This window comes from Aeromonas sp. Marseille-Q5825 (assembly GCF_946892685.1).
Classification (GTDB): Bacteria; Pseudomonadota; Gammaproteobacteria; order Enterobacterales; family Aeromonadaceae; genus Aeromonas; species Aeromonas rivipollensis.
On the sequence record NZ_CAMPOU010000008.1, the window covers coordinates 1 to 56,922 of the forward strand.

Sequence of the window (56,922 nt, forward strand, 5' to 3'; positions counted from 1 at the left end):
TAAGCTGGCTCATCAGTTCGGCGTGTTCCGCCGTGCTGGTAGGGGCGCATTATAGGGAGCCGCGCCGGGATGACAAGGGCTTTTTGTAAAAATGAGTTCGTTTGCTGAAAAAGCAGGCTGAACCTCATGAAATGCCAGTTTTAGCCCCGTTTCATGCCGCTTTTTTGTTCACCCCATCGGTCTGGGCCTGGATGTAGTTGACCCAGCTGGTCGCCCGCTTCTGCCAGTTGTCCTGCTGCTGCAGCTCGCGAGCCAGCTCCAGCGCCTGGGCATACTGCTCCTTATTGAGGTGTGCCTGCACCAGCAGTGCCTTGGCTCTATTGCCCTGCTCACCCTTGGCTGACTTCATGGCTACCAGCTGAGTCATGGCGGCTTCTGTCTTGCCTTGTTGCAGCAGCAGCTCGGCGACGCGCATGGCCGCCTTGGGCTGGGCATGCTGTTTGGCGAGCCGTTGCCAGCTATCTACCGCCTTAGGCCACTCGCGGGCACCTTCCCACAACTGGGCCAGCAGTTGCTGGTTCTCGGCACTTGCCTTCATCTGTCCCTTCGCCATGGCGGCTTCCAGCAGACGGGCGCCGCGATAGGGCAGCCCCTGCCAGGCATAGAGCCGGATCAGCTGGTTGCGGGCGGCCGCATCGTCCATCAGCTGACGATCGATGGCGGTCTGCAACAGCGCCAGCGCCTGGTCCCCACGCTTGGCGGACAGGTTAAGCGAAACGGCCTGTTGCCACCATTTGCTCTCTTTTGGTTCGTGGCGCACCAGCTCTTGCGCCTGCTCTGCCGCAGCGCCATAACGTTGCAGGGCGGTGAGGGCGGAGAGGCGAATGATCGCCGTCTGCTTGTGCCAGCCTTTCTTCAGCAACTGCTCGCTCTGGCTGACCGCCTCGCCATATTGCTTGTTGTGGTAATAGAGGCCCGCCAGACGCAGGCGCAAGGCATCGTCAGACTTGAGTGCCAGTGCGGCCTTGTAGCTGGCGATGGCGCCGGACCAGTTGGATTGCTGCGCCTGGATATCCCCACGCAGACGCAGCAACTGGAGCTGCTGCTGCTCGGGCCACTCTTTATAGGCCAGCGCCTGTTCCACGTAGCGACTCGCCTGCGCGGTCTGCTGCAAGTTGGCCGCCAGTGAAGCCTGCAACTGGGCCAGCCAGGCGCGCTCGGCATCGGAGCCAGGCTTGAGCCCGCTCGCCTTGTTCTGGGCCTGTTGCCACTGACCCGACTGATAGAGCTTCATCACAGGCTCCAGCTGACGGGAGAAATGAGGGCTCACTTCCATGGCCAGACAGGCTTGGCTGACCAGGGCCAGCAGGCAGATCCAGATCCGCAACATGGTTACGACTCCAATTTGAATTTGAGATTGATGGTTTGCACCAGCTTGTCGGTGGCACCCGGTCTCGGCTGGTAGCGCCACTTGCTGACAGCCTGAATCGCCGCCCGCTCGAACTGCCGCTTGGGTTTGGCCTCGATCACTTCCACATCCTGTACCCGCCCCTCGGCATCGACGCTGAAGCGCAGGGTCACCGAGCCTTCTATGCCGGCCTGCTGGGCCCGATAGGGATAGACGGGCTCGACCCGCTGCAAGGGAGTCAGCATGTCGCCGACACCTATGCCCGCGCCTTGAGACTGACCATGGAAGCTGCTGCTCGCCACCGGGGTGGGGCTGGTGGCCACCCCGGGGGCAGATACCTGCACCGCGCTCAGGCTGGAGACCAGATCCAGGCTCGGCTGCACCGAGGGCAGCGGCGCCGCCGCCGGCATGGGCATTGGCGTGGAGGCCAGGGCGGCGGGAGGCTCCGGCAAGGGTTCCGGCTCCTGGGGTACCGGGCGCTCGCGCACCTGCACCTCGTTCACCTCGGTCTGCATGTTGATGACGATGGCTTTCTGTTCGGACGAGGCCCTCTCTCCCCGGGGAGGCTCCACCAATGTAGCCATGAACAGCAGGATCGCCAGACTGAGGGCAACCCCCAGCCCCAGGCTCATCAGCTTGAACTTCATTTCGGCGCCACCGCCACGGCGATATTGGCGATGCCTGCCGCCTTGGCCTCATCCATCACCCGCACTACCTTGCCGTGAGGCACCCGCTCATCGGCCTGGATCACCAGGCTGGCATCGGGCTGCTCCGACAGTAGACGGGCCAGGCTGGCCTGCACCCGCTCCACATCCACCTGTTTGCGGTCGAGGAAGATCTGCCCCTGGGCGCCGATGGCCAGCATGATGCTGGAGGACTTCTGCGCCTTGGCCTGGCTCGCCTGGGGCCTGTGCACCTCGAGCCCGGCTTCCCGTACGAAGGAGGTGGTCACGATGAAGAAGATCAGCATGATGAACACGATATCCAGCATGGGAGTCATGTCGATCTGCACTTCATCACGCTGGCGTTTGGATTGCCGTCTCATTGCATTACCTTCTCTTCTCGCAGGCCGTCCCGGGTCTTGGCCAGCGCACGCTTGGCCTGGCTCTCGAGACGACTGAGTAACAACACGCCGGAGAGGGCCACCACCATGCCTGCCATGGTGGGGATGGTGGCACGGGAGATCCCGCCCGCCATGCTCTCCGGGTTAAAGCGGTTGGCGGCGGCCAACGCATCGAATACGCCTATCATGCCGGTCACAGTGCCGAGCAGGCCCAACATGGGGCAGAGCACCACCAGGGTGCGGATGAAGATGAGATGGCGGTTGAGCTCGAGTTCGGCCTCTGCCAGCCAGCGGCTGCGGATCGCCTTGGCGTGCCAGCTGTGGCGCTCGCTGCGTCCCTGCCAGCGGCCGAACAACTGCCGCTGCAGCGGGCCGAAGCCCAGGTTGAGGTAGAGCAGCCGCTCGATCATCAAAATCCACATCAGCACCAGCAAGGCCAGGATGACCCAGAGCACGGGGCCGCCACGGCCCATGAAGCTCTGCAACTGTTGCCAGATGTCGACCATCATGCCACCCGCTCCATCCCGTCCCCGTTATTCTCGGCCCGCTCGGCCAGAATGCCGGCGACTTGCTGCTCCAGCACGTTGGAGAGCTCGGTGAAACGGGATTGCAGCAGGCTGTGGGCCAGGATCAGCGGAATGGCGGCCACCAACCCCTGGACTGTGGTGATCAGCGCCATGGAGATGCCGCCCGCCATGATCTTGGGATCGCCGGTACCGAACTGGGTAATGGCCTGGAAGGTGCCTATCATGCCGGTGACAGTACCGAGCAGCCCCAGCATGGGGGCTATGGCGGCGATCACCTTGACCATGCCGATGCCACGCTCCATCCGGGGCGTCTCCTGCAGTATGGCTTCGTCCAGCCTCAGTTCGAGCGTCTCCATGCTCAGCTCGGGATGCTGTTCCGCTACCGTCAGCACCCGACCGAGGGCGTTGTCGGCGTGGTATTCGCCACTCTTGAGCTGGCGACGCACCAGGGTCAGTTCACGGGAGAGGGTCCAGAGCCGTACGGCGGCAATGCCGAGGCCGATGGCGGCCAGCAGCACTATGATGGCGCCTACCTGGCCCCCTTGCTGGACTTGCTGCCAGAAGGTCGGCGCCTGGGCCAGCATCTCGAGCAAGACGCCGTGGGAGGGATCCAGCGGCAACGCCTCTCCCTCCTTGCCCTGATAGGCGCTCAGCTCGGACAGCACTCCGCCGGGCAAGCCCAGTACCGGACTCAGCCCTTCGCCGCTCGGTTGCAGGAAGCCTTCGCTGCCAAACAGCGCGAAGCTGCCGACCCGGGTCAGCGACTGCTCACTGGCCGCCCCCTGGGCATCCAGCACCTTGCCGTTAAACTGGACAACCCGGCCCGACTCGCGGATCTCCTGCAACAGGGTGGCGGGCAGCAGGGCGAGGGCGGCGCGATCCGGCACCTGCTTGTCCTGGGCCATCGCCTTCAAGGCAGTCAGACGATCCGGATACTGGCCCTGCACCGAGGAGTCACCCAACAGCTTGACCGCATCGCTGGCGCCCTGACGGGTCACCGCGAAGATCTCGTTCATGTCGCCGGAAGCTTGCTCCCACTGGCCGTTGAGCTCGACCAGCTGCTTTTCATTGCTGGCAAACTGGCTGGCCAGCTCCTTGCTCAGGCGCTGGGCCTCGGCCAGCCTGGCGCGGGCACTGTTCAATTCGGTGGAGACAGACGCCAGATCCTGCTGCGCCTGTTGCTCGCGGGCCTGTTCCTGCTGTTGCCACTCTTCATTGGCAATGGCCAGCTGGGAGCAGAGGGAGAGGGTGACCAGAAGGGGGAACCATTTCATGACTGAGCCTCCTGGCTACGGGCGACAGACAGGGGCACATGCAACAGTTGCGGGACTTTCTTGTCGGCCGCCATGTCCAGCGCATCGGCAAGGGGGGTGAGCCACTCGCTATCCAGCGGCAACCAGCTCTTGCTCTCGGTGGACCAGCGCCAGGCCTGGGAGCGATCGGCTGTCATGGCCAGCAGGGAGACGCGGCCGAGCGCCAGCACATCGACCCGACGTTCGGCACCATCCAGCGCCAGCTGGGCGGTATAGGCGTCCATCCGGCTGCCGTATTCGGCTTCGATCTGGTAGGCCTGCAGCAGCTGGCGGAACTTCTCCGCCTCGCTCACGTCCGCCCGGGCCAGGGTCACCTTCAACTGCTCGACCCGCGCCAGACGGTCCTCCTTGCGCAGGGGAATGTCATCCTGCACCAGCTGTTCGAGATCCGCCTGCATCTGCAGCATCAGCGGGATCAGGCCCTGCCGGGTCTCTTGTACCGCTTCCAGCTGTTGAGTGAGCTTGCCCAGCTCATTCTGCTGATCGGCCACCAGAGACTGCATGTAGCTGTTGTAGGCTTCCAGATCCCGCAGTTGCAGCTGGGCATTTTGCAGCTCCAGCCGGGCGGCAACGGCGGCATCGGCCGCCTTTTCTACGCGCTGCTGGGAGGCTTTCCCATCCGCGATGCTGTTTTTCAGTGCGGGCGCGACCAAATCGTCTGCCGAGGCGACGAAATGAACGGCCAATGGCAACAAGGCCAGACCCCAGATCTTTTTCATGGTACACAATCTTAACAATGATAACTATTCTCATTGTCTCAAAGAGTCGTGCCAGTGGCAATCAGATGATTTTCTTGGCCTGTGGCTGAAAAAACAGGATACTTTTTAGACAAGCACGGGAACAACTGGCGTTGGTAGTCACAACACCATTTTAAATAACTAAAAAATGTCTTTTCGATCAGGATGATAAGTGGTCGAAGAAGGAGACTTACATGTTTAACGATGCGATCTGGGAACACATAGATCGGTTCACCAAGGCCAAGAAAACCAGCGATATCCAGCAGCAACTGGAGCGCTTCAGCCATCAGATGGGATTTGATTACTTCAGGTTGCTGATCATTTTCCCCATCAGCATGCAGAAATCACACGTGGCCTTGTTCAACAACTGCCCGACCAGCTGGTTTGATGCCTACACGGAGCGGCACTACCTGACCCAGGATCCTGTGGTCTTCCTGGGCCTGAAGCAGACCCAGCCCATCTTCTGGAACAAGCTCGATTGCGACTCCCCCTGGCTGCCCAGCGCCAGCCGGGAGGTGATGAACCTCGCCGCCGACTTTGGCGTGAGAAACGGCGTCTCCTTCCCGCTGCACACGCCCCAGGGGGAACATGGCATCCTCTCCTTCATCAGCAAGGAGAAATCCAACTCCGACCTGATGTTTGAAAACGTTCCCATGCTGTCGTTCTGCGCCAGCTACATCTTCAATGCGGCGCTGCAACTGATAAAGAGCAGGCCGGACCTGATGAAGCATCTGGCCGAGCTGTCGGATCGGGAGAAGGAGTGCCTGTTCTGGGCCAGCGAGGGCAAGACCTCCTGGGAGATAGCCACCATACTCGGCATCAGCGAGCGCACCGTGAACTTCCACCTCAATCAGGTCACCAACAAGACGGATTCGAAGAACCGCAACCAGGCGATCGCCAAGAGCATCTCCAGCGGCATCATAGTGCCTTCGCTGAACGACGTGACCATCACCAACCTGCGGCTCTCCTGAGCCGGTCCGCAGCAACAAAAAGAGCCGCAACAGCGGCTCTTTTTTTATGTCTGACAACGGCTTATTCCACGGTCACGGATTTCGCCAGGTTGCGCGGCTGATCCACGTCGGTGCCCTTGATCAGGGCGACGTGGTAGGAGAGCAGCTGCAACGGCACCGTGTAGACAATGGGGGCTATCATCTCTTCCACGTGGTTCAGGCTCATCACCCTCATGGTCTCGTCGCTCTTGAAGCCGGCGTCGGCATCGGCGAACACGTAGAGGATGCCGCCACGGGCACGCACCTCTTCCACGTTGGACTTGAGCTTCTCCAGCAGATCGTTGTTCGGCGCCACCACTATGATGGGCATCTCGGCATCGATCAGCGCCAGCGGGCCGTGCTTGAGCTCACCGGCGGCATAGGCCTCGGCATGGATGTAGGAGATCTCTTTCAGCTTGAGCGCCCCCTCCATGGCGATGGGGTACTGGCTGCCACGACCGAGGAACAGGCTGTGGTGCTTGTCGGCGAACTCCTCGGCCAGGGTCTCGATCTGCTTGGCCAGCGCCAGGCTCTCCTTGATACGCAGCGGCAGGGCTTGCAGCGCCTTGACCAGGTCGGCTTCGGCGGCGGCGCTCAGGTTGCCACGGCAATGACCGACAGAGGCCACCAGCATCAGCAGGCCGGCCAGCTGGGTGGTGAACGCCTTGGTGGAGGCGACGCCAATCTCGGCACCGGCCCGGGTCATAAAGGCCAAGTCAGATTCCCGCACCAGGGAGGAACCCGGCACGTTGCAGATGGCGAGCGAGCTCATGTAACCGGACTCCTTGGCCAGGCGCAGGGCGGCCAGGGTGTCGGCAGTCTCGCCGCTCTGGGACAGGGTCACCAGCAGGCTGTTGGGGCGCACCACTGACTTGCGATAGCGGAACTCGGAGGCGATCTCCACGTCGCAGGAGACGCCGGCTATCTCTTCGAACCAGTAGCGGGCCACCATGCCGGAGTTGTAGGAGGTGCCGCAGGCCACGATCTGGACGTGCTCTACCTTGTCGAAGATGGCGCGTGCGCCGTTGCCGAACGACTCGACCACCACGTGGTCGGTGCCCAGACGCCCTTCCAGGGTGTTGGTGATGGCCTTGGGTTGCTCGTAGATCTCCTTGAGCATGTAGTGGCGGTACTCGCCCTTGTCACCGGCGTCGTGGGAGAGCTCGGATTCCAGCTCCTCGCGCACCACGGCATTGCCCTGGGTATCGAAGATGTGCACGTCGCGACGGGTCACCTCGGCCACATCCCCCTCTTCCAGGAAGATGAAGCGACGGGTCACCGGCAGCAGGGCCATCTGATCGGAGGCGATGAAGTTCTCGCCGATGCCGCGGCCGATCACCAGGGGCGAGCCGGAGCGGGCCACCACCACGCGGCTGTCGTCACGGCTGTCCATCACCACAGTGCCGTAGGCACCGCGCAGCTGCTTCACCGTGACCTGCATGGCGGCCAGCAGGCTGGGGGCGGATTTCAGCTCGTGGTGCACCAGGTGGGCGATCACCTCGGTGTCGGTGTCTGAGCTGAACTCGTAACCCATGCCCTGCAACTGGCTACGCAGCTCTTCGTGGTTCTCTATGATGCCGTTGTGCACCACCACTATATGGTCGGAGACGTGGGGGTGGGCATTGCGCTCGGACGGCTCGCCATGGGTCGCCCAGCGGGTGTGGGCTATGCCGGTGCCGCCGTGGACGGACTGCTCTTCCAGAGCCTTGGCCAGCTCGGCCACCTTGCCGAGGCGGCGTACCCGCTGCAGCGGCTGGCTGGCGCTGAACACGGCCACACCGGCGGAGTCATAGCCGCGGTATTCCAGACGGCGCAGGCCTTCTACCAGGATTTCAGCCACATCACGTTGGGCCACTGCCCCGACGATGCCACACATAGACTTCTCCTCAAGAGGTAAAAACGGAAATTCGTTTGGATAGTTGGATGTTTGGGTCAAACCGCCACTGGGACGCAGATCAGTGCTATCCCCCTGGCCTGAATCTGTGCTCTGGCCTCGCTGTCCAGCCCCTCATCGGTCACCAGGGTATGGATGCTGGACCAGGGCAGCTCGAGATTGGGGATCTTGCGGCCTATCTTCTCCGACTCGACCATGACGATGACCTCGCGGGACACCTCGGCCATCACACGGGAGAGGCCCACCAGCTCGTTGAAGGTGGTGGTGCCCCGCTCCGGGTCTATGCCGTCGGCGCCGATGAACAGCTGGTCGAAGTCATAGGAGCGCAACACCTGCTCCGCCACCTGACCCTGGAAGGATTCGGAGTGGGGATCCCAGGTGCCGCCGGTCATCAGCAGAGTGGGCTCGTTCTCCAGCTCGCGCAGGGCACCGGCCACGTTGAGGGAGTTGGTCATCACGATGAGGCCGCGCTTGCTGCCCAGCATGGGGATCATGGCGCTGGTGGTGCTGCCGCTGTCGATGATGACGCGGTTGTGATCGCGGATGCGCTCGGCGGCGGCACGGGCGATAGCCAGCTTTCGTTTCGAAACTTGATCCGGGTTGCTGTCCACCACCATCTCGCTCGGCAGGGGCACGGCACCACCGTAACGGCGCAGCAGCAGGCCGCCGGTCTCCAGCACGGCCAGATCCTTGCGGATGGTCACTTCCGAGGTGGAGAAGTGCTTGGCCAAGGCATCGACGCTGACTTCGCCCTGTTCCTGCACCAGGGTCACTATGGTGTGACGGCGCTGTTGAGTGTTGCGTTTGGTCATCTTAAAGTTTCGATTCGAAAGAATGGCGAAATATTAATACCTTTTTTGGAAAAATCAAACGGCAAATAGGATCCGATTTGGTTCGATGCCAGAATGGTCAGGCCGATTTATGACGAGGATGCCATGCAAAAACGAGTCATCTGGCTGGTGGAAGATGAGGCCAGCATCGCCGACACCCTGATCTATGCCCTGCAGACCGATGGCTTCGAGGTGGAGTGGTTCCCCCTCGGCCAGCCGTTGCTGGCGCGACTGGAACGGTCGCGACCGGATTTCCTGATCCTGGATGTGGGGTTGCCGGACATAGGCGGCTTCGAGCTGTGCAAGCAGGTACGAGCCCTGACCGACACTCCCCTGATGTTTCTCACCGCCCGCAGCGAGGAGATAGACAGGTTGATCGGGCTGGAGATAGGGGCCGACGACTACGTGGCCAAGCCCTTCTCGCCGCGGGAGGTGTGCGCCAGGGTGAGGGTGATACTGCGCCGCAGCCAGCCCATAATCCCCCAACCGAGCCAATTGCTGGCACTGGACGAGGAGCGGGCCCGTATCTGCTTCCACGGTCAGCCCCTGACCCTCACCCGCTACGAATACCTGCTGCTCAAGACGCTGATGCAGGCACCTGGGCGGGTCTACTCTCGTCAGCAGTTGATGGATCTGGTGTGGAGTGGGGCAGAAGAGAGCCTGGATCGCACCGTCGACACCCACATCAAGACCATTCGCGCCAAGCTGCGGGAACGTGACGCTGACGCCAACCTGATCCTGACCCATCGCGGGCTGGGCTACAGTCTGGAACTGGCATGAGGATCGGCCTGCAGCAAGCATATGGTCTGGCGCCCGGATACAAACGGATAGAACTGGTATGAGAATAGGACTGCAACTGCTGTGCGGTCTGGTGCTGATCTTCGCGCTGGCCGCCTGGTTCGTGCTGGAGATCTTCGTCGAGGAGATCAAACCCGGGGTGCGCAGCGCCACCGAGGATACCCTGGTGGACATGGCCCAGCTGCTGGCCCCCCTGGCCCTGGACGATCTGCAGGAGGGGAAGATGGCGGATGGCCGGCTGGCCAGCGCCTTTGCCCGCCTCAACCAGAGCCCCATCAACGCCCTGATCGACGGTCACCTCAAGCAGCAGGCGGAGTACCGCATCTATGTGGTCGACGCCAAGGGCAAGGTGGTCTATGACTCGGACGGGGTGGATCTGGGCAAGGACTATTCCCGCTGGAACGACGTCTACCGCACCTTGCGCGGGGAGTATGGCGCCCGCAGCACCCGCAGCGACCCAGACGATCCCGCCAGCTCGGTGATGCACGTGGCCGCCCCCCTGCGCGAGGGGGGCGAGATCCTGGGTTCCCTCACTGTCGCCAAACCCAACCGCACCCTGCTGCCCATGATCGAGCGCAGCGAGCACCAGCTGTTGCAGGGGGCGGCCCTGCTGCTCTGCCTCTCGCTGCTGATCGGCGCCCTGCTGGTGTGGTGGCTCACCCGCGCCATCGGCAAGCTGGTGTACTACGCCGATGCGGTCAGCCAGGGTCAGCCCGCCAGCCTGCCGAGGCTCCACAGCCCGGAGCTGGACCGGCTCGGCCACTCCCTCGAGACCATGCGCCGCCAGCTGGACGGAAAATCCTATATCGAAGCCTATGTGCACAGCCTAACCCATGAGCTCAAAAGCCCGCTGGCCGCCATCCGCGGGGCAGGGGAGATCCTCGCCGAGGTACCTCCGCCCGAGGTGGCGCGGCGCTTTATCGGCAACATCAATCTGGAGACGGCCCGCATGCAGCAACTGATCGAACGCATGCTACAGCTCGCGCGCCTCGAATCGGGGCAGGGGTTGGACAGACAGGCCATAGCCCCCGCCACACTGGGCAGGCGGGCTCTGGATGCCCGCCAGATAGTCGCTGCCCGTCGTCAGGTAGCCCTGGCGGCAGAGCTCGCCGACGCCCCCAGGCAGAAGTGGGATCCCCTGCTGGTGGAGCAGGCCCTAGGCAACCTGCTGGACAACGCCCTCGACTTTTCACCCGCCGGGGGTCACATACGGCTGAATGGTGCCATGGAGGAGGGGGGCTACTGCTTCCGGGTGCGGGATCAGGGACCCGGCATCCCTGACTATGCGCTGCCGCGGATCTTCGAGCGCTTCTACTCCCTGCCCAGACCCGACAAGGGCAAGAGCAGCGGCCTCGGGCTCAGCTTTGCCGCCGAAGTGGCCCGCCAGCACGGCGGCCGGCTGACCCTGGGCAACCAGCCGGAAGGCGGGGTGCTGGCCGAACTCTGGTTGCCCACGGCTTGAGCCACGGACTTCACACTGAACACACAGAGCAGGGCTAAGCTGCGCCTCCTCGGATAGGGTCCCGCCCGGACCCGTCGATACGCGTTCTGATGAATCAAGGAGATGTTCATGTCCCGCATTCTGTTGTCCGGCCTGCTTGCCGCCGGCCTCTTCTGTGCCTTGCCCGCCAGCGCCACCACGGGTTGCCTGCTGTTTGCCGATGGCAGCGGCAAACCCCTCAGCGCCCAGGGTGACTGCGCCAGCCAGCTGACGCCCGCCTCCACCTTCAAGATCCCCCTCGCGCTGATGGGCTATGAGAGCGGCTTCCTGGTGGATGAACAGTTGCCCGCCCTGCCATTCAAAGCCGGTGACCCTGACTTCCTGCCGGAATGGAAGCAGACCACCACCCCGAGCAGCTGGATGAAATTCTCGGTGATCTGGTATTCCCAACGCCTCACCGAATGGCTGGGAGAGGCGCGCTTCCAGCAGTACGTCGACCGCTTCGACTACGGCAACCGGGAGCTGTCGGGCAACCCGGGCAAGCACGACGGTCTGACCCAGGCCTGGCTCAGCTCCAGCCTCGCCATCAGCCCCCAGGAGCAGGCCCGCTTCCTCGGCAAGCTGGTGAGCGGCAAGCTGCCGGTCTCCGCCGAGGCGGTGCGCCGCACCAGCACACTGCTGCGTCAGCCCGACATCGATGGCTGGCAGATCCACGGCAAGACCGGCATGGGCTACCCCAAGCTGCTGGATGGCAGCCTCAACCGGGATCAGCAGATCGGCTGGTTCGTCGGCTGGGCCAGCAAGCAGGACAAGAAGCTCATCTTCGTGCACACAGTGGTGCAAAAACCCGGCAAGCAGTTCGCGTCCCTCAGGGCAAAGGAAGAGGTGTTTGCCGCCTTGCCAACAGAGCTGAAGAAACTCTGATCTCCAACCGGCGCCTGGCGCCGGTTTTTTTATCCCCCTTCACTCCCACTTCACAGGGCCCCATCCCCGCTTCACCCGACCAGGGCACACTCGACCCCATCAACAAGGAGAGGCGTCATGGTCAAACAGATATTCACCCACAAGATAGTGCTGCTGCTGTTGCTCAGCCTGCTGCTGATGATCCCCGTTCACTCCATCATGGAGCTGAACCGGGAGCGCCAGGCCTACCGCAGCCAGGCCATCCACAGCATCATGGCAAGCCACAGCGGTCCGCAGCGCTTGCTGGGGCCAGTGCTGGTGCAACCCTATACCCGGGCCATCACCGTCGAGCAGGATGGCAAGCGCTTCGTGCGCGAGGAGCGGGTCTATCGCTACCTGCTGCCGGACAGGCTGGATGTGCGAGCCAGCATGGAGGTAACCCCGCGCAAACTTGGCATCTATCAGGCCCAGGTCTATCACAGCCGGCTCTCCCTCTCCGGCCGGTTGCCGGCCAGTCTGGCCGACAAGGTGCTGGTAGCCGGCAACCCGGACCTGAGTTTCGATGCCGCGGATCCCGCCCTGGTCCCGGGCAAACCCTACCTCAGCCTGGTGCTGTCCGATGCCCGCGGCATCAGCAGCGTGCCCGAGCTGAAGCTGGGAGAGCGGCGCATTCCGTTCGCCCCCGGCGCCCTGCTGGGTGACGGTCTGGCCGGTATCCATGCCCCGCTCGACAGCCTGCCCGGGGAAGATGGCCGCTTTCACATCGAGCTGAACCTGCAAGGCATGAACGCGCTTGAGGTGGTGCCGATCGGCCAGGACAGCAGATTCAACCTGAGTGGCAACTGGCCCCATCCCAACTTTATCGGCGATTTTCTGCCCGGCAGCCGCACCCTGAACGATCAGGGGTTCGACGCCAGCTGGCAGACCAGCTGGTTTGCCACCGACATGGAGCGGCGCTTCACCCGCATGATGAAGGGGGCGGGGAGCGATTTGCCGACCTTCAGCGTCAGCCTGGTGCAGCCGGTGGATCACTATCAGCAGAACGAGCGGGCCGCCAAATACGCCCTGCTGTTCATCGGCCTCACCTTCCTCAGTTTCTTCATGTTCGAGCTGCTCAAGGGGCTGCGGGTGCACCCAATCCAGTACGCCCTGGTGGGCATGGGGCTGGCCATCTTCTATCTGGTGCTGCTGGCGCTGACCGAGCACCTGGGCTTTGGCTGGGCTTATCTGGTCGCCAGCCTCGCCAGCGTGTCGCTCAACGGCTTCTACCTCAGCCACGTGCTGGGTGGTCCGCGTCAGGGCCTCGGCTTCGCGGCCCTGCTCGGGCTGGTCTACGCCATACTGTTCGGGCTGCTGCAGGCCGAGGAGATAGCCCTGCTGCTCGGCGCCCTGCTGCTGTTCGCCATACTGGCGCTTGTCATGGTGCTGACCCGCAAGCTGGACTGGTATGGGGTGATGGGCAACCCACCGCCTTCCTCTTCCCCGAGCCAGGAGAGCTGAAAACAAAACCGGCGCCCTGAGGGCGCCGGTTTCATTTCATTGACTGGGCATCACTTCTTCTTGACCGGGCGGGCCCAGTTCTTGATGTGACGCTGGGGCACCCGGGTGATCACCAGCTCGTGCTCGGCCACATCCTTGGTGATGGTGGAACCCGCACCCAGGGTCGCGCCCTTGCCGATGCGCACCGGCGCCACCAGCTGGGTATCGGAGCCGACGAAGACATCATCCTCTATGATGGTCTGGAACTTGTTCACCCCATCATAATTACAAGTAATGGTGCCGGCACCTATGTTCACCTTGGCGCCTATGTCCGCATCCCCCAGGTAGGTCAGGTGACCACACTTGGAGCCGACCCCGAGCCGGGATTTCTTCATCTCGACGAAGTTGCCGACGTGAGCATCCTGCTCCAGCACGGCACCCGGGCGCAGACGGGCAAAGGGGCCGACCGAGCATTGATCCGCCACCAGGGCGCCCTCGATGACGGAGTAGGGCTTCACCTCGCTGTGATCGCCTATCTCACAATCCTTCAGCACGGCGCCGGCGCCGATGCGCACATGGTTGCCGAGCTTTACCTTGCCCTCGATGATGACGTTGACGTCGATCACCACCTCTTCACCGATCTCGAGCGACCCGCGCAGATCGAAGCGGGCCGGATCGATCAGGGTGACCCCGGCGATCATCAGCCTCTCGGCCTGCATCTTCTGATAGCTGCGCTCGAGGGCCGCCAGCTGGACCCGGTTGTTGGCCCCTTCCACCTCCATGGCGCTGTCCGGATGGACGGCGGCGATCGGGCAGCCATCCCCATGGGCCATGGCGATCACGTCGGTGAGATAGAACTCGCCCTGGGCGTTCTTGTTGTCCAGACGGGACAGCCAGCCACGCAGCTGGGCGCCATTAGCCACCAGCACGCCGGTATTCACCTCGCGGATGGCAAGCTGTTCGGCGTTGGCATCCTTCTGCTCGACGATGCCGACTACCTGGCCGTTTTCACGGACGATACGGCCATAGCCGGTGGGGTTGTCCAGCACCACGGTCAGCAGCGCCATGCCGTCGTCAGCCTTGGCGGCCCGCAGCCGTTGCAGGGTCTCGGGCTGGATCAGCGGGGTGTCGCCGTACAGTACCAGCACCTCATCCTCATCCTGCCAAAACGGAATCGCCTGGGCGACCGCATGGCCAGTGCCCAACTGCTGGGCCTGCAACACCCAGTTGAGATCCGGGGCGGCGATCCGCTCCTTGAGCAGCTCGGCGCCGTGGCCATAGACCAGGTGCAGTTGCTCAGCACCTATCTGGCGGGCGGTGTCGATCACATGGGACACCATGGGTTTGTTGGCTACCGGATGCAGCACCTTGGGCAGAACGGAACGCATGCGAGTACCTTTACCCGCAGCCAGGATCACGACGTTGAGAGACATAGCTAGCCTTTGAAACATGAGGAAATACCCGGCGGAGTCTATCCAACGGGCAAAAAAAAAGCGACCCGAAGGTCGCTTTTTGCATCACCGTGATTAGCGGTAATTCTTTTTGACGATATCGATAACCCGCAGCTGGGCCATTGCTTTGGCCAGCTCGGCAGACGCCTGAGCATAGTCGATATCACCATGGGAGCTGTGGATCCGCTCTTCGGCACGACGCTTGGCTTCCTGGGCTTTCGCCTCATCCAGGTCATCGGCACGAATGGCGGTATCGGCCAGCACGGTCACGGACTCGGGTTGCACTTCCAGCATACCGCCGGAGATGTACAACACCTCTTCGCTACCATTTTGCTTGATCAAGCGGACCAGGCCCGGCTTGATGGCAGTCAGCAACGGAGCATGACCGTGGCGAAGACCCAGCTCACCCTCGGAGCCTGTTACCTGGGCTGATTGCACGCGACCGGAAAACAGTTTCCCTTCGGCGCTCACCACATCCAGGTGAAAGGAGATCATCTCAGCCATGGGCCCTCCTATCGAGGCTTACAGTTTCTTGGCTTTCTCGACGACTTCGTCGATGCTACCAACCATGTAAAACGCCTGCTCGGGCAGATCGTCGTACTCGCCTTTCAGGATGCCCTGGAAACCACGGATGGTCTCTTTCAGCGGCACGTATTTGCCCGGAGAACCGGTAAATACTTCGGCCACGAAGAACGGCTGGGACAGGAAACGCTCGATCTTACGGGCACGGGATACGGTCAGTTTGTCTTCTTCTGACAGTTCATCCATACCCAGGATGGCGATGATGTCCTTCAGCTCTTTGTAGCGCTGCAGCACGATCTGCACACCACGAGCGGTCTCGTAGTGATCCTTGCCTACCACCAGCGGATCCAGCTGACGGGAGGTGGAGTCCAGCGGGTCAACGGCCGGGTAGATACCCAGTGCCGCGATCTGACGGGACAGAACGATGGTCGCATCCAGGTGGGCGAAGGTGGTCGCCGGAGACGGGTCGGTCAAGTCATCCGCAGGCACGTAAACGGCCTGGACTGACGTGATGGAACCAGTCTTGGTGGAGGTGATACGTTCTTGCAGAACACCCATCTCCTCGGCCAGGGTCGGCTGGTAACCTACTGCAGAAGGCATACGGCCCAGCAGTGCGGATACCTCAGTACCGGCCAGGGTGTAACGGTAGATGTTGTCCACGAAGAACAGCACGTCACGACCCTCGTCACGGAACTTCTCGGCCATGGTCAGACCGGTCAGCGCGACGCGCAGACGGTTTCCGGGCGGCTCGTTCATCTGACCGTAAACCAGAGATACTTTGTCCAGTACGTTGGACTCCATCATCTCGTGGTAGAAGTCGTTACCCTCACGGGTACGCTCACCTACACCGGCGAATACAGAGTAACCACTGTGTTCGATCGCGATGTTACGGATCAGCTCCATCATGTTGACGGTTTTGCCTACACCGGCACCACCGAACAGACCGACCTTACCACCCTTGGCGAACGGACAAACCAGATCGATAACCTTGATGCCGGTCTCCAGCAGCTCGGCACTGTTGGACTGATCTTCGTAGCTGGGGGCTTCGCGGTGGATGGACCAACGCTCTTCTTCGCCGATCGGACCCTTCTCGTCGATGGGCTCGCCCAGTACGTTCATGATACGACCCAGGGTCGAGGTACCAACCGGTACCTGGATGGCCTTGCCGCTGTTAACTACTTCCAACCCACGACGCAGACCGTCGGAGGAACCCATGGTGATGCAACGAACGACGCCGCCGCCGATCTGTTGCTGAACTTCCAGTACCAGACCCTGGCCTTGGCCTTCGCTGATGACTTTCAGTGCATCGTACACCTGGGGCACGGCATTCTGCGGGAACTCGATGTCCACTACAGCGCCGATGATTTGGACGATGAAACCGTTACTCATGTCAAATCCTCTAAACCTTTGATAACCCTTGCCTTACACCGCAGCAGCACCGGATACGATCTCTGTCAGTTCCTGGGTAATACTGGCCTGACGGGCCTTGTTGTACACCAGTTGCAGATCGTTAATCAGGTTGCCGGCGTTGTCAGTCGCGGCTTGCATGGCAACCATTCGGGCTGCCTGTTCACTTGCCAAGTTTTCTACCACGCCCTGGTACACCTGGGATTCGACGTAGCGAATCAACAGGGTATCCAGCAGCTGCTTGGGATCCGGCTCATAGAGGTAATCCCAGTGGTGTTTCTTGGCGAGCTTGCTGTCTTCTGTTACGGGCAAAGGCAGCAGTTGATCGACTTTTGGTTGCTGAACCATGGTGTTGACGAACTTGTTGTACACCAGATACAGCCTGTCAATCTCACCGTTGTCGTAAGCCTTCAGCATGACCTTGACTGAACCAATCAGGTCATTGACGCTCGGGTTGTCACCCAGTCCGGAGACATGGGCTTTAACCTTGGCGCCGTGCCGCTCAAAGAAGTTGGAGGCTTTGCTACCGATCAGTGCCAGGTCAACCTTGGCACCTTTCGCGCTCCATTGCTTCATATCGTTGAGGGCGGCTTTGAACAGGTTGATGTTCAGGCCGCCACACAGGCCACGGTCGGTGGAGACGACGATGTAACCCACTCGCTTGACCTCACGTTCGATGAGGTAGGGGTGCTTGTATTCCAAGTTCCCCTGAGCGATATGGCCGATCACCTTGCGCATGGTTTCAGCGTACGGACGGCTGGCAGACATGCGTTCCTGCGCACGGCGCATCTTGCTGGCTGCCACCATTTCCATAGCGCTGGTGATCTTCTGAGTGTTTTTCACACTCCCGATCTTGTTACGAATCTCTTTTGCGCCGGCCATCTCTTCTCTCCATCAGGTGGCAGCTTGCGCTGCCACACACGCTTACCAGGTCTGGGTTGCCTTGAAGCTATCCAGCAACGCAGTCAGCTTGCCAACGATCGCGTCGTTGTAGTCGGCCTTGGCATTGATTTCAGCCATCAGCTCAGCATGCTGGGTATTGGCGTAAGAGAGCAGAGCGGCTTCGAAGTCGACGATTTTGCTCAGTTCGACATCGGCGAGGTAGCCCTTCTCGGCGGCGAACAGCACCAGAGACTGGTGAGCCACGCTCATCGGAGAGTACTGCTTCTGCTTCATCAGCTCGGTCACTTTCTGACCATGGTCCAGCTGCTTGCGAGTCGCATCGTCCAGATCGGAAGAGAACTGGGCGAAGGCCGCCAGCTCACGATACTGGGCCAGCGCGGTACGGATACCACCGGACAGCTTCTTGACGATCTTGGTCTGAGCGGCACCGCCCACACGGGATACGGAGATACCCGGGTCAACCGCCGGACGAATACCGGAGTTGAACAGCTGAGTGGTCAGGAAGATCTGGCCATCGGTGATGGAGATCACGTTGGTCGGAACGAACGCAGACACGTCACCGGCCTGGGTTTCGATGATCGGCAACGCGGTCAGAGAACCGGTCTGGCCAGTCACGGCACCCTTGGTGAACTTCTCGACGTACTCGACGTTGACGCGGGAAGCACGCTCCAGCAGACGGGAGTGCAGATAGAAGACGTCGCCCGGGTAAGCTTCACGTCCTGGCGGACGGCGCAGCAGCAGGGAGATCTGGCGATAGGCTACGGCCTGCTTGGACAGGTCATCATAGATGATCAGCGCGTCTTCACCGCGGTCACGGAAGTACTCACCCATGGAGCAACCGGCATAGGGAGCCAGGTACTGCAGGGCAGCCGCTTCGGAGGCAGAAGCTACGACCACTATGGTGTTGGCCAGGGCGCCGTGCTCTTCCAGCTTGCGCACCACGTTGGCGATGGTGGAGGCCTTCTGGCCAATCGCAACGTAGACACACTTAATGCCGGAGTCTTTCTGGTTGATGATGGTGTCGATCGCGATGGCGGTCTTACCAACCTGACGGTCACCGATGATCAGCTCACGCTGGCCACGACCGATAGGGATCATGGCATCGATGGCTTTCAGACCGGTCTGGACTGGCTGGTCAACAGACTTACGCTCGATAACGCCCGGGGCAATGACTTCGATCGGCGAGTAGCCGTCGTTGTCTACCGGACCCTTACCGTCGATCGGCTGACCCAGGGTGTTGACCACCCGGCCCAACAGACCACGACCGACCGGCACTTCCAGAATACGGCCGGTACCTTTTACTTTCATCCCTTCCGCCAGGTTGGCATAGGGACCCATGACAACGGCACCAACGGAGTCACGCTCCAGGTTCAATGCCAGAGCGAAGCGGTTACCCGGCAGCTCGATCATTTCACCCTGCATGGCATCGGCCAGACCGTGGATACGAATGATACCGTCGCTCACAGAGACGATGGTACCTTCGTTACGCGCTTCGCTTTTGACATCAAACTGCGCAATGCGCTGCTTGATCAGCTCGGCGATTTCAGTGGAATTCAGTTGCATGCTCTAATACCCCAATCAAGATTGCAGCGCGTCGGCCATGCGATCCAGCTTACCGCGGACCGTGCCGTCGATAACCAGATCACCGGCCTTGATGAGCACCCCGGCCATCAAGGACGCATCGATGCTGCAATTCAGCTTCACTTTGCGCGCGAGACGTTGTTCCAGAGAAGCCTGAATAGCGGCCTTCTGCTGGTCGGTCAGTTCGATCGCCGAAATCACGTCAGCCTGAACTTCTTTGTCCAGTTCAGCCTTGAGCGCGACATATTCAGCAACGACAGCCGGCAGCACACCCAAGCGACCATTCTCAGCCATCACCCGGATCAGGTTCTGACCATGCTCGTTGAGCTGCTCACCGCAGACACCGACAAACAGATTTGCCAGTTCTTCGGCGGCCACGGAGCCGTTTACCAGGTCATGGATGGTCTCGTTCTCGGCCACTTGTGCGGCGAAACCGAGCATCTCCAGCCATTGGTCAACCGCCTTGTGCTCAACGGCAAACTCGAAAGCAGCCTTGGCGTAGGGGCGAGCGATTGTAGTCAGTTCAGACATAGCCCCGTTCCCGTTACAGTTCTGCTACCAGTTTGTCGACGATGTCGCTGTTGGCAGCCTGGTCGATTTGGCGTGCCAGGATCTTCTCTGCACCCGCGATGGCAAGAGCAGCAACCTGCTTGCGCAGTTCTTCTTTGGCACGATGACGTTCAGCTTCGATCTCTGCACGGCCCTGAGCCAGGATTTTTTCCCGCTCAGCTTGAGCTCCGACAGCAGCTTCATCAATGATCTGGGCCTTGCGTTTGTTGGCCTGATCGATGATTTCAGCAGCCTGAAGCTTGGCTTCTTTCAGCTGATCGGTGGCGTTGGCCTTGGCCAAATCCAGATCTTTCTTGGCACGTTCGGCAGAAGAGAGACCATCAGCAATTTCTTTCTGACGGGCTTCGATGGCAGCGATCAGCGGCGGCCATACGTACTTCATGCAAAACACTACGAAGATGAAAAAAGCAATTGCTTGGCCGAGGAGGGTGGCGTTGATATTCACAGCCGATGTCCTCTTAAGTTAGTTAATGGGTTCTGCGTGAGTCGTGACGACTTAGGCAACCGCAAACATCACATACAGACCCAGACCAACGGCGATCATCGGGATCGCATCCACCAGACCCATGACGATGAAGAACTGGGTACGCAGAACAGGGATCAGGTCCGGTTGACGAGCAGCACCTTCCAGGAACTTGCCACCCAGGATACCGATACCGATGGAGGCGCCGATAGCCGCCAGACCCATCATCATTGCAGCAGCGATGTACAGCAGGTCCATGTTCAAGTTTTCCATGAGGATCTCCATTTATTTAGATGTAATTGATTGTATAAAAAGGATTATTTGAGTTGCATCAACCATGGTCTTCTTGCGCCATCGACAGATAGACGATGGTCAGAACCATGAAGATAAACGCCTGCAAAGTGATGATCAGGATGTGGAAAATTGCCCAAGGCACGGACAGGATCCACTGTGACCACCAGGGTAACAAACCCGCAATCAGGATAAAGATCAGTTCGCCAGCATACATGTTGCCGAACAGTCGCAGACCCAATGAAACAGGCTTGGAAATCAACGTGACGGTTTCAAGGATGAAGTTAACCGGGATGGCAGCGGGATGGTTGAAAGGCTGAAGCGTCAGCTCCTTCACGAATCCACTGATACCCTTGACCTTGATGCTGTAGTACAGGATCAAGAAGAACACGCCCAAAGCCATGGACATGGTGATGTTAACGTCAGCAGAGGGAACCACACGCAGATAGGGAACACCCATCAACTGTGCAGCGTGAGGGATAAAGTCAACGGGGATCAGATCCATGAAGTTCATCAGGAAGATCCAGACAAACACTGTCAGTCCCAGCGGTGCGATGACCGGGTTCCGACCATGGAAGATGTCTTTGACGTTACCATTCACAAACTCGACCAGCATCTCCACAAAGCACTGCAGCTTACCGGGCACACCGCTGGTGGCCTTGACGGCTACGCGGCGGAACGACCAGATAAACAGGGCGCCTAGCAAGACGGAAAATATCATTGAGTCGATATTCACCGTCCAGAACCCGGACCCGACTTGCAGGTGGGTCAGGTGGTGGGAGATATATCCCTGAGGAGTCAGGACTTCTCCGGTTGCAGACATGAGTTTTCCTAATAGTGGTTGTTAAGCGTGAATGAAACTATCCACTGTACAACGAGGGCGAGGATATAAGTGGCGAAGAACGAGACGGTGTCGACCTCGATCCCGGAGCCAAACATCAGGGCGAAAAGTCCTGTTGTAGTAATGAGCTTAATCCCTGCCCCACCATAAAAGTCCCGCAAAACCAGGCCCACGCTCTCTTTCGTCACCTTGCGGCGCAGAACCCAGAGAGTGAACAGGGCTTGAGGAACCCAGTACATTCCCCCCCCGAAGAGGGAAGAACGTCCGGCAAACGCCCCGGTCTGATAAAACCAGACGGAACTGATCGCCAGGATCAGGATGAGCTGACAAACGAGCATAGCCAAGGCTAGCGTCAAACCTTCCAAGGCTACTTTCTGTTTCACCAACCTACCCCTGAACATTACAGAACTGTAAAAAATCGGGATCCGAAGACCCCAGGTTCACAGCTCGAAAAGCCGGTCAAATTATACCCGTGAAGACGGCTATTGCAACATGGCAAAAATCCTTAATTTTTGCGGCTTTCCGCGCGAAATTAAGGTTATGTTCATATCGAAAGGAATGGATGTTTTATTACTACAAAAAGCGTAAAAATCACGATTCTGACAGACCAAAATAGCCCAATACCCGGTCCAAATCCGCTAAGTTATCGTAACTTATTACTAACTTGCCGCTATCCTTCTTGCCCGGCTGAAGCTGTACCTGATTGCCAATTTTTTCTGAAATCTGGCGCTCTAGGTAACCAAACTGGGGATCGCGGACGGGCTCGACCTTGGTTTTTGCCGGTTCCAGCGTTTTTTGCACCAGTTTCTCGGTATCTCGCACCGTCAGCCCCTTCTGGGCGACCAGCTTGGCCAGCTCGGACTGGGCCGGGCCGCTCAGGGCCAGCAGGGCACGGGCATGGCCCATGTCGAGATCCCCGTGCTCGACGAACCGCTTCACGTCCTCGTTGAGCTGGTTCAGGCGCAGCAGGTTGGTGACAGTGGTGCGGGACTTGCCCACCGCCTCGGCCACCTGCTGGTGGGTCAGCTCGAATTCGGTCAGCAGTCGCTGCAGGGCCACAGCTTCTTCGATGGCGTTGAGATCCTCGCGCTGAATGTTCTCAATCAGCGCTATGGCCACCGCGGCCTCGTCGGGCACGTCCTTGACGATGCAGGGCACCACCTCGAGCCGGGCCAGCTGGGACGCGCGCCAGCGCCGCTCACCTGCGATGATCTCGAAGCGATTCTCCCCGATGGAGCGTACCACTATCGGCTGAATCACGCCTTGCGCCCGTATCGAGTTGGCCAGGTCTTCCAGCGCATCCTGGGACATGTCCTTGCGCGGCTGGTATTTGCCGGACTGCAGCCACTCCAGCGGCAGCTTGCGCAGCTCGCCCTGGTTGGTGGGCGCCATGGCCTGTTCGGTACGCTGGTCGCTCATCACCTGTTTCTGGCGGGCGGCCGTGCTGGTGCTGAGCAGGGCATCCAACCCCTTGCCCAGCCCACGTTTCTTCGGCGTCATATGCTCTCTCGGTCTGCGGTGATCGGCTGAGACTCCTGCTCCTGACGACGCAGGATCTCGCCAGCCAGGGCCAGATAGGCCTTGGCCCCCACCGATGATTTGTCATAGTGCATGGCCGGGGCACCGAAGCTCGGCGCCTCCGCCAGTCTAACGTTGCGGGGGATGATGGTGCGATAGACCTTGTCCCCGAAATGCTGTTTCAGCTGATCGGACACATCATTGGCCAGCCGGTTGCGGTGATCGAACATGGTGCGCAGCACGCCCTCGATCTTCAGCTCCGGGTTGACGACGGCCGCCAGCTTGCTGATGGTATCCACCAGGGCGGTGAGCCCTTCCAGCGCGTAATACTCGCACTGCATGGGCACCAGCACGGAGTCGGCGGCGGCCATGGCGTTGACGGTCAGCATGTTGAGAGAAGGCGGGCAGTCGATGAAGACGTAGTCGTACTTGTCCCGTACCGAGGCCAGGGCGTTGCGCAGGCGGATCTCGCGGGCGAAGAACTCCATCAGACGGATTTCCGCCGCCGTCACATCGGCATTGGCGGCGATGAGGTGATAGCCACCCGAGGTCTCGGGGATGATCACCTCGTTGATGGGAGCATCGTCGATCAGCAGTTCATAGGCGGTGCGTTCGACTTCGTACTTGTCGATGCCACTGCCCATGGTGGCATTGCCCTGCGGATCCAGATCGATCACCAGCACCTTGCGCCGGGTAGCGGCCAGGGAGGCGGCCAGATTCACACAGGTGGTGGTTTTACCCACTCCACCCTTCTGGTTGGCTATGGCAATGACTTTTCCCACACTATCCCCTAAATGAATACGGCGGCCCTATTCGGGCTGGATGGCTTTAAACTCCAGCAGATGACGCTCGCCTTCCAGTTCGGGCACCACCAGCTGATGGGTGGCAACCAGACGAATGCTGGCAGGCAACTGTGCCAGTTCCTGCTCGGGGTATTGTCCCTTGAGCGCCAAGAAGCTGCCCTCGGGTGACGGCAGATGGTGACACCAGTTCAGCATGTCCTCCAGCGAGGCGAAGGCCCGGCTGAGTACAGCATCGAAGCCCACCTCGGGTTGATACTCTTCCACCCGGGATTTGACGGGCGTCACATTGGTCAGCCCCAGCTCCTGGATCACCTGGCGGATGAAGTTGATCCGCTTGCCCAGGCTGTCGAGCAGCACGAACTGCTTGTCCGGATTGATGATGGCCAGCGGCAGGCCGGGCAGACCCGGGCCTGTGCCCACATCGATGAAACGCTCACCGTGCAGGTGAGGGCTCACCACCAGGCTGTCGAGGATGTGCTTGACCAGCATGGCGTCCGGATCTCGCACCGAGGTGAGATTGTAAGCCTTGTTCCACTTGTGCAGCAACTCAACCAACTGCACCAACTGGGTCTTTTGAGTGTCGGTGATAACAATTCCGGCCTGCATGAGCAGGCCGTTCAATCTTTCCAGCATATTTTCCAACGGTAAGGATCCTCAGGCGGTTTTACGCAGCAGGCCGTGTTTCTTCAGGTGAACCAGCAGGATGGAGATGGCCGCCGGGGTGATGCCGGAGATGCGGGAGGCCTGACCTATGGTCTGCGGCTTGGCATCATTCAGCTTGGCGATCACCTCGTTGGAGAGACCGTTCACGTCGCGGTAGTTCATGTCCAGCGGCAACAGGGTGTTCTCGTTGCGCAGTTGCTTCTCCACCTCGTCGTGCTGGCGCTCGATGTAGCCGGCGTACTTGATCTGGATCTCCACCTGATCCGCCGCGGCCGCGTCTTCCAGCGCCGGGCCGACCCCCTCGATGGCCATCAGGGCATCGTAGGTCACCTCGGGGCGACGCAGCAGCTCTTCCAGGCTCTGCTCCCGGGTCAGGGGTGTGTTGACCAGGGCGTTGACCGCCTCCAGCGACGGGTGCTGCGGGTGGATCCAGGTCGAACGCATGCGCTGACGCTCCAGCTCCACCTGCTCCATCTTGGTGTTGAACAGACTCCAGCGATGGTCATCCACCAGACCCAGCTCGCGACCTATGGCGGTCAGGCGCAGATCGGCGTTGTCTTCCCGCAGTAGCAGACGGTATTCGGCGCGGCTGGTGAACATGCGGTAGGGCTCGCGAGTGCCCAGGGTGGAGAGATCGTCCATCATCACGCCCATGTAGGCCTGATCCCGGCGGGGATGCCAGGCATCCTTGCCCTGGGCGCGCAGACCGGCGTTCAGACCGGCCATCAGCCCCTGGGCGGCCGCCTCTTCATAGCCAGTGGTGCCGTTGATCTGGCCAGCGAAGAAGAGGTTTGGAATGCACTTGCTCTCCATGTTGGCCTTGAGATCCCGCGGATCGAAGAAGTCGTATTCGATGGCGTAGCCGGGGCGGGTGATGTGGGCATTCTCGAAGCCACGGATCGAACGGACGATCTGTACCTGCACGTCGAACGGCAGGCTGGTGGAGATCCCGTTCGGGTAGAGTTCGTGGGTGGTCAGGCCTTCCGGCTCGACGAAGATCTGGTGCGCCGTCTTGTCCGCGAAGCGGGTGATCTTGTCCTCGATCGACGGGCAGTAACGGGGGCCTATCCCCTCGATCACCCCGGCGTACATGGGGCTGCGATCCAGGTTGTTGCGGATCACCTCGTGGGTCTTCTCGTTGGTGTGAGTAACGTAGCAAGGCACCTGACGGGGGTGCTGGCTGGCGTTGCCGATGAACGAGAAGACGGGACGAGGATCGTCGCCGTGCTGCTGCTGCATCACGGAGAGATCCACGGTGCGGGCATCGATGCGTGGCGGCGTGCCTGTCTTGAGCCGATCGATACGCAGCGGCAGCTCACGCAGACGCTGGGCCAGGGCGATCGAGGGAGGATCCCCGGCGCGGCCGCCCTTGTAGTTTTCCATCCCGATGTGGATCAGGCCGTTCAGGAAGGTCCCTACCGTCAGCACCACCGTCTTGCCGCTGATGCGGATCCCGCTCTGGGTGACTACGCCGGCGACACGATCCCCGTCCATGACGAGATCGTCACAGGCTTGCTGGAAGATCTTCAGGTTCGGGTAATTTTCCAGGGTCTGGCGCACCACGGCCTTGTAAAGCAGGCGATCCGCCTGGGCACGGGTGGCACGCACCGCGGGCCCTTTGGAGGAGTTGAGGGTACGGAACTGGATCCCGCCAAGATCGATGGCCTGCGCCATGATCCCGCCCAGGGCATCCACTTCCTTGACCAGGTGTCCCTTGCCGATCCCGCCGATCGCCGGATTACAGGACATGTGTCCCAGCGTATCGATGTTGTGGGTCAGCAACAGGGTATTCAGGCCCATACGGGCCGCCGCTGTTGCTGCTTCGGTTCCTGCATGACCGCCACCGACGACGATCACATCAAATTGTTCATGGTATTGCATTGGGGATCACCTTGATCTGCACGCCTGAAGATCTTTATTTGCCTGGGCTGAAGGGCGGATCATTCTATCCGTTTAGCCTCTTGAGGGGAACGTCTACTTCAGGATCAGTATGGATGCAGGATCCGTTAGTAGATCTTAAGGATCTTTAGATCGATCTTTTACTGGATCTTTTATTAGGATCCACGATTTCTGTTGATAAGCCCTTTTTGATCATAAAGATCATCCGTTTAAAGACGATCCCAGCTTGTGGAAAAGCTTGGATCCCAGGGCCGTGAACGGGGGGATAACCAGTGGTTTTATACACAGACCAGGACTGGATAAGATCTCATACATGGATAACTATAGGTTTTACAGAGCTTAACACTATAGTTATGCACATTACCCCTGGGCGTTGTGGGTAACCGTGTAGAACAACTCTCCCGGATCTATCTGTTAATAACCTGGTGGATAGGAATTTGGGGATAAGCGGGGAGATCAAGGTGTTTTTACCGGATCTCCCACGCCCTGATCAGGCGATCATCTGCATCCAGTCATGGATCCAGGCTTCGGCTGCATCTTCCGGGATCTCGTGCTGGGTCACGTCTATCTCCAGACGATCCCCGATCCGGCTGGCGCCGCACTCGGCCAGCAGCCGATCCAGCGTCTTGCCACCCTGACAGAAGGTGTCATAACTGCGGTCCCCAAGCCCGATCACTCCATATTTCAAGGCGTTGAGATCCGGATGCTGGTCGGCAAGATCCTTGGCGAAGGGCTGAAGATTGTCGGGCACGTCGCCGGCACCATGGGTCGAAGTGATCACCAACAGGATGGCATCCGGCTCCGCCAGCACCTCGGCCAGGCTGGCCGGGTTGTGGATCCGGGTCTGGTGGCCCGCCTGTTCCAGCAGGCTGGCGACATGATCTGCGACATATTCGGCGGCGCCCAGCATGGAGCCGACGACAAGATTGAGTTTGGCCATGGAATGGATCCTGATGTCATCGAAAGAAACGGAGAGCCGGGATTCTACCGCCAAAGGATGTGGATAAATATGGATAAAGCTTGGGGATAAGGATCCTTCACGATTTTTATGGCAGAGGCCGCCCTCGCCATCTTTTTTCATCTTCCCTTGTGTTCCCTTCTCTTGATCACCCTCCTGAATGAGTCTTTCTGCCGGAAATGCCGTCCGTTGATACAACAGGTAACAATAGAGATGCAAATGATTAGCAATTATTGAATCGATTCGATCATGGCTCTTGTAGTAGCATTGTGCCGATTTATTCGCCTAAGGAGTCGGGCAGACCGGCCGCATTGGGCACCCATAATAAGAAACCAAAATATAACTCATTGATATTTGAGACACTTATATGATTGCGCAAAAAAATACCCAAAATGCAGTGATGCGAAAGAAGGGGGCTCAGCTGTTGCCGCTCTCCTGCCTGCTGGCTAGCCTGCCCGTTCTGGCTGCGGAACAAGCGGATAAAGAGCTGCCCAAGGCGGCTGAAACCATGGTGGTCACCGGCACCGCCATGAAGGTCGAAGTGCCCATGGCAGAGACCCCACGCGCCGTCTCCGTGGTCAATCGCGAGGAGCTGGATCAGCACGCCGTGCAGCAGCTCGACGAGTCAGTGCGCTACCGCTCCGGCGTGCTCACCGGCCTGTATGGCTCGGACAACAACACCGACTGGTTCAAGGTCCGTGGCTTCGATGCCGCCCAGTACCTGGATGGCAACCGCCTGTTCAGTACCGGCTACTATGTGTGGACCCCCGAGCCCTTCGGCCTGGAAAGTGTGGAGCTGCTGAAAGGCCCGGCCTCCATCCTCTACGGCGAGGCCCCTCCCGGCGGTGTGATCAACTCCATCAGCAAGCGTCCGACCGCGACCCCGCAAGGGTTGGTCAATCTGCAACTGGGCAACCGGGATCTGCGCCAGGTCGGGGTCGACTTCTCCGACGATCTGACCGACGACAGCCGTTATCGCATGGTTGCGCTCTATAAGGAGCGCGACGGCGTGCTGGATGGCACTTACAACGAGCGCGCCTACTTGGCGCCGAGCGTGACCCTGGATATCTCGGATCGCACCAGCCTCACCCTGCTGGCCAGTTTCCTGCACGACGAAGGGGTGCCCACCAACGGTTTCTTCCCCGTCTATGGCACCCTGAATACCTCGGGCGGCCAGATCGATCCCGGCACCAATCTGAGTCAGCCGGATTACGATCGCAACCGCAACACTCAGATCTCCACCGGCTACGAGCTGGCCCACCAGTTCAACCAGACCTGGGAGTTCAAGCAGAACGTCCGCTTCAACTACAACGATCTGCTGCTGCGCCAGACCTATATCTTCCCGACTTACGAAGGCACCACCGCCTACCGTGGCCTGGTCTACCGTGATGGCGACACCAAGAGTGCCACCATGGACAACCAGATGGTGGGTTACTGGAACACGGATCGCACCGAGCAGACTCTGCTGCTGGGGATCGATCTGCAGCGTCACGTGAACGAAGGGGTCGAGGCCGACAACTACGGCATGGGATCCATCGATACCATGAACCCGGATTACAGCGGCTTCCCCGGTTTCGATGAGTCCACCGCCACCTATCAGAAAAACACCAAGGGCCAGAGTGGCCTTTATGCCCAGCACCAGATCCGCTGGGACGATCGCTGGTTGCTGACCGCCGGCGGCCGTTTCGACTATGTGGAGACCCACAACATCAGCGAAGCCACCAGCAAGAACGAGAAACAGTACGATGACAACCTCTCGCTTTCCGGCAGCCTGATGTACCTGGCCGACAACGGCCTCTCCCCTTACTTCGCCTATGCCGAGTCGTTCGAGGTGTTGCCGGGTATAGATCCCAACACCAAGAACTCCTACAAGCCGCTCGAGGGCAAGCTGTACGAGACCGGCATCAAGTACGCGCCCAGCTTCCTCGATGGCTACATCAACCTGGCGCTGTTCGATCTGGAGCAGACCAACTCGCTGGTCTCTACCGGCTCAGGCCAGCAGACCCAGGCTGGCGAAGTGACCTCCCAGGGCGTCGAACTGGAAGGGAGCGTGCAGGCCACAGAGGCGCTGCGCCTGACCGCTGCTTATACCTACACCGACGCCAAGACCAACGACACCGGCAACGGTGATCGCCAGGCCAGCCTGATCCCGCGCCACCAGGCCTCCTTCTGGGGCAACTACAAGGTGCAGCAGGGTCCGGTCTCCGGGCTGGAAGTGGGCACCGGGGTGCGTTACATCGGCTCCAGCGTCGGCATAGGTGCCGTGGATGCCAACTACAACCCCATCTACGGTTCGGCCCAGGTGCCGGCCCAGACGGTGTGGGATGCGATGATCGGGTATGACTTCGCCAAGAACTGGCGTGCCCAGGTCAACGTCAACAACCTGCTGAACGACACCTATGTGGCGAGCTGTGATTACTACTGCTACTACGGTGAGCCGCGCAGCATAGTCGGCTCAGTCAACTACCGCTGGTAAGATACAGGCCGGGCGGGAGCCTCAAGCTCCCGCCCTCCTTCTTTTTGTATACAGGCCTGTCATGGAACTCTTGTCACTGGTTTACCGCCAATACCGTTGGCCCTTCATCGCCATTACCCTGCTCAGTCTGCTCAGCGCTGTGAGTGGGATAGGCGTCATTGCCTTTATCAATCAATACCTTATCGAGTCAGTCGGCGATCCGCTACCGATCCTGGGCCAACTGCTCGGCCTCATTCTGCTGTTGCTGGTGATCACACTCGGATCCCAGCTAGCCCTGACCACCCTCGGTCATCATTTCGTCTACAAGTTGCGCGGCCGCCTGCTCAAGCAACTGCTGGACACCGACGTCGCCCGCATTCGCCAGATTGGGCAGGGGCCGCTGCTGGCCTCCCTCTCCAGCGACATAGGCCAGATCACCATCGCCTTCGTGCGCCTGCCGGAGCTGGTGCAGGGGCTGGTGCTCACCCTGGGCTCCATCATCTACCTCGGCTTGCTCTCTCCCGCCCTGCTCGGTGTCACCGCCCTCTGGGTCACAGTGACCATGGTGGTGGGCTGGCTGCTGGTGAACCGGGTCTATCGTCACCTGGCCCAGATGCGTCAGGCCGAAGACAGGCTCTACCAGAACTACCAGTCCATCATCGCCGGCAGCAAGGAGCTGGCGCTCAATCGCGAGCGTGCCCACTTCGTCTACCACCAGCTCTATGAGCAGAACGCCCGGGATTACCGGGAGCAGATCATCCGCGCCGATACCTATCACCTGAGCGCGGTGAACTGGTCGAACATCATGATGCTGGGGGCCATAGGCCTGGTCTTCTTCCTGGCCAATGGCCTCGGCTGGGCCAACACCAATGTGGCCGCCACCTTCGCCCTGACCCTGCTGTTCCTGCGCACCCCGCTGCTGCAGGGCATTGGCGCCCTGCCGACCCTGATCTCGGCCCAGGTGGCGTTCGACAAGATAGCGACCCTGAATCTGGCCGAGCCTGAACCTGCCTTCCCGCTGCCGCCGGCCCCCAGTGCCTGGCAACGGATCGAGCTGGAGGAAGTGAGCTTCCACTATCAGGGGGAGGGCGGCTTCGCCGTGGGGCCCATCAATCTGACCATTGAGCGGGGGGAGCAGATCTTCATCATAGGCGGCAACGGCTCCGGCAAGTCTACTTTGGCCATGCTGCTGACCGGGCTCTATCAGCCGGTCTCTGGCCGGATCCTGCTGGATGGTGAACCCATCGCCGATCGCAACGCCTACCTGGCGCTCTTCTCCGCCATCTTCACCGACTACCACCTGTTCCAGCACCTGCTGGGGCCTGAGCCTAAAGAGGCCCTGGTAGCCGAGTGGCTGGAGCGGCTGCAGATGGGCAGCAAGCTCGCCATCGAGGAGGGCTTCATCGCCAACATCGATCTCTCCCAGGGGCAGCGCAAGCGGGTCGCCCTGCTGCTGGCACTGGCGGAGCAGCGCGAGGTGATGCTGTTTGACGAGTGGGCGGCGGATCAGGATCCCCAGTTTCGCCGCATCTTCTATCAGGTGCTGTTGCCGCGCCTGAAGGAGATGGGCAAGACGGTGATCGCCATCAGCCACGACGATCTCTATTTCTCCCTGGCGGATCGCCTGCTGGAGATGCGTCAGGGCCGCCTCACCGAGCTGACCGGCGAGCGGCGCGAGCAGGTGAGCCGGGATGCCGTCGCCCATCTGGATAGCGAGGTGCCGGTCTGATGCCGTCCGCAAGGGGGAGGCGAGAGCCTGTCCCCTTCAGCACAGGAATGAATCATGTTTGAGAGGAAATCTGCCGGCTTTATGGTGAACGATCGCCGAGCCTGCACGGGAGCCGATGATGTTTGAGATGAAAGCCGCTAGTTTCGCGGTCAATGACCGCACGCTGCTGCAACCCACCAGCCTGCGCTTCGAGCAGGGTCAGGTCTATGGCCTCATCGGCCACAACGGCTCGGGCAAATCCACCCTGCTCAAGCTGCTGGCACGCCAGCAGCCCCTGAGCGATGGGGAGATACTGTTCGATGACAAGCCGCTGTCCGACTGGGGCAACCGGGACTTCGCCCGTCAGGTCGCCTATCTGCCACAACATCTGCCGAGCGCCGAGAACCTGCTTGGCCGTGAGCTGGTGGAGATGGGGCGCTATCCCTGGCGTGGTCTGCTGGGGCGAATGGGGGAGGCCGATCACCGCCAGGTCGACAAGGCCATAGCACTGACCCATACCGAGGGGTTTGCCGACCGGCTGGTGGATACCCTCTCTGGTGGCGAGCGGGGCCGGGTCTGGCTGGCCATGCTGCTGGCCCAGGAGAGCCGCTTCATCCTGCTGGACGAGCCGCTGGCCGCGCTGGATGTGGCCCACCAGGTGGAGGTGCTCGCGCTCGTCAAGCAGCTCAGTCGCCAGCTCAACCTCGGGGTCATCATCGTCATTCACGACATCAACATGGCGTCCCGCTTCTGCGATCGGCTGGTGGCGCTCCACAGCGGTCGTCTGCTGACCCATGGCGAGCCTTCGCGCATCATGACCGGCGAGACCCTGCATGCCATCTACGGCATCCCGATGGAAGTCATTCGCCACCCGGCCCATGACCACGCCATCGCTATCGTCTAGTCGGGGTCCTCTCTTGAATCGTCTACTGAAGATTGCCCCCTGTCTCGTCAGCCTGCTGTTGCCGCTGGCGGCGCAGGCTGAGTCGCAGCCCGCAGCCCCTGCTGCCGGCGGCACGGTTCCGCGCATCGCCACCGTGGACTGGACCATAGCCGAAACCCTGCTGGCCCTCGGCGTGACCCCGCTGGCCATGGGGGATGTGAACTCCTATCGTGCCTGGGTCGGCGAACCCCGGCTCCCCGCCGAGGTGATCGACATAGGCCTGCGGGCCCAGCCCAACCGGGAGCTGCTGGCGGAGCTCAAGCCCGATCTCATCCTCATATCCCCGCTGGCGGCACCGCTGGCGCCAACCCTGTCCCGCATCGCGCCCGTGCAGTCCATCGCCCTCTATGAGCCCGATGCCGAGCTGTGGCCGCGACTGCGCGAGGCGACACTGACCATAGCCGCGCTGGTGAACAGAACCGCCGAGGCCGAGCGCCAGCTCGCCGCGCTGGAGCGGGATCTGGCGCAGATGAAGGGGGCGCTGCCCGCCGATCTGCCCCCCTTGCTGGTGGTGCAGTTCATCGACGAGCGCCATGTGCGGGTGTTTGGCCGCCACAGCCTGTTCGAGGCGGTGATGCAGCGGCTCGGCCTGCGCAATGCCTGGCAGGGGGAGACCAACGCCTGGGGCTTCTCGGTGGCCAGTCTCGAGCAGTTCTTGGCCATTCCCGAGGCCAGGCTGGTGGTGGTGGATCCCATTCCCGTGGGGGTGAGTGAAAAACTGCAGGAACCCGGGCTCTGGCAGCACCTGCCGCTGGTACAGAACACGCCTGTGCTGCATCTGCCCGCGACCTGGAGTTTCGGCGGCATGCTGGCCGCCCGTCGTTTCGCCACCTTGCTCGGCGAGGCCCTGCAGGAGCAGGCAAGCGTGACCCTCAAGGGAGAAGCCCAATGAACCGTTTTGTCTCCTCTCCCTTGCTGCGCCCGGGCCTCTGCCTGCTGACGCTGACCCTAGTGCTGGCCTGTGGTGAGCTGGCGCGCCAGCTGCCGGGCTCCCTCTGGTGGCAAGCGCTCTTCTCTCCCAGGCTGGACGACGCCCGCCAGGCTGTCATCCACTTCAGCTGGCTGCCGAGACTGGTGGTCTGCCTGCTGGCCGGTGCCGCCCTCGGTCTCGCCGGCACCCTGATGCAGCAGGTGCTGCGCAATCCCCTCGCGTCCCCCACCACGCTCGGGGTGGCCTCCGGTGCCCAGCTGGCGCTGATGATGGTGACCCTGTTCGCCCCCTCCTGGCTGCTGATCGGCAGGGAGTGGATCGCCATGGCCGGTGGCAGCCTCGCCATGGGGCTGGTGTTTGCCCTGGCCTGGCGTCGCCAGCTCAATCCCGTGGTCATCGTATTCGCCGGGCTGGTGATCAACCTCTATCTCGCGGCCATCAGCATGGGGCTGCTGCTCTTCTTCCAGGAGGAGCTGAAAGGCCTGCTGGTGTGGGGCAGCGGCTCCCTAGCCCAGAACAGCTGGAGCGGCGTCCTCTACCTGCTGCCGCGGCTGCTGGTAGCCGGGGCCCTGGCCGCGATGCTGGTCCGCCCCCTGGGCGTGCTGGAGCTGGACGATGCCAGCGCCCGCAGTCTGGGGGTCTCCCTCAAGCAGCTGCGCTTCGCCGGACTTGGGCTCGCGGTGTTCGTCACCGCCTGTGTGGTGAGCGTGGTGGGGCTGATCGGCTTTATCGGGCTGGCGGCGCCGGCCATGGTGCGACTGCTGGGGGTGAGGCAGCTCGGCCAGCGCCTGCTGTGGGCACCGATCCTCGGCGCCTTGCTGCTGGCTGCCACGGATCTGCTGCTGCAATCCATGAGCCGCTTCTGGCCGGTGCTGATCCCGACCGGGGCCATGACGGCCTTGCTGGGGGCGCCGCTGCTGCTCTGGCTGATCCCTCGGCTTGCCTTCAAGTCGGGTGCCCCCAAGGCCGCCAGCGGCCTGACGGTGGCACGCCATGGCGCCCCTGCTCGCCTCATCAGCCTGCTGCTGATCGGGTTGGGGATTGCCATCCTGGGCTCACTGCTGGTCGGGCAGGGGATGCACGGCTGGAGCTGGCCGAGCTGGCTCAGGTGGCAGGCCCAGCTGGAGTGGCGCCTGCCGCGCACCCTGGCGGCGGGCGCGGCCGGGGTCTTGCTGGCCCTGGCGGGCACCCTGCTGCAGCGGGTCAGCAACAACCCCATGGCGAGCCCCGAGCTGCTGGGGGTGAGCGGCGGTACCTTCATGGGGGTGATAGCGACGGCCTTGCTGCTGCCCGCCCTGCCGCTGCCCATGATGCTGCTGGGGGGCCTGATTGGCGCTTTCGGCTGCCTCTTGCTGCTGGTGCTGGTCAACCGCAAGCACGGCTTCCAGCCTGAGCGGATCCTGCTCTCCGGCATCGCCATCACGGCGCTGTTCGAGCCGCTGCAGGCCATCGCCCTGGCCAACGGCGATCTGCGAGTGCAGCAGCTGCTCTCCTGGATGTCCGGCTCCACCTATTACGTCACCCTGCCGGTAGCCTATGGCCTGACGGGGTTGGCGCTGCTGATGCTGGCGGCCTGCCTGCTGGTGAGCCGCTGGCTCGAGCTGATGCCCATGGGGCCTGCGGTGGCGACGGCGCTCGGCATTCGTCTTAACCGTGCCCAGCTCATCATCTTGCTGCTGGTGGCCGTGCTCACCGCCAGCGCCACCATGGTCATAGGGCCGCTCTCCTTCGCCGGCTTGCTGGCCCCCCACATGGCCAAGCTGATGGGGCTGGTGCGGGCCCGCTGGCACCTGCTCGGTGCGGCAGGGTGCGGGGCCCTGCTGATGGTGTCGGCGGACTGGGTCGGCCAGCAGATCCTGTTCCCGCAGGAGGTGCCGGTCGGGCTGGTCTCCACCCTGTTAGGGGGCGCTTACTTCATGTGGTGCCTGCGCCGCCTCTAGGGTTGTGAAGAAAAAATGCACAAAAAAAAGCCCGGGATCATCCCGGGCTTTTCATTGCCTGCCGTGCAGGTTTATTTGCCGATGCAGAAGCTGGAGAAGATGCGGCCCAGCAGATCGTCCGAGCTGAACTCGCCGGTGATCTCGGACAGGGACTCCTGCGCCAGGCGCAGCTCCTCGGCCACCAGCTCGCCGGCCACATAGACCTCGAGCTGCTCCTTGGCCACCAGCAGCCGCTCGGCGGCGCGCTCCAGGGCATCCAGGTGACGGCGGCGGGCCATGAAGCCCCCTTCGGTGTTGCCCTGGAAGCCCATGCAGGCTTTCAGGTGCTCGCGCAGGGCGGGCAGCCCCAGCTCTGTCTTGGCTGAGATGCGGTAGACGGCGTGGCCCAGTTCCTGGCTAGGTTCCAGATCCTCGCCGGTCAGGTCGGCCTTGTTGCGCACTACCGTGAGGCCGATGTTTTTTGGCAACCGATCAACAAATTCCGGCCAGATCTCCCGCGGGTCGACCGCGTCCGTGGTGGTGCCATCCACCATGAAGAGCACCCGGTCGGCCTGCTCTATTTCGGCCCAGGCACGCTCTATGCCGATCTGCTCCACCTTGTCCTGGGTATCGCGCAGGCCGGCGGTGTCTATGATGTGCAGCGGCATGCCATCCAGATGGATGTGTTCCCGCAGCACGTCGCGGGTGGTGCCGGCGATTTCGGTGACTATGGCGGACTCGCGGCCCGCCAGGGCGTTGAGCAGGCTCGATTTGCCGGCGTTGGGACGACCGGCGATCACCACCTTCATCCCTTCCCGCAGCAGGGCGCCCTGCTTGGCCTCGCCGCGTACGCCATCCAGCTCTGCCATGATGCCGTACAGATCCCCCGCCACCTTGCCGTCGGAGAGGAAGTCGATCTCCTCGTCCGGGAAGTCGATGGCGGCCTCCACATAGATCCTCAATCTGGTGAGGCTCTCCACCAGTTGCTGGATCTTGCCGGAGAACTGCCCCTGCAGGGAGTGCATGGCGCTGCGGGCTGCCTGTTCGCTGGAGGCTTCGATCAGATCGGCGATGGCCTCGGCCTGGGCCAGATCCAGCTTGTCGTTGAGGAAGGCGCGCTCGCTGAACTCGCCGGGACGGGCGGGGCGTATGCCTTCGATTTGCAGGATACGGCGTATCAGCATGTCCAGGATGACGGGGCCGCCGTGGCCTTGCAGCTCCAGCACATCCTCGCCGGTGAAGCTGTTGGGGGCCTTGAACAGCAGGGCTATGCCCTGATCCAGGGGCTGTCCCTGCTCGTCTTTGAACGGCAGATATTCGGCATAACGCACCCTGGGCAGTCGACCGAGCACGATTTCGGCGACTCGTTCGGCGGCGGGGCCTGAGACGCGGACTATGCCGACGCCACCCCGGCCGGGGGCGGTGGCCTGGGCCACGATCGTATCTGTTGTCATCTTGCTTGACTCGTCTGTTCGGTAATTGGGGGACATTGTAATAAAAAAGGCGGCCCTAGGGCCGCCTCTTTTGTCATCAGGGAAGATGGGCTGTGCATCAAGTGCGTGAGTGCAGGCCTTTCTTCTCCAGCTGACGATAGATGATGGTCTGCTGGATGATGGAGATGACGTTGCTCACCAGCCAGTACAGGGTCAGACCTGCCGGGAACCAGAGGAACATGAAGGTGAAGATGATCGGCATGAACTGCATCACCTTCTGCTGCATCGGGTCCGTGATGGTGGTCGGGCTCATCTTCTGCAGATACCACATGGAGGCACCCATGAGGATTGGCAGCACGAAGAAGGGGTCCTTCACCGACAGGTCGGTGATCCACAGGGCGAACGGCGCGTGACGCAGCTCGACAGACTCCATCAGTGCCCAGTAGAGGGCGATGAAGATGGGCATCTGCACCAGGATTGGCAGACAGCCGCCGAGCGGGTTGACCTTCTCCTTCTTGTACAGCTCCATCATGCCCTGGGACATCTTCTGGCGATCGTCACCGAAGCGTTCCTTGAGCGCAGCCAGCTTGGGTTGCAGCATGCGCATCTTGGCCATGGAGGTGTACTGGGCCTTGGTCAGCGGGAACATGATGCCGCGTACCAGCAGGGTCAGCATGATGATGGCCAGGCCCCAGTTCTGGACGAAACCGTGGAACACGGTCAGCAACCAGTGCAGCGGCTGGGCGATAAACCAGAGCCAGCCGTAGTCGACGGTCAGGTCCAGGTGGTTTGCCACCTTGGCCATCTGATCCTGCAACTTGGGACCGACCCACAGCTTGCCGCTCACTTCGGCCTGCTGACCGGCAGCCACGTCAACCAGCGGCGCCTTGTAGCCTATGATGGCCTGGTCTTTACCCGGGATCACGCGGCTGTAGAAGCTGTTGGTGTCCTCGGCGTTCGGTGCCCAGGCAGAGACGAAGTAGTGTTGCAGCATGGCGACCCAACCACCCTTGGTAGTCTTGTTCAGGTCGGCATCCTTCATCTCGTCGAAGGTGTACTTCTTGTAGCGGGTATCTTCGCTGGAGAAGGCACCACCACGGTAGGCACTGGCCACCATGGCATGACCTTCCTGGTCCTTCGGCGTGGTCACTGTCTGTTTCAGCTGACCGTAGAACTGCACCTGAACCGGCTCGGCAGACTTGTTGTCGATCTTGTAATCGACGCCGATGGCGTAGTCACCGCGCTTGAGCACGAACTCCTTGGTGAAGACCACGCCCTTGCTGTCGGTCCAGGTCATCGGCACGACGACTTGATCCTGACCGTCGGCCAGCTGGTAGCTGGTCTGGGCGGCTTCGTAGGTGGGACGACCCTGGGGCTGGCTGTCAGGACCATCGCGACCGACCAGACCGCTCTGGGCAACATAGAGGTGCGCAGGCTGGCTGGTCAGCAGGGTGAACGGCTGTTCCTTGCCTTCTTCCAGCTTGTGGGCCAGCAGTTCGGCAGAGACGATGTCACCGCCCTGGGTATCCAGGGTCAGCTTGAGCACGTCGGAGGAGACGGTGACAAGCTTGCGTGCGGTAGTGGCGTTGGCTTGCTCGGAAACCTGAGGAATATCACCGGTCTGACCGGCTTCAGGTACGAAATGTTCGGTTTGGGCCACGGTAGTCGGGGCCGGCTTCGGAGCCTTGTCGGACTCCCACTGTTGCCAGAGCAAGAAGCTCACGAACAGCAAACCGATCAGGAGTAAATTGCGTTGTGATTCCATAGTCTTCAGTTTCTTCGCTTTGGTTGCGGAACCGGGTCATAACCACCCTCGGATAAGGGATGGCATTTTAATAGACGTTTGCTGGCTAACCAAACGCCTTTTATGAAACCGTGAAGTCGGATTGCTTCTATCGCAAATTGGGAACAAGTCGGGGTGAAACGGCAGCGCGGCCCGAGCAGGGGACTAATGATTAGCTGATACAGGCGTATCAGTTTGATAGCTACCCATTGCAACGGCGTGACAGAGTGCGCCATAGCTTTTCCAGTAACTTGAACAGCTCTTCGTTGTCCATCTCCTTTACGCCACCCTTGGCTATGACAACGATGTCGATAGCGGGCAGATTGGCCTGATTGAGACGGAAGCTCTCCCGTACCACTCGTTTGACACGGTTACGCCAGACGGCACGCTTGAGTGCTTTTTTGGGCACAGCCAGGCCAAGACGGGGGTGTTCGAGGGAATTGGGGCAAGCAAGAAGCGTAATTTGCGGAGAAGCGGCCCGGACAGGCTCGGCGAAAACGCGTTTGAAGTGTTCGGGAGTTAACAGACGTAACTCCCGAGAGAAGGTGTGCTGGGTAGGCATTAGACTACCAGGCGGGCACGACCCTTGGCACGACGAGCGGCCAGAACTTTGCGGCCGTTGGCGGTAGCCATGCGAGCGCGGAAACCGTGAGAGCGCTTGCGCTTCAGGTTGGACGGTTGAAAAGTACGTTTCATGATTCGATTCCGTATTTCTGTACAGTTTTGATTGTCACACTTAGCCGACGCGCCAGCTATAGCGTGTGACGACTAGCAAAAGAGGCCGAATTCTAAACAGAGTTCGGCTTCTCGTCAATCCGCCGTTCCCTCTCATCTTCTTCTGGCTCAACAATAAGCAGGAGAAGCTGGCAGGATCCAGAGGATCAAGGGCCCCGAATTATACTGGCAACCCCGGGTTAAACAAGGATCCACCAAGAAAAAAGGCGGCCAGGCCGCCAAAGAGAGAGCTATTTAAGGACTTTCCGCAAGAACTCCCGGGTACGGGGATCCTTGGGATCGACCAATATCTGATCCGGCGGGCCCTGTTCGACGATCCGGCCCCCCTCCATGAAGATCACCCGATCGGCGACATCACGGGCGAACTCGATCTCGTGGGTCACCACCACCATGGTCTGGTGCTGGCGGGCGAGCTCCTTCATCAACCCCAGCACCTCGTCGACCCATTCGGGATCGAGGGCCGAGGTGGGCTCGTCAAACAGGATGACCTTGGAGTGAGCCGCCATGGCGCGGCCGATGCCGACCCGCTGCTGCTGGCCGCCGGACAGGGACGCCGGGTAGGCATCCTGCTTGTCGGCGAGGCCTATGTCCTTGAGGATGCCAAGGGCGGTGGCACGAGCCTCCGCCTTCGGCTGTTTCCAGACGGTGATCAGCCCCTCGGCTATGTTGTCCAGCGCCGTCTTGTTGGCGAACAGGGCATAGTTCTGGAACACGAAGGAGGCGCGCTTGCGCAGCTCTATGGCCTGCTGCTCGCTGGCATGGGCCAGATCCAGCTCAAGGTCATCGATGGCAAGGGTGCCTGCATCCGGGGTCTCCAGCAGGTTCAGGCAGCGCAGCAGGGTCGACTTGCCGGTGCCGGAGGGGCCGATGATGACGACAATGTCCCCCTTCTTCACCTCCAGATCGATGCCGTTCAATACCTGATTGCCGTCATAGGCCTTGGCAAGACCCGTTAACTTGATCATGACAGGTCTCCTTTAACAGGCGCGGCTGTTGAGAGGTATATCCAGCCTGTGCCGCAAGTGGGTAATGGCTTGTTCATCATCGCTGGCATCCTCTTAGTAAGCACGATTGAGGCGTACTTCCAGCAGGTGCTGCAAGCGGGTAAAGAAGATCACCACCACCCAGTAGACCAGGGCCACCGCCATGAAGCTCTCGAAGAACTTGAAGGAGGAGGAGGCCTCCATCTGCGCCTTGCCCATGATCTCGGCCACCCCCAGGGTAAACGCCAGTGAGGTGCTCTTGATCATGTCGATGAAGTAGTTCATCAGCGACGGCGTCGCGATGCGGGCCGCCTGCGGCAGTATGATCCGCCGCATCGCCTGATAACGACTCATGCCGATGCTGAGCGCTGCTTCCATCTGACTCTTGTGGATGCCGAGAATGGCGGCCCGGATTGACTCGGCCATGTAGGCGGCGAAGTGCAGGGTCAGACCTATGATGGCGGCGGTAAAGGCATCCATCCCCACGAAGATCGGGAACAGTTGCGGCAGCCCGTAGTAGAGCAGGAACAGCTGGACGAGCAGGGGGGTCCCCCGGAAGAACGAGATATACAGCATCGCCAGCCAGTGAATTGCGGGAACGCGAAACACCCGTACTATCGCCAGGGCCAGCGACAGTACGAGTGCCAATACGAATCCCCACAGGGCCATTTCCATCGTAGTGCCCAGGTATTTGAGCAGGATGGGAAACAGCCCTAGCGTGTACTCGAGATCAAATTCCATCATTTATTTGCTGGTGATGTCCGCTGCAAACCATTTTTCCGAGATCTTGGTCAGGGAACCGTCTTTACGCATGGCGGTCAGTGCCTCGTCGACCTTCTTCAGCACGGCCTGTTTTTCCGGGGTCTTCAGGAAGGGCAGGGCGTTCTCGATAGTCTCGAACGGTGCGCCGGCCTGTTGCAGCGGCAGCTTGGATTCCTTGATCAGCTGGGCGGTGGAGACGCGGTCCATCACGAAGGCATCGATGCGACCTAGGGCAACGTCCTGCTCGAAGCTGGAGTCATAGGTGCGGATGTCGATCTTCTTGTTCGGGTCGTTCTTGCGCAGCAGCTCTTCGAAGTTGGAGCCCAGGTTCACCGCGACCGTCTTGCCTTCCAGATCCTTGAGACCGTGGATGGTGCTGTTGCCCTTGCGCACCACTATCTGGGCGCCGTCATAGACGTAGGGCTGGGAGAAGGCGTACTTGGCCTTGCGCTCGTCGGTGATGGTGATCTGGTTGGAGATGGTATCGACGCGACCGGTTTCCAGCATGCCGAACAGGCCGGAGAAGCTGGCGGTGACGAACTCGACCTTGTAACCGGTGCGCTCACCGATCTGGTTCCACATGTCCACCTCGAAGCCTTGCAGCTTGTCCTGCTTGACGAAGGTGAACGGGAAATACTTGCCGGACATGCCGACCTTGATGGTTTCCTGGGCGATGGCCTGGCCGGACAGGCTGGCCAGCAGAATGGCGGCGCCGGAGATCAGCTTGATGGTGGATTTCATGGGGATTCCTCTCTCTGTAGTTCTGTATTTTTAGTTGTATTCACGGGTTGGCGCTGATGTTATTGGAATAAAATATAAAGAATAAATGATATTTGGTTATATAAAATAACCGCAGCAGCAGGGTCTCATTCTGTCCACATCGCCGCTCGGTGGCTGTGGGTAACTTTGGGGATGAAATCAGATCCTGGGGCGTTGGATCCTTGAAAGTCAAGGATCTTATTTGCTGGATCCGTGCGGCGGCAACTGGAGATCCAGCCACTAAAAACGTAGAATAGCCGGTCTTTACTTAATCAATTGACGGGAGTCTAGAGTGACTGCTTCGCTATGGCAGCAGTGCCTTAACCGGCTGCAAGATGAGTTGCCCTCGGCAGAATTCAGCATGTGGATCCGGCCGCTTCAAGCGGAGTTGAGTGACAATACTCTGACCCTGTATGCACCGAATCGCTTCGTTCTGGACTGGGTACGCGACAAGTACCTGCTCCGGGTCAATGGCATCATCAACGAGCTGTGCGGAGCCGATGCTCCCACCCTGCGTTTTGACATCGGTAATCGTCCCCATCCCGTCGCGGTCGCCAGAGCGCCGGCGCGTGGTGTCGATCCTGTGAATAACTCTCACAAGAGCTGGGAAAGCAAGGCGGAAGCCAAGCCCGAGCCGAACCACAAGAGCAACACCAACGTGAACTACACCTTCGAGAATTTCGTCGAAGGTAAGTCCAACCAGTTGGCCCGTGCGGCGGCCCGTCAGGTGGCCGACAATCCGGGTGGCGCTTATAACCCGCTGTTCCTCTATGGCGGCACTGGTCTGGGCAAGACCCACCTGCTGCACGCCGTTGGCAATGCCATCAAGGAACGCAAGAAAGACGCCAAAGTCATCTACATGCACTCCGAGCGCTTCGTCCAGGACATGGTGAAGGCGCTGCAGAATAACGCCATTGAAGAGTTCAAGCGTTATTACCGTAGCGTCGATGCCCTGCTCATCGATGACATCCAGTTCTTCGCCAACAAGGAGCGCTCCCAGGAGGAGTTCTTCCACACCTTCAACGCCTTGCTCGAAGGTAACCAGCAGATCATCCTGACCTCGGATCGTTATCCGAAGGAGATCAACGGTGTCGAGGATCGCCTCAAGTCCCGCTTCGGCTGGGGTCTGACTGTCGCGATCGAACCGCCTGAGCTGGAGACCCGCGTCGCCATCCTGATGCGCAAGGCGGACGAGAACCAGATCCATCTGCCGGACGAAGTGGCCTTCTTCATCGCCAAGCGTCTGCGCTCCAACGTCCGTGAACTGGAAGGTGCCCTCAACCGGGTGATCGCCAACGCCAACTTCACCGGCCGTGCCATCAACATCGACTTCGTGCGCGAGGCGCTGCGCGACCTCTTGGCCTTGCAGGAGAAGCTGGTCACCATAGACAACATCCAGAAGACGGTGGCGGAGTACTACAAGATCAAGCTGGCGGATCTGTTGTCCAAGCGTCGTTCCCGCTCCGTTGCCCGCCCGCGTCAGCTGGCGATGGCACTGGCCAAGGAGCTGACCAACCACAGTTTGCCAGAGATAGGGGATGCCTTTGGTGGCCGTGACCACACCACCGTTCTTCATGCCTGCCGCAAGATCGAGCAGCTGAAGGAGGAGAGTCACGACATCAAGGAAGACTATTCCAACCTGATCCGTACCCTCTCGTCCTGATAACAGAACTGAGTGGACAGATGGGGCTCGAATATTCCAACCTGATCCGAAAATTTTCCTCCTAATCACAACGGAGAGCACAGATGCAGCTCGAAATTAGCCGTGAGGCCCTGTTACGTCCTCTGCAACTGGTGTCCGGTGCCCTGGGTGGCCGGCCGACTCTGCCCATCCTCGGCAACGTCCTGCTCGATGTCAGCAATGGCCTGCTATCGCTGACCGGGACAGATCTCGAGGTGGAGATGATAGGCCAGGTCTATCTCAGCAGCGACAGCCAGGATGGGCGTACCACAGTACCGGCCCGCAAGTTGCTGGATATCTGCCGCGGCCTGCCGGAAGGGGCGGATATCCGTCTCAACACCGAAGGGGATCGCCTCATCATCCGCTCCGGTCGTTCCCGCTTCAATCTATCGACCCTGCCGGCGACCGAGTACCCGAACATCGAGGACTGGGAATCCGTGCTCGAGTTCGACATCAGCCAGCTGGAGCTGAAGAAGCTGATCGATGCGACACAGTTCTCCATGGCCAGCCAGGATGTGCGTTACTACCTGAACGGCATGCTGTTCGAGAGCGAGGGCCATGGCCTGCGCACCGTCGCCACCGACGGTCACCGCCTGGCCACCTGCCGCCGCGAAGTGGTCGGGGAATCGCTGCCCGATCATCAGGTCATCCTGCCCCGCAAGGGCGTGCTGGAGCTGGTGCGCCTCCTGGAGGCGGAAGACAAGCCGGTGCGGTTGCAGGTCGGTCGCAGCAACCTGCGTGCCGCCCTGGATGGCTTCATCTTTACCTCCAAGCTGGTGGATGGCCGCTTCCCGGACTGGCGTCGCGTCATTCCCCGGGGGAGCGACAAGGCCCTGATCGCCGGTCGTGAGGATCTGCGCCAGGCCTTCGCCCGCGCCGCTATCCTCTCCAACGAGAAATTCCGTGGGGTGCGTCTCAATCTGCAGGAAAACCTGCTGCGCATCACCGCCAACAACCCGGAACAGGAAGAAGCCGAGGAGCTGCTTGACGTACAATATGCCGCTGGCGAGATGGAGATCGGCTTCAACGTCTCCTATGTGCTGGACGTGCTGAATACGTTAAAATGTGACCAAATCCGGATCAGCCTGAGCGATTCCATCAGCAGTGCCATTATTGAGGATTTTGACAGCCAAGATGCCCAGTATGTGGTGATGCCGATGCGGATCTAGTCGTGTCCCTGGTCAAACTCCAGCTCAGCGACTTTCGCAACATCCAGCACGCCAGTCTCGCGCTGTCCCCCGGCCTCAATATCCTGGTCGGGTGCAATGGCAGCGGCAAGACCAGCGTGCTGGAAGCCATCCATTACCTCGGTCTCGGTCGTTCTTTTCGTACTCACCTGACCGGGCGGGTCATCCGCCAGGGGGAGCGGGCCTTTACCCTGTTTGCCCAGTGCGAGCTGGAGGGGCGTCAGGTGCCCATCGGGCTTGCCAAGGACAAGGGGGGCGAGACCCAGCTCAAGATCGCCGGGGCCCAGGCCCAGCGATTGGCCGATCTGGCCGAGCTGTTGCCGGTGCAGTTGATCCACCCCGATGGTTTCAACCTGCTGACCGGCGGGCCTCAGGCTCGCCGGGCCTGGCTGGACTGGGGGGTCTTCCATCAGGAGCCGACCTTCTTCTCCCTGTGGGGACGGGTGCGGCGTCTGCTGAAACAGCGCAATGCGCTGCTGCGCCAGAGCAGCCAGTATCGCCAACTGGCGTTCTGGGATCAGGAGCTGGTGCGGCTCGGGGGTGAACTGGCGGAGTTTCGCGCCAGTTACTGTCAGGCCATTACACCCCTGATCAAGGAGATGACGGCGGATTTTCTGCCGGAATTCGACATCAGCCTCGGTTTCTATCGGGGCTGGGAGAGAGAGACTCCCCTCGGCGACTTGCTGGAGGCGGGGTTCGAGCGGGATCGTTCGCTGGGATACACTGGGGTCGGTCCGCAGAAGGCGGATGTGCGGCTCAAGGCGAACGGGGTGCCCGCTCAGGATATTTTGTCCAGGGGTCAGTTGAAGTTGCTGGTTTGTGCCATGCGACTGGCTCAAGGGCTCTATTTGAATCAACATAGCAGCCGTGGCTGTATTTTTTTAATTGACGATTTTGCCTCTGAACTGGATGTCGACAAACGTCGCCTGCTGGCCGCAAGGCTGAAGCAGTGCGCGTCCCAGGTGTTTATCACCGCCATCGATACCGGTCAGCTCGCAGACATGATGGATGCGAGTGACTGCAAGCTGTTCCACGTGGAACAAGGCAAGATCTCCGAAACGTTAGAGAAGGCAGAGAGTAAGCTATGAGTGAAAATACTTACGACTCCTCGAATATCAAGGTGCTGAAGGGCCTGGATGCGGTCCGCAAGCGCCCGGGGATGTATATCGGCGATACGGATGATGGCTCGGGCCTGCACCACATGGTGTTCGAGGTCGTCGATAACTCCATTGACGAGGCTCTGGCTGGCTACTGCTCCGATATTCAGGTCAAGATCCATTCCGACGGTTCCGTCTCAGTGCGTGACAACGGCCGGGGTATTCCGGTCGACATGCACGAGGAGGAAGGCCGCTCCGCCGCCGAAGTCATCATGACGGTGCTGCATGCCGGCGGCAAATTCGATGACAACTCCTACAAGGTATCCGGCGGCCTGCACGGCGTGGGTGTCTCCGTAGTTAACGCCCTCTCTGACAAGCTGCTGCTGACCATACGTCGCAACGGCCACGTCTACGAGCAGACCTATCACCTGGGTGAGCCGCAGGCGCCGCTCAAGCAGATTGGCGACAGCACGGGCACAGGTACCGAAGTGCGCTTCTGGCCGAGCCCGACCATCTTTACCGATACCCTGTATCACTACGAGATCCTGGCCAAGCGTCTGCGTGAGCTCTCTTTCCTGAACTCAGGTGTCTCCATCCGTCTGCTGGACGAGCGGGATGGCCGAGAGGCTCACTTCTGCTACGAGGGTGGCATCAAGGCCTTCGTCGAATACCTGAACCAGAACAAGACCCCGATCCATCCCAAGGTGTTTCACTTCACCACAGAGCAGGATGGCATCGGCGTCGAAGTGGCGATGCAGTGGAACGACGCCTATCAGGAAGGGGTCTATTGCTTCACCAACAACATACCGCAGCGGGATGGTGGCACCCACCTGGTGGGCTTCCGTACCGCGCTGACCCGTACCCTCAACTCCTACATGGACAAAGAGGACTACAGCAAGAAGGCCAAGTCTGCCGCCAGTGGCGACGACGTGCGCGAAGGTTTGATTGCGGTCATCTCCGTCAAGGTGCCTGATCCCAAGTTCTCCTCCCAGACCAAGGACAAGCTGGTCTCTTCCGAAGTGAAGACAGCCGTTGAACAGGCGATGGGCGAGAAGCTGGCCGACTTCCTGCTGGAAAACCCGGGCGATGCCAAGATAGTGGTCAACAAGATCATCGATGCGGCCCGTGCCCGTGAAGCGGCCCGCAAGGCCCGCGAACTGACTCGCCGCAAGGGCGCGCTGGACATCGCCGGTCTGCCCGGCAAGCTGGCGGACTGTCAGGAGAAAGACCCGGCCCTCTCCGAACTCTACATAGTGGAAGGGGACTCTGCTGGCGGCTCCGCCAAGCAGGGTCGAAACCGCAAGAACCAGGCCATACTGCCGCTCAAGGGCAAGATCCTGAACGTGGAGAAGGCCCGTTTCGACAAGATGATCTCCTCGCAAGAGGTGGGCACCCTGATCACGGCACTGGGCTGTGGCATAGGTCGCGACGAGTACAACCCGGACAAGCTGCGTTACCACAACATCATCATCATGACGGATGCGGACGTCGATGGTGCGCACATCCGAACCCTGCTGCTGACCTTCTTCTACCGTCAGATGCCGGAGATCATCGAGCGTGGCTACGTCTTCATCGCCCAGCCGCCGCTCTACAAGGTCAAGAAGGGCAAGCAGGAGCAGTATCTGAAAGACGAAGACGCGCTGCTGCAGTACCAGACCTCCATGGCGCTGGACGGTGCTACCCTGCACGTCAACGAGTCTGCCCCTGCCATAGGTGGCGAGGCGCTGGAGCGTCTGGTCAACCAGCACCGTGCCGTCTCTCACCTGATCACCCGCATGTCCCGCCGTGCCCCGGATGCCGTGCTGACCCAGCTGATCTATCAGCCTGAGTTGAACGAAACCCTGCTGGCCAGCGAGAGCGATCTGCTGGCCTGGTGCCAGGGGATGGAAGCCGTGCTCAACGAGAGCAACCACGGCATCCAGTACCAGATCCAGGTACGTCGCGACGAGGAGCGCAGCCTGTACGTGCCCCATGCCGTGGTGCGTCAGCACGGTGTCGACCGGGAGTACCCGATCAGCTACGACTTCCTGCAATCCTCCGAGTACCGTCAGCTGGTCTCCCTGGGCAAGGAGATCGCCAACCTGATCGAGGAAGGCGGTTTTATCAAGCGTGGCGAGAAGGTCAAACCTGTGGCCAACTTCGTGGAAGCCGTCGACTGGCTGATGGGCGAAGGCAAGCGTGGCATCTACATCCAGCGCTATAAAGGGTTGGGTGAGATGAACCCGGATCAGCTGTGGGAAACCACCATGGATCCGGAAGCCCGTCGCATGCTGCGCGTCACCATAGACGACGCCGTCGGCGCCGACCAGCTCTTCTCCACCCTGATGGGTGATGCGGTCGAGCCTCGTCGTGACTTCATCGAGACCAACGCCCTGCGGGTCGCCAACCTCGACGTCTAATCCGGACGCACCCTCGCGATTGAACAAAGCCGCTCCCTGTGAGCGGCTTTTTGCTGGCTAGCGCAGGCCCCCGAAGGTGCGGCGCCATTCACTCGGCGACACCCCGAAGCGGGTGCGAAAATGCTGGCGCAGTATGGCTGCCGTCCTCAATCCCACCAGTTCGGCGATGCGATCCATGGAGTGGGAGCTCGTCTCCAGCAACTCCTGGCTGCGCCTGAGGCGCTCGGCCAGCAACCACTCCCCGACGGAGAGACCGGTGGCTCGCTGGAAGCGACGGGTGAAGGTGCGGCGGCTCATCAGGCAGTGCTCTGCCAATGTGTCCAGGTTGTGAGGCTCGGCCAGGTGCATGCGCAGGTGGTCGAACAGCTGGTTGATCCTGGCATCCCGGGTGGAGGCGGGCACCGGCTGCTCGATGAACTGGGCCTGGCCCCCTTCCCGATGGGGCGGCACCACCAGGCGCCTGGCCAGCTTGTTGGCGATGCGGCTGCCATGGTGCTCGCGCACCAGGTAGAGGCAGCAGTCCAGCCCGGCGGCGGTGCCGGCCGAGGTGATGAGGCCCTCATCGTCCACGTAAAGGGCATTGGTATCTAGCCGCACGGCGGGAAAGCGGCCCATGAAGTCCTGCTCGAACTCCCAGTGGGTCGAGGCCCTGCGTCCCTCCAGCAGACCGGCATAGGCCAGCACATAGGTGCCCAGACATAGCCCCACTATCTGGGCCCCCCTGTGTCGGGCGGCAACCAAAGCATCGAGCAGGGGCTGGGCCGGTCGCTCGGCCGGATCGCGCCAGAAGGGGATGATGACGATGTCAGCCCCTACCAACCCCTCCAGCCCGTGGCTGGCGTCGATGCGAAAGCCCTGGGCGGAACCGGGCTGGCGGGTGGCGTCGCCGGCGCAGAGTCTGAGTTCGAACAGTGAGGCGCCTGGCATCATGGTGTCGCCGAAGATGAGGCAGGGCACTGCGCAGTGAAAGGGGCTGAAGTGATCGAAGGTGATGACGGCGACGATGATGGGATTGGGCATGTTGGCAGACTCCTTTGCACTCGGATCCCCATGATAAGGGGCGGCAACAGAAAGCCGAAGGGCCATGTGGCGGCATGGCCCTCTCTCATCAGAGGACGATGGACTCGCCATCCTCGGGTACCAGCACCCGCGTTGCCATCCCCTGTTTGCCGATGTAGTCGCGCAGCTCGTGCCGTGTCAGCAGGGCATGATTGACCGCCTCCATGTGGCTGGCGATCAGGGTGGCCTGTGGCGCTGCCTGATACACGGCGGCGACATCCTCCTTGCCCATGATGATGGAACCCAGCCCCGGCACCTGGGCATCGCCGCAGTTGAGGATGACGACCTCGGGCTGGTGCCGTTGCAGCGCCTGTTCAACCTGGGCGTTCCAGACGGTGTCGCCCGCCAGATAGAGGGTCTTCTCTGCGGGATGGGAGAAGACCACCCCAGATACCTCACCCAGCCGCTCGGCCAACACCGCCATGACCTGATCGTTGCCGTGCTGCCCCTCGGTCTGGTGCAACCGGATCCCGGCAAACTCGGCCTGCTCGCTCAGCAGGCGCACATCCTTGAAGCCGCTGGCGCTTATAGTGTCGGCATCTTTCTGGTGTTGCACAAACAGCGGGAGATGCTTGGGCAGCAGTTGCTGCGCGGCAGGGTCCCAGTGGTCCAGGTGATCGTGGGTGACTATCACCGCATCCACATCGAGGATCTCAGTCATGGGCAGGGGCAGCTCGACCAGCGGATTGCGCAGCTGGCTGTTGGCCGTTCCCTCAAACCCCGGGAGGCAGCCCTTGGCAGACAACATGGGATCGATCAGGAAGCGGGTGCCGGCGTAGTGGATGAGCAGGGTGGCATTGCGAACCTGGGTAACTTGCATGGTGTGCTCCGGTCTCTGGTGGGGGGACGCAGCCAGTATGGCGCGGAGGGCATCAGGGGATGAGTGGACCGCGGGCCTATTACCATATCAATCGGGCCAAAATGAGTTTTGACGGGTGGCCAAAAATTTCTTTTCATTTTTTCCCTTGAAAGGAAAAAGTGAGCCCCTATATAGGTAACAAGGCCGGAACGCTCGACAGAGGTTTCGACCAGGCGCCCGTCCATCAGGAGGGCAAACAATCCGTTATCGCTCACAAGAGGGTAATACTATGCGTTCTATCGACTTTTCTCCGCTCTATCGTTCTGCCATTGGTTTCGATCGTCTGGCCAATCTCATCGAATCTGCGGCCAGCAATGGCAATGCCGGTTATCCCCCCTACAACATCGAGCAACTGGGTGACAACGACTACCGCATCAGCATGGCGGTGGCGGGCTTTACCCAGGAAGAGCTGGAGCTGAGCTTCCAGGAAAATCTGCTGACGGTGAAGGGCAACAAGCAGGCTGACACCGAGCGCCACTATCTCTATCAGGGCATAGCCGAGCGCGGCTTCGAGCGTCGCTTCCAGCTGGCCGACTATGTGCGGGTGAAAGGGGCCGATCTCAAGAATGGCCTGCTGCACATCGATCTGGCCCGTGAAGTGCCCGAGGCGATGAAACCCCGCAAGATCGAGATCAACGGCTGATAGCCTGAACTCTCAGTGTTTTTACCTGCTTTCCGGGTGCCGATGACGGGCCTGTGGAGAGTCAAACCTGTTGCTTATTAGAAGGATAGGATTATGCGTAACCTCGATTTTTCTCACCTCTCTTCCAATGCCGTCGGCTTCGAGCGGATGGCCCGCGAGCTGGAAGGCCTGTTCGACCAGAAGGCGGCGGCTTATCCCCCTTACAACATCGAGAAGCGGGAGCATGACGGCTACCGCATCACGGTCGCCGTGGCTGGCTTCGAGCGTGAAGAGCTGGAGCTGGAGACCGAAAACGGCACCCTCAAGGTGAAGGGGCGCAAGGCCGCAGCGGCCGGTGAGCGTCAGTTCCTCCACCAGGGAATTGCCGAGCGTGACTTCGAGCTCGCCTTCAAGCTGAGCCAGCACGTAGAGGTACAGGGGGCCAGACTGGAGCATGGTCTGCTGACCATAGATCTCGCCCGCGAATTGCCGGAGGCACTCAAACCCCGCGCCATCCCCATCGGCAAACCCGATCAACTGGCGCTGCCGAGCTAAGCCGGGAATGTCAGGCCGGGGTGCCTGACGCCAGAGACGAGAAAGGCCTGCGATCGCAGGCCTTTCTTTTTATTTGCAGGCAAGTCAGCTGCCGCGGTAAATGGCGTTGATCTCGTCCGCCAGTATGGCGATGCCGCGCCGCACCAGCTCCTCGCTCTGGGAGTAGTTGAGGCGGATGCACTCCTGGCTGTGGCGCCACTGTGGGTCGTCGATACCGGGGAAGAAGTAGTGACCCGGCACTATCAGCAGGTTCTTCGCCTTCAGCCGCTCGTAGAGCTCCTGGCAGTGGATCGGCAGGCCTTCGAACCAGAGCCAGAGGAAGAGGGCACCTTCCGGCTTGTGGATGTGGAAGCGCGGATCAGGGATCGCTTCTCGCAGCAGTTGCACTGCGAGGTCGGCCTTCTGCTTGTAGAAGGGTTTCACCACCTGTTCGCTCAGGGCGATGATCTCGCCGCTCTCTATCATGGGGATGGTGATGGCGGGCCCCAGGCTGCCCGGCGCCAGGTTGATGATGCCGCTCAGGTTGGTGATGGCCTGGATGATCTTCTCGTCGGCGATAACGATGCCGCAGCGGGTGCCCGGCAGGCCCAGCTTGGAGAGGCTCATGCAGAGTATGGTGTTGGCATTCCAGAACGGCTTGGCCTCGCTGAAGATGATGCCGGGGAAGGGCACACCATAGGCGTTGTCGAGCAGCAGCGGGATCCCCTTGTCGCGGGCGATCTGATCCAGGTGCTCTATCTCTTCATCGGTCAGCACGTTGCCTGTGGGGTTGGTGGGGCGAGAGACGCAGATCACTCCGATGTCGTCGCCTACCTCCAGACTCTCGAAATCCACATGGTATTTGAACTGGCCGTCGGACAGCTTCTCTATGGTGGGCTTGTAGGCGACGAAGTGATCATCCGCCAGGGCCGAGTCCGCATAGCCGATATATTCGGGGGCCAGGGGGAAGAGCACCTTCTTCTTGCGGCCATCGGCGAACTCGCCGGCCAGCAGGTTGAACAGGTAGAAGAAGGCATTCTGGCTGCCGTTGGTCAGGGCTATGTTGCGGGCCGAGATGTCCCAGCCCAGCTCTCTCTTGAGCAGGGCGGCCAGCGCCTTGGTGAACCTGTCCTTGCCTTGCGGGCCATCGTAGTTGGCCATGGCCTTGATCAGCTCGCCATTGTCGAGCAGCTGCTTGGCCTCGGTCTGAAAGCGTTCCAGCATGGCGGGGATGGGGGCCGGATTGCCGCCTCCGAGCATGATGGCGTCCGGATTGAGCAGCCCCTGATTGAGGTCATCCATGAGTTGGGTAATACCGGCGTGGCGAGTGAACTTCTCGCCGAACAAGGAGAATTCCATTCGGTGACAGATCCAGAGTCAGTTACGGGGGAGCTAGCACCATAGCTCAGTTTAAAAGCGGGTGTCGATCAAAATCATGGGACGTTCCACGTGGAACGGGCCCCGGAAATTGGATGTGGTAAAAATTACCACTTATGGGTTTCAAAATAACCAGCAAGATGGGCAACAAAGCCTCAAATGGCGTCAGATTTCATTTTATTTAAACAAAATCAATTGTTTATATAGTTGGCACGACTATTGGAATAACTCTCTGGTCATCTCAACCATACCGGAGCAAGCCAGATGAAGACCCTGATCGCGACCCTGATACTGAGCAGCCTGAGCCTGAACGTCATGGCCAACGACAACCCCAGGCCCGAGCTGGATAGCGCCAAGCTGGCGCAGGAAATGCGTACCCAGCAGCAGCAGGCATCCCATGCCGTGGTACTGGATGCCATCCACAACCTCCAGCCATTGGCACTGGATACCCTGGTGGTGGAGGTCAGCCCCGCCGTGGCGACTCACCCCGAGAGTTGAGGTGACGCAGGGGCGTCTGCCCCGAGTGCTGTTTGAAGAAGCTGATGAAGGCGCTGTCGCTGGAGAACTCCAGGGAAGCGGCAATCCGGCTGATGGGTTCGCTTTCTGCCAGCAACTCCATGGCTCGCAGCAGTCGCCACTGCTGGCGCCAGGCCTGATAGTTCATGCCGGTCTCCCTCATGAAGATGCGACCTATGGTCTTGTCACTGGCACCCACCTCCTCGGCCAGCCGGTTGAGCCGAGGGGGCAGGGTGTCGCCCCGCTTTATCTTCTTCAGCCAGGCCGCCAGTCGCGGATCTGACGGCAACGGCAACTGCCAGGACTCCCGGGGTGCCTGCTCCAACTCCTCCATAAAGAGCGCCAGCGTCCGCTGCTGCTCCTCTTGTGGCTGGTCCCATGGCCAGAGCGCCATCCGTTCGATCAGTGCCTGCAGCAGCGGATTGACCGCCAGCACCGCCATTGTGGTCGGCAACTCGCGGTGCGGGGTGAAGTAGAGGGAGCGATAGGCCACCACACCGCGCATCAAGATCCTGTGGGGCGTGCCCGCCGGCAGCCAGGCCGCTCGCGTCGGCGGGAGCAGGCAAACCCTGTCCACCAGCTCCATGGTCATGCAGCCGGATTGGGCGAACAGCAGCTGGTGGCGCTGGTGCCTGTGCAGGCCGGAGTCATGCCAGCCCAGCGCGGAGGCGATGCCGATCACGCTGCCAGCGTGGCTGTCCGGGTCGAAAGGGTGATCGGGAAGAATAAAGGCCATGTGTCCGATTTTTGATGTATATAGTCCTGCTTATTGTAATGGGACATTCCCCCTCTCTCTAGAATGACGACCTCTTGTGAAGGAGGTTTGTCATGCACAACAAGTTGCCACCGCGCTGGCTGGTGGTGGGATTGATGATGTTTCCCCAGATGGTTGAGACCATCTACAGCCCGGTATTGACCCAGATTGCCAGCCAGTTTGGGGTGAGCGAGGGGCAGGCATCCCAGACCCTGTCGGTCTATTTTCTGGCGTTTGCGGTGGGCGTGGTCTGCTGGGGTCGGCTCTGCGATCTCGTCGGGCGGCGTCCCGCCATGCTGGCGGGCTTGTTCACCTACGGGGTCGGCACCCTGCTGGCGCTGCTGGCCAGTGAGTTCGAGACCCTGCTGCTGGCCAGGGTCGTCTCGGCCTTCGGCGCCGCCGTGGGATCAGTGGTGACCCAGACCATGCTGCGCGACAGCTATCAGGGGGGCGAGCTGGTGCGGGTCTTCTCGGTGATGGGCATAGCGCTTTCCCTCAGCCCCGTGCTGGGGCTGGTGAGCGGCGGCCTGCTTGCCGAGCAGTTTGGCTATCTCGGGGTCTTCAGCGGCTTGCTGGTGCTGGCGGCAGTGTTGCTGCTGGTGGCCGGTCGGTGGCTGCCGGAAACCCGTCCGGCCAGCACACAGCGAGTCGCACTCTGGCCGCTGGCAGGCAAGATGGCCAGGGATGGCGGGCTCTGGCGCAGCGCAGCCCTGGTCGCCCTGTTCAACTGCATGCTGTTTGGCTACTACAGCCTGGCTCCCTTCCTGTTTGACGGGCTGGGATTGAGGGTGAGCGACTTTGGTTACTCCGGGGTCTTGCTGGCGCTGGCGACCCTGCTCGGCAGCCTGCTCAACAAGCAGCTGCTGGGGAGGGGGTGGTTGCCGTCATCCCTGATCAGGCTGGCCTGTGCACTGGCGCTGGTTTGCGGGCTGCTGGTCTGGACGAGTCAGTCCTCGCTCTGGTTCCTGCTGCCCATGATGGGAATAGTGGTGGCCTATGGGGTGGCTATCCCCAATGTGTTGAGTGAGGCCTTGCAGGCCTACAGGGCGGTGGCGGGCAGCGCCGGTGCCCTGTTCGGGCTGGCCTATTACCTGCTGCTCAGCCTGGGATTGGCGGTGGCAGCCAGCTTGCAGGATCTGGGGCTGCTGCTCGCCGGCTGCGGTCTGCTGGCGCTGCTCTGCAGCGGGCGCCGTTCCACGTGAAACATCGGCTACCGATGAAGCGGTAGCCGATGTCGGGTACGGTGTTTCGAACTGGGTGGGCTGCTTGTTGCTGCTTCAACTGCCAATGAAGCGGTAGCCGATATCGGGTACGGTGTTTCGATCGGGATGGGCTGCTTGTGACTGTTTCAACTGCCGATGAAGCGGTAGCCGATGCCGGATTCGGTTTCTATCAGGCTGGGCTGCTGGGGGTTATCTCCCAGCTTCTTGCGCAGGCTGGCGATGACGATGCGCAGGTAGTGGGTATCCTCCTTGTGGCTGGGCCCCCAGATGTCGTTGAGCAGCTGGGTCTGCAGTACCAGCTTGCCGGGGTGGCACACCAGGGCCTGCAGCAGGGCGAACTCCTTGCGGGAGAGGGGGATCTCCTCATCCCCCATGGTGACCTTGTGGCTGCCGGTATCCAGGCTCAGGCCGCACTGGGGGAAGTGACGGCATTCGCCGCTGCTGACCCCGGCACGCTGGCGCAGCAGCACCCGGATGCGGGCCATCATCTCCCCTATGCCGAACGGCTTGCTCATGTAGTCGTTGGCCCCGGCATCCAGCAGCCGCACCTTCTCCTGCTCCGAATCCCGAGCCGACAGCACCAGCACAGGGTTGGGGTGGTGTTCGCGGATGGCCTGCAAGATCTGGATGCCGTCCCCGTCCGGCAGGCCGAGATCCAGGATCACCAGATCGGGGTTGAGGTGGCGGTACTGCGCCAGCCCTTCGTTGACGCCCACCGCCTCGCTCACCTGGTGCCCCTCGGCGACCAGGCTGATCCGCAGAAAGCGGCGAATGGCCGCTTCATCATCTATGACCAGGATATGGGCCATCTAGCCTCCAGAGGCGAGTGTTGGGGGGCTGGGGACGGCTGACCCCAGGAACCCGGAATGTGCGCATCATACCTCGGGTGAGTTGAGGGAGAGCGGCAGTGAGATACGCATGCAGGTGCCGTTGCCGTTGGGGCCGGCAAACGCCCAGATGCGACCACCGTGGGCTTCTATCATAGCGCGGGAAATGGCGAGGCCAAGTCCGGTGCCGCGACTGCCGCAATCACCTACCGGCTGGGTATAGAACAGATTGAAGATCTTGTCCCGATCCGACTCGGCGATGCCGACCCCTATGTCGATGATGTCGATGATGAGGTCAGGGTCCGCCAGCATCACCTTGAACTCTATGGGGGTGCCGGCCGGCGAGTAGCGGGAGGCATTGTCGAGGATGTTGACCAGCACCTGCTCGATCAGGGCGCCGTGCACATAGAGCTGGGGGATCTGCTGATCGAAGTGGATCAGCAGCTTGTGCTGGCGCCAGGAGGAGTCCAGCCGCTTGCGGGCACTATCCACCAGATCGGCCAGATCGACCCACTCCCGCTTCAGCTGGAAGTCCGGGGAGCCGATGCGGGTCATGTCCAGCAGGTTCTGCACATAGCTGTGCAGGCGGCGCGCCTCCTCCTGCACCGAGTGGAGCAGCTCGCTGCGATCCTCGGCACTGATCCTGTCACCGTACTCCTGCAGTGTGCTGCCGGCCCCCATGATGGTGGCGAGCGGGGTTTTCAGGTCGTGAGAGACAGACGAGAGCAGGGCGGCGCGCATCCGATCCGTCTCCGCCTGCAGCTGGCTGTCGGCCAGCCGCTCGTTGAGATCGATCCGGGCCAGGGCGGCGCGGATGTCGGTGAGCAGGGCCTGCAACTGGTGTTCGGCGGAGGAGGCGAGCGGGCTGGCCAGCCGAATCCCCAGCACCAGTTCGTCGGTGAGGTGGTGGTATTGGGCCTCGGCGGCATTGAGGGTAGCGGTGTGGGCCCCGGCGCTCTGCTTCTGGGCCAGGCACCAGTCGATGGCGGCCTTGTCGGTCTGGCCCGGTCCCCGCACCTCGTCTCCGGCTCTGTACTGGTACTCCTCATCCAGGGCGAACACGGGCTGCCCCAAGGCCAGTGAGATGGCTTGGGTACCCTGCCTGAGTACCTCCACCGGGCTGCTGGCGGTGGCCAGCCCCTGGCTCAGGGACAGCAGGGCGTTGCCAAGCTGCTGGGTCTCGC

Annotated in this window: 55 protein-coding genes (1 of these 55 only partly in view); 18 read left to right on the top strand and 37 right to left on the bottom strand. The window is 60.9% G+C overall.

From position 1 onward, the window contains the following. Positions 1–151: 151 nt before the first annotated feature. From OC537_RS19670 to OC537_RS19695, 6 genes are read right to left on the bottom strand one after another with little or no spacing between them, the layout of a single operon-like run. Positions 152–1,330, bottom strand: coding sequence for a tetratricopeptide repeat protein (locus OC537_RS19670; protein ID WP_262113817.1), 1,179 nt, complete (start codon positions 1,328–1,330; stop codon positions 152–154). A gap of 2 nt (positions 1,331–1,332) precedes the next feature. After that, a complete protein-coding gene (locus OC537_RS19675) occupies positions 1,333–1,995 on the bottom strand; it encodes an energy transducer TonB (protein WP_262113819.1) in 663 nt (220 codons plus the stop codon). Then, positions 1,992–2,393, bottom strand: a complete 402-nt coding sequence (locus tag OC537_RS19680; protein ID WP_025328850.1) for an ExbD/TolR family protein — start codon at positions 2,391–2,393, stop codon at positions 1,992–1,994. Before OC537_RS19680 ends, OC537_RS19675 begins: the two co-directional genes overlap by 4 nt. Beyond that, positions 2,390–2,920, bottom strand: a complete 531-nt coding sequence (locus OC537_RS19685; RefSeq protein ID WP_025328851.1) for a MotA/TolQ/ExbB proton channel family protein — start codon at positions 2,918–2,920, stop codon at positions 2,390–2,392. Before OC537_RS19685 ends, OC537_RS19680 begins: the two co-directional genes overlap by 4 nt. Beyond that, the gene (locus tag OC537_RS19690) at positions 2,917–4,212 is read right to left on the bottom strand and encodes a MotA/TolQ/ExbB proton channel family protein (protein WP_262113822.1); all 1,296 of its coding nucleotides are present in this window, start codon (positions 4,210–4,212) and stop codon (positions 2,917–2,919) included. The genes OC537_RS19685 and OC537_RS19690 overlap by 4 nt, the downstream gene beginning before the upstream one ends. Continuing rightward, positions 4,209–4,970: a DUF3450 domain-containing protein gene (locus OC537_RS19695; protein WP_262113824.1), complete on the bottom strand. Its 762-nt coding sequence runs from the start codon at positions 4,968–4,970 to the stop codon at positions 4,209–4,211. Before OC537_RS19695 ends, OC537_RS19690 begins: the two co-directional genes overlap by 4 nt. A 212-nt stretch (positions 4,971–5,182) precedes the next feature. On the opposite strand from OC537_RS19695, the gene OC537_RS19700 reads away from it, so the two are divergent. Beyond that, positions 5,183–5,959, top strand: coding sequence for a LuxR family transcriptional regulator (locus OC537_RS19700; protein ID WP_106885393.1), 777 nt, complete (start codon positions 5,183–5,185; stop codon positions 5,957–5,959). Between the two features lie 61 nt (positions 5,960–6,020). Here OC537_RS19700 and glmS read toward each other — a convergent pair whose 3' ends face one another. Both glmS and OC537_RS19710 read right to left on the bottom strand, forming a co-directional pair. Continuing rightward, positions 6,021–7,853: a glutamine--fructose-6-phosphate transaminase (isomerizing) gene (glmS, locus tag OC537_RS19705; RefSeq protein ID WP_262113827.1), complete on the bottom strand. Its 1,833-nt coding sequence runs from the start codon at positions 7,851–7,853 to the stop codon at positions 6,021–6,023. Between the two features lie 56 nt (positions 7,854–7,909). After that, the gene (locus OC537_RS19710; RefSeq protein WP_262113828.1) at positions 7,910–8,683 is read right to left on the bottom strand and encodes a DeoR/GlpR family DNA-binding transcription regulator; all 774 of its coding nucleotides are present in this window, start codon (positions 8,681–8,683) and stop codon (positions 7,910–7,912) included. Positions 8,684–8,806: 123 nt separating this feature from the next. Here OC537_RS19710 and blrA point away from each other — a divergent pair, with 123 nt between their 5' ends. The 4 genes from blrA to creD all read left to right on the top strand — a co-directional run bounded on the left by blrA (position 8,807) and on the right by creD (position 13,343). Next, the gene (gene blrA / locus OC537_RS19715) at positions 8,807–9,481 is read left to right on the top strand and encodes a beta-lactam response regulator transcription factor BlrA (protein ID WP_262113829.1); all 675 of its coding nucleotides are present in this window, start codon (positions 8,807–8,809) and stop codon (positions 9,479–9,481) included. 58 nt (positions 9,482–9,539) lie between these two features. Continuing rightward, positions 9,540–10,961: a beta-lactam sensor histidine kinase BlrB gene (blrB, locus tag OC537_RS19720; protein WP_262113831.1), complete on the top strand. Its 1,422-nt coding sequence runs from the start codon at positions 9,540–9,542 to the stop codon at positions 10,959–10,961. A gap of 108 nt (positions 10,962–11,069) precedes the next feature. After that, on the top strand, positions 11,070–11,864 hold the full coding sequence (blaOXA, locus tag OC537_RS19725; protein ID WP_106885389.1) for a class D beta-lactamase: 795 nt from the start codon (positions 11,070–11,072) through the stop codon (positions 11,862–11,864). A 117-nt stretch (positions 11,865–11,981) separates the two neighbouring features. Next, positions 11,982–13,343, top strand: a complete 1,362-nt coding sequence (gene creD / locus OC537_RS19730; RefSeq protein WP_262113835.1) for a cell envelope integrity protein CreD — start codon at positions 11,982–11,984, stop codon at positions 13,341–13,343. Positions 13,344–13,393: 50 nt separating this feature from the next. On the opposite strand, the gene glmU is transcribed toward creD, so the two are convergent. The 15 genes from glmU to mioC form a co-directional block, all read right to left on the bottom strand. Continuing rightward, complete coding sequence (gene glmU, locus OC537_RS19735; RefSeq protein WP_262113837.1) at positions 13,394–14,755, bottom strand: bifunctional UDP-N-acetylglucosamine diphosphorylase/glucosamine-1-phosphate N-acetyltransferase GlmU; 1,362 nt, start codon at positions 14,753–14,755, stop codon at positions 13,394–13,396. Between the two features lie 93 nt (positions 14,756–14,848). Then, positions 14,849–15,277: a F0F1 ATP synthase subunit epsilon gene (locus OC537_RS19740; protein ID WP_262113839.1), complete on the bottom strand. Its 429-nt coding sequence runs from the start codon at positions 15,275–15,277 to the stop codon at positions 14,849–14,851. Positions 15,278–15,295: 18 nt separating this feature from the next. Beyond that, positions 15,296–16,684: a F0F1 ATP synthase subunit beta gene (atpD, locus tag OC537_RS19745; RefSeq protein WP_262113840.1), complete on the bottom strand. Its 1,389-nt coding sequence runs from the start codon at positions 16,682–16,684 to the stop codon at positions 15,296–15,298. Positions 16,685–16,717: 33 nt separating this feature from the next. After that, positions 16,718–17,584, bottom strand: coding sequence for a F0F1 ATP synthase subunit gamma (atpG, locus tag OC537_RS19750; RefSeq protein WP_041206629.1), 867 nt, complete (start codon positions 17,582–17,584; stop codon positions 16,718–16,720). A gap of 42 nt (positions 17,585–17,626) precedes the next feature. Further along, positions 17,627–19,168: a F0F1 ATP synthase subunit alpha gene (gene atpA, locus OC537_RS19755; RefSeq protein ID WP_005326253.1), complete on the bottom strand. Its 1,542-nt coding sequence runs from the start codon at positions 19,166–19,168 to the stop codon at positions 17,627–17,629. Between the two features lie 15 nt (positions 19,169–19,183). Continuing rightward, entirely contained in the window at positions 19,184–19,717 is a 534-nt protein-coding gene (atpH, locus tag OC537_RS19760) for a F0F1 ATP synthase subunit delta (RefSeq protein WP_106885386.1), read from the bottom strand. Between the two features lie 13 nt (positions 19,718–19,730). Continuing rightward, complete coding sequence (atpF, locus tag OC537_RS19765) at positions 19,731–20,201, bottom strand: F0F1 ATP synthase subunit B (protein ID WP_025328867.1); 471 nt, start codon at positions 20,199–20,201, stop codon at positions 19,731–19,733. A 51-nt stretch (positions 20,202–20,252) separates the two neighbouring features. Next, positions 20,253–20,492 carry a F0F1 ATP synthase subunit C gene (gene atpE, locus OC537_RS19770; protein WP_010672265.1) on the bottom strand — a complete coding sequence of 80 codons (240 nt, stop codon included), beginning with the start codon at positions 20,490–20,492 and terminating at the stop codon, positions 20,253–20,255. Between the two features lie 58 nt (positions 20,493–20,550). Then, a complete protein-coding gene (gene atpB / locus OC537_RS19775; RefSeq protein WP_025328868.1) occupies positions 20,551–21,333 on the bottom strand; it encodes a F0F1 ATP synthase subunit A in 783 nt (260 codons plus the stop codon). An 8-nt stretch (positions 21,334–21,341) separates the two neighbouring features. Next, entirely contained in the window at positions 21,342–21,752 is a 411-nt protein-coding gene (locus tag OC537_RS19780; protein WP_025328869.1) for an ATP synthase subunit I, read from the bottom strand. 190 nt (positions 21,753–21,942) lie between these two features. Beyond that, complete coding sequence (locus tag OC537_RS19785) at positions 21,943–22,851, bottom strand: ParB/RepB/Spo0J family partition protein (RefSeq protein WP_171277147.1); 909 nt, start codon at positions 22,849–22,851, stop codon at positions 21,943–21,945. Further along, positions 22,848–23,651 (bottom strand): ParA family protein, encoded by an 804-nt coding sequence (locus OC537_RS19790; RefSeq protein ID WP_106885384.1) that lies wholly within the window; start codon positions 23,649–23,651, stop codon positions 22,848–22,850. Before OC537_RS19790 ends, OC537_RS19785 begins: the two co-directional genes overlap by 4 nt. 27 nt (positions 23,652–23,678) lie before the next feature. After that, the gene (rsmG, locus tag OC537_RS19795) at positions 23,679–24,305 is read right to left on the bottom strand and encodes a 16S rRNA (guanine(527)-N(7))-methyltransferase RsmG (protein WP_163135499.1); all 627 of its coding nucleotides are present in this window, start codon (positions 24,303–24,305) and stop codon (positions 23,679–23,681) included. A 21-nt stretch (positions 24,306–24,326) separates the two neighbouring features. Continuing rightward, positions 24,327–26,216: a tRNA uridine-5-carboxymethylaminomethyl(34) synthesis enzyme MnmG gene (gene mnmG / locus OC537_RS19800; protein WP_106885383.1), complete on the bottom strand. Its 1,890-nt coding sequence runs from the start codon at positions 26,214–26,216 to the stop codon at positions 24,327–24,329. A gap of 508 nt (positions 26,217–26,724) precedes the next feature. Then, positions 26,725–27,174, bottom strand: a complete 450-nt coding sequence (mioC, locus tag OC537_RS19805) for an FMN-binding protein MioC (protein ID WP_025328874.1) — start codon at positions 27,172–27,174, stop codon at positions 26,725–26,727. 385 nt (positions 27,175–27,559) lie between these two features. On the opposite strand from mioC, the gene OC537_RS19810 reads away from it, so the two are divergent. The 5 genes from OC537_RS19810 (at position 27,560) to fhuB (ending at position 35,169) form a co-directional block, all read left to right on the top strand. Next, positions 27,560–29,668, top strand: coding sequence for a TonB-dependent siderophore receptor (locus OC537_RS19810; protein ID WP_262113853.1), 2,109 nt, complete (start codon positions 27,560–27,562; stop codon positions 29,666–29,668). A 61-nt stretch (positions 29,669–29,729) separates the two neighbouring features. Continuing rightward, complete coding sequence (locus tag OC537_RS19815) at positions 29,730–31,376, top strand: multidrug ABC transporter permease/ATP-binding protein (protein ID WP_262113855.1); 1,647 nt, start codon at positions 29,730–29,732, stop codon at positions 31,374–31,376. Positions 31,377–31,494: 118 nt separating this feature from the next. Further along, a complete protein-coding gene (locus tag OC537_RS19820) occupies positions 31,495–32,259 on the top strand; it encodes an ATP-binding cassette domain-containing protein (protein ID WP_106885380.1) in 765 nt (254 codons plus the stop codon). Between the two features lie 13 nt (positions 32,260–32,272). Further along, positions 32,273–33,190, top strand: coding sequence for an ABC transporter substrate-binding protein (locus OC537_RS19825; protein WP_262113860.1), 918 nt, complete (start codon positions 32,273–32,275; stop codon positions 33,188–33,190). Beyond that, entirely contained in the window at positions 33,187–35,169 is a 1,983-nt protein-coding gene (gene fhuB / locus OC537_RS19830; protein WP_262113861.1) for a Fe(3+)-hydroxamate ABC transporter permease FhuB, read from the top strand. The genes OC537_RS19825 and fhuB overlap by 4 nt, the downstream gene beginning before the upstream one ends. Positions 35,170–35,240: 71 nt before the next feature. Here fhuB and mnmE read toward each other — a convergent pair whose 3' ends face one another. From mnmE to OC537_RS19870, 8 genes are all read right to left on the bottom strand, one after another. After that, complete coding sequence (mnmE, locus tag OC537_RS19835) at positions 35,241–36,602, bottom strand: tRNA uridine-5-carboxymethylaminomethyl(34) synthesis GTPase MnmE (RefSeq protein ID WP_111911365.1); 1,362 nt, start codon at positions 36,600–36,602, stop codon at positions 35,241–35,243. 97 nt (positions 36,603–36,699) lie between these two features. Beyond that, the gene (gene yidC, locus OC537_RS19840) at positions 36,700–38,346 is read right to left on the bottom strand and encodes a membrane protein insertase YidC (RefSeq protein ID WP_106885377.1); all 1,647 of its coding nucleotides are present in this window, start codon (positions 38,344–38,346) and stop codon (positions 36,700–36,702) included. 5 nt (positions 38,347–38,351) lie between these two features. Then, positions 38,352–38,600, bottom strand: coding sequence for a membrane protein insertion efficiency factor YidD (yidD, locus tag OC537_RS19845; RefSeq protein WP_010672280.1), 249 nt, complete (start codon positions 38,598–38,600; stop codon positions 38,352–38,354). Next, positions 38,567–38,926, bottom strand: a complete 360-nt coding sequence (gene rnpA, locus OC537_RS19850; RefSeq protein WP_025328882.1) for a ribonuclease P protein component — start codon at positions 38,924–38,926, stop codon at positions 38,567–38,569. The genes yidD and rnpA overlap by 34 nt, the downstream gene beginning before the upstream one ends. Then, positions 38,926–39,060 carry a 50S ribosomal protein L34 gene (gene rpmH / locus OC537_RS19855; protein WP_005307156.1) on the bottom strand — a complete coding sequence of 45 codons (135 nt, stop codon included), beginning with the start codon at positions 39,058–39,060 and terminating at the stop codon, positions 38,926–38,928. The genes rnpA and rpmH overlap by 1 nt, the downstream gene beginning before the upstream one ends. 269 nt (positions 39,061–39,329) lie before the next feature. Beyond that, the gene (locus tag OC537_RS19860; protein WP_106885376.1) at positions 39,330–40,064 is read right to left on the bottom strand and encodes an amino acid ABC transporter ATP-binding protein; all 735 of its coding nucleotides are present in this window, start codon (positions 40,062–40,064) and stop codon (positions 39,330–39,332) included. Positions 40,065–40,157: 93 nt separating this feature from the next. Continuing rightward, positions 40,158–40,826 (bottom strand): amino acid ABC transporter permease, encoded by a 669-nt coding sequence (locus tag OC537_RS19865; protein ID WP_205597016.1) that lies wholly within the window; start codon positions 40,824–40,826, stop codon positions 40,158–40,160. Beyond that, complete coding sequence (locus OC537_RS19870; protein WP_106885375.1) at positions 40,827–41,585, bottom strand: amino acid ABC transporter substrate-binding protein; 759 nt, start codon at positions 41,583–41,585, stop codon at positions 40,827–40,829. It lies immediately after the preceding gene. A 310-nt stretch (positions 41,586–41,895) separates the two neighbouring features. Here OC537_RS19870 and dnaA point away from each other — a divergent pair, with 310 nt between their 5' ends. The 4 genes from dnaA (at position 41,896) to gyrB (ending at position 47,967) form a co-directional block, all read left to right on the top strand. Beyond that, positions 41,896–43,266: a chromosomal replication initiator protein DnaA gene (dnaA, locus tag OC537_RS19875; RefSeq protein ID WP_025325183.1), complete on the top strand. Its 1,371-nt coding sequence runs from the start codon at positions 41,896–41,898 to the stop codon at positions 43,264–43,266. A gap of 83 nt (positions 43,267–43,349) precedes the next feature. Next, entirely contained in the window at positions 43,350–44,453 is a 1,104-nt protein-coding gene (dnaN, locus tag OC537_RS19880) for a DNA polymerase III subunit beta (RefSeq protein WP_025325184.1), read from the top strand. A gap of 2 nt (positions 44,454–44,455) precedes the next feature. After that, positions 44,456–45,559 (top strand): DNA replication/repair protein RecF, encoded by a 1,104-nt coding sequence (gene recF / locus OC537_RS19885; protein ID WP_005326309.1) that lies wholly within the window; start codon positions 44,456–44,458, stop codon positions 45,557–45,559. Further along, positions 45,556–47,967 (top strand): DNA topoisomerase (ATP-hydrolyzing) subunit B, encoded by a 2,412-nt coding sequence (gene gyrB, locus OC537_RS19890; protein WP_106885373.1) that lies wholly within the window; start codon positions 45,556–45,558, stop codon positions 47,965–47,967. The genes recF and gyrB overlap by 4 nt, the downstream gene beginning before the upstream one ends. 57 nt (positions 47,968–48,024) lie before the next feature. Here the strand turns inward: gyrB and OC537_RS19895 are convergent, their stop codons facing one another. Together OC537_RS19895 and OC537_RS19900 are read right to left on the bottom strand one after the other, a co-directional pair. Continuing rightward, complete coding sequence (locus OC537_RS19895; RefSeq protein WP_262113870.1) at positions 48,025–48,987, bottom strand: helix-turn-helix domain-containing protein; 963 nt, start codon at positions 48,985–48,987, stop codon at positions 48,025–48,027. A gap of 88 nt (positions 48,988–49,075) precedes the next feature. Further along, positions 49,076–49,846, bottom strand: coding sequence for an MBL fold metallo-hydrolase (locus OC537_RS19900; protein WP_262113871.1), 771 nt, complete (start codon positions 49,844–49,846; stop codon positions 49,076–49,078). A gap of 268 nt (positions 49,847–50,114) precedes the next feature. On the opposite strand from OC537_RS19900, the gene OC537_RS19905 reads away from it, so the two are divergent. Next, a complete protein-coding gene (locus OC537_RS19905; RefSeq protein WP_025325189.1) occupies positions 50,115–50,528 on the top strand; it encodes an Hsp20 family protein in 414 nt (137 codons plus the stop codon). Between the two features lie 93 nt (positions 50,529–50,621). After that, on the top strand, positions 50,622–51,062 hold the full coding sequence (locus OC537_RS19910) for an Hsp20 family protein (protein WP_025325190.1): 441 nt from the start codon (positions 50,622–50,624) through the stop codon (positions 51,060–51,062). A gap of 84 nt (positions 51,063–51,146) precedes the next feature. Here OC537_RS19910 and OC537_RS19915 read toward each other — a convergent pair whose 3' ends face one another. Then, entirely contained in the window at positions 51,147–52,400 is a 1,254-nt protein-coding gene (locus OC537_RS19915) for a valine--pyruvate transaminase (protein ID WP_262113873.1), read from the bottom strand. A 282-nt stretch (positions 52,401–52,682) separates the two neighbouring features. Here OC537_RS19915 and OC537_RS19920 point away from each other — a divergent pair, with 282 nt between their 5' ends. Further along, positions 52,683–52,916 (top strand): hypothetical protein, encoded by a 234-nt coding sequence (locus OC537_RS19920; RefSeq protein WP_106885369.1) that lies wholly within the window; start codon positions 52,683–52,685, stop codon positions 52,914–52,916. On the opposite strand, the gene OC537_RS19925 is transcribed toward OC537_RS19920, so the two are convergent. Beyond that, positions 52,882–53,670 carry an AraC family transcriptional regulator gene (locus OC537_RS19925; protein ID WP_262113876.1) on the bottom strand — a complete coding sequence of 263 codons (789 nt, stop codon included), beginning with the start codon at positions 53,668–53,670 and terminating at the stop codon, positions 52,882–52,884. The genes OC537_RS19920 and OC537_RS19925 overlap by 35 nt on opposite strands. A 92-nt stretch (positions 53,671–53,762) precedes the next feature. Between OC537_RS19925 and OC537_RS19930 the strand changes: the two genes are divergently transcribed. Beyond that, positions 53,763–54,890 (top strand): multidrug effflux MFS transporter, encoded by a 1,128-nt coding sequence (locus tag OC537_RS19930; protein ID WP_262113877.1) that lies wholly within the window; start codon positions 53,763–53,765, stop codon positions 54,888–54,890. A 146-nt stretch (positions 54,891–55,036) separates the two neighbouring features. On the opposite strand, the gene OC537_RS19935 is transcribed toward OC537_RS19930, so the two are convergent. After that, the gene (locus OC537_RS19935; protein ID WP_106885366.1) at positions 55,037–55,720 is read right to left on the bottom strand and encodes a response regulator; all 684 of its coding nucleotides are present in this window, start codon (positions 55,718–55,720) and stop codon (positions 55,037–55,039) included. Between the two features lie 66 nt (positions 55,721–55,786). Beyond that, positions 55,787–56,922 carry the 3' end of a sensor histidine kinase gene (locus OC537_RS19940; protein WP_262113880.1) on the bottom strand. It continues 1,453 nt past the right edge of the window, so 1,136 of the gene's 2,589 nt are visible here — the last part of the coding sequence; its start codon lies beyond the right edge, outside the window; it ends in the stop codon at positions 55,787–55,789.

Coding starts and splice junctions, on each gene's coding strand:
- OC537_RS19810 (WP_262113853.1), top strand. CDS start 27,560: ATGATTGCGCAAAAAAATACCCAAAATGCAGTGATGCGAAAGAAGGGG.
- glmU (WP_262113837.1), bottom strand. CDS start 14,755: ATGTCTCTCAACGTCGTGATCCTGGCTGCGGGTAAAGGTACTCGCATG.
- OC537_RS19860 (WP_106885376.1), bottom strand. CDS start 40,064: ATGATCAAGTTAACGGGTCTTGCCAAGGCCTATGACGGCAATCAGGTA.
- dnaN (WP_025325184.1), top strand. CDS start 43,350: ATGCAGCTCGAAATTAGCCGTGAGGCCCTGTTACGTCCTCTGCAACTG.
- OC537_RS19900 (WP_262113871.1), bottom strand. CDS start 49,846: ATGCAAGTTACCCAGGTTCGCAATGCCACCCTGCTCATCCACTACGCC.
- atpG (WP_041206629.1), bottom strand. CDS start 17,584: ATGGCCGGCGCAAAAGAGATTCGTAACAAGATCGGGAGTGTGAAAAAC.
- OC537_RS19895 (WP_262113870.1), bottom strand. CDS start 48,987: ATGCCCAATCCCATCATCGTCGCCGTCATCACCTTCGATCACTTCAGC.
- yidC (WP_106885377.1), bottom strand. CDS start 38,346: ATGGAATCACAACGCAATTTACTCCTGATCGGTTTGCTGTTCGTGAGC.
- atpD (WP_262113840.1), bottom strand. CDS start 16,684: ATGAGTAACGGTTTCATCGTCCAAATCATCGGCGCTGTAGTGGACATC.
- atpB (WP_025328868.1), bottom strand. CDS start 21,333: ATGTCTGCAACCGGAGAAGTCCTGACTCCTCAGGGATATATCTCCCAC.
- mioC (WP_025328874.1), bottom strand. CDS start 27,174: ATGGCCAAACTCAATCTTGTCGTCGGCTCCATGCTGGGCGCCGCCGAA.
- blaOXA (WP_106885389.1), top strand. CDS start 11,070: ATGTCCCGCATTCTGTTGTCCGGCCTGCTTGCCGCCGGCCTCTTCTGT.
- creD (WP_262113835.1), top strand. CDS start 11,982: ATGGTCAAACAGATATTCACCCACAAGATAGTGCTGCTGCTGTTGCTC.
- OC537_RS19690 (WP_262113822.1), bottom strand. CDS start 4,212: ATGAAATGGTTCCCCCTTCTGGTCACCCTCTCCCTCTGCTCCCAGCTG.
- blrA (WP_262113829.1), top strand. CDS start 8,807: ATGCAAAAACGAGTCATCTGGCTGGTGGAAGATGAGGCCAGCATCGCC.
- OC537_RS19815 (WP_262113855.1), top strand. CDS start 29,730: ATGGAACTCTTGTCACTGGTTTACCGCCAATACCGTTGGCCCTTCATC.
- fhuB (WP_262113861.1), top strand. CDS start 33,187: ATGAACCGTTTTGTCTCCTCTCCCTTGCTGCGCCCGGGCCTCTGCCTG.
- OC537_RS19785 (WP_171277147.1), bottom strand. CDS start 22,851: ATGACGCCGAAGAAACGTGGGCTGGGCAAGGGGTTGGATGCCCTGCTC.
- gyrB (WP_106885373.1), top strand. CDS start 45,556: ATGAGTGAAAATACTTACGACTCCTCGAATATCAAGGTGCTGAAGGGC.
- OC537_RS19935 (WP_106885366.1), bottom strand. CDS start 55,720: ATGGCCCATATCCTGGTCATAGATGATGAAGCGGCCATTCGCCGCTTT.
- OC537_RS19695 (WP_262113824.1), bottom strand. CDS start 4,970: ATGAAAAAGATCTGGGGTCTGGCCTTGTTGCCATTGGCCGTTCATTTC.
- OC537_RS19710 (WP_262113828.1), bottom strand. CDS start 8,683: ATGACCAAACGCAACACTCAACAGCGCCGTCACACCATAGTGACCCTG.
- OC537_RS19670 (WP_262113817.1), bottom strand. CDS start 1,330: ATGTTGCGGATCTGGATCTGCCTGCTGGCCCTGGTCAGCCAAGCCTGT.
- atpA (WP_005326253.1), bottom strand. CDS start 19,168: ATGCAACTGAATTCCACTGAAATCGCCGAGCTGATCAAGCAGCGCATT.
- OC537_RS19680 (WP_025328850.1), bottom strand. CDS start 2,393: ATGAGACGGCAATCCAAACGCCAGCGTGATGAAGTGCAGATCGACATG.
- blrB (WP_262113831.1), top strand. CDS start 9,540: ATGAGAATAGGACTGCAACTGCTGTGCGGTCTGGTGCTGATCTTCGCG.
- OC537_RS19865 (WP_205597016.1), bottom strand. CDS start 40,826: ATGATGGAATTTGATCTCGAGTACACGCTAGGGCTGTTTCCCATCCTG.
- OC537_RS19675 (WP_262113819.1), bottom strand. CDS start 1,995: ATGAAGTTCAAGCTGATGAGCCTGGGGCTGGGGGTTGCCCTCAGTCTG.
- OC537_RS19910 (WP_025325190.1), top strand. CDS start 50,622: ATGCGTAACCTCGATTTTTCTCACCTCTCTTCCAATGCCGTCGGCTTC.
- yidD (WP_010672280.1), bottom strand. CDS start 38,600: ATGGCGCACTCTGTCACGCCGTTGCAATGGGTAGCTATCAAACTGATA.
- rnpA (WP_025328882.1), bottom strand. CDS start 38,926: ATGCCTACCCAGCACACCTTCTCTCGGGAGTTACGTCTGTTAACTCCC.
- OC537_RS19915 (WP_262113873.1), bottom strand. CDS start 52,400: ATGGAATTCTCCTTGTTCGGCGAGAAGTTCACTCGCCACGCCGGTATT.
- glmS (WP_262113827.1), bottom strand. CDS start 7,853: ATGTGTGGCATCGTCGGGGCAGTGGCCCAACGTGATGTGGCTGAAATC.
- atpH (WP_106885386.1), bottom strand. CDS start 19,717: ATGTCTGAACTGACTACAATCGCTCGCCCCTACGCCAAGGCTGCTTTC.
- rsmG (WP_163135499.1), bottom strand. CDS start 24,305: ATGCTGGAAAGATTGAACGGCCTGCTCATGCAGGCCGGAATTGTTATC.
- OC537_RS19740 (WP_262113839.1), bottom strand. CDS start 15,277: ATGGCTGAGATGATCTCCTTTCACCTGGATGTGGTGAGCGCCGAAGGG.
- OC537_RS19820 (WP_106885380.1), top strand. CDS start 31,495: ATGTTTGAGATGAAAGCCGCTAGTTTCGCGGTCAATGACCGCACGCTG.
- OC537_RS19905 (WP_025325189.1), top strand. CDS start 50,115: ATGCGTTCTATCGACTTTTCTCCGCTCTATCGTTCTGCCATTGGTTTC.
- mnmG (WP_106885383.1), bottom strand. CDS start 26,216: ATGCAATACCATGAACAATTTGATGTGATCGTCGTCGGTGGCGGTCAT.
- OC537_RS19920 (WP_106885369.1), top strand. CDS start 52,683: ATGAAGACCCTGATCGCGACCCTGATACTGAGCAGCCTGAGCCTGAAC.
- OC537_RS19780 (WP_025328869.1), bottom strand. CDS start 21,752: ATGTTCAGGGGTAGGTTGGTGAAACAGAAAGTAGCCTTGGAAGGTTTG.
- OC537_RS19700 (WP_106885393.1), top strand. CDS start 5,183: ATGTTTAACGATGCGATCTGGGAACACATAGATCGGTTCACCAAGGCC.
- atpE (WP_010672265.1), bottom strand. CDS start 20,492: ATGGAAAACTTGAACATGGACCTGCTGTACATCGCTGCTGCAATGATG.
- mnmE (WP_111911365.1), bottom strand. CDS start 36,602: ATGACAACAGATACGATCGTGGCCCAGGCCACCGCCCCCGGCCGGGGT.
- OC537_RS19870 (WP_106885375.1), bottom strand. CDS start 41,585: ATGAAATCCACCATCAAGCTGATCTCCGGCGCCGCCATTCTGCTGGCC.
- rpmH (WP_005307156.1), bottom strand. CDS start 39,060: ATGAAACGTACTTTTCAACCGTCCAACCTGAAGCGCAAGCGCTCTCAC.
- OC537_RS19930 (WP_262113877.1), top strand. CDS start 53,763: ATGCACAACAAGTTGCCACCGCGCTGGCTGGTGGTGGGATTGATGATG.
- OC537_RS19685 (WP_025328851.1), bottom strand. CDS start 2,920: ATGATGGTCGACATCTGGCAACAGTTGCAGAGCTTCATGGGCCGTGGC.
- OC537_RS19925 (WP_262113876.1), bottom strand. CDS start 53,670: ATGGCCTTTATTCTTCCCGATCACCCTTTCGACCCGGACAGCCACGCT.